The sequence below is a fragment of the Solibacillus sp. FSL W7-1464 genome (assembly GCF_038004425.1).
Taxonomy (GTDB): domain Bacteria; phylum Bacillota; class Bacilli; order Bacillales_A; family Planococcaceae; genus Solibacillus.
Window position 1 is genome coordinate 628,700 of the sequence record NZ_JBBORC010000001.1, and the last position, 57,671, is coordinate 686,370.

32 protein-coding genes and 2 pseudogenes are annotated in these 57,671 nt (G+C 37.1%); 27 read left to right on the forward strand and 7 right to left on the reverse strand.

Features of this window, described 5'->3' with window-relative positions; translation table 11 throughout:
• Positions 1 to 101: 101 nt before the first annotated feature.
• The 5 genes and pseudogenes from MKZ25_RS03110 to MKZ25_RS03125 all read left to right on the forward strand — a co-directional run bounded on the left by MKZ25_RS03110 (position 102) and on the right by MKZ25_RS03125 (position 2,864).
• Entirely contained in the window at positions 102 to 383 is a 282-nt protein-coding gene (locus tag MKZ25_RS03110; protein WP_340800093.1) for a hypothetical protein, read from the forward strand.
• A 67-nt stretch (positions 384 to 450) separates the two neighbouring features.
• A pseudogene (locus MKZ25_RS03115) lies at positions 451 to 681 on the forward strand (transposase); the annotation flags it as partial.
• Between the two features lie 144 nt (positions 682 to 825).
• The gene (locus tag MKZ25_RS19840) at positions 826 to 1,221 is read left to right on the forward strand and encodes a transposase (protein WP_445326849.1); all 396 of its coding nucleotides are present in this window, start codon (positions 826 to 828) and stop codon (positions 1,219 to 1,221) included.
• An 89-nt stretch (positions 1,222 to 1,310) separates the two neighbouring features.
• On the forward strand, positions 1,311 to 2,144 hold the full coding sequence (locus MKZ25_RS03120; RefSeq protein ID WP_340800094.1) for an ISL3 family transposase: 834 nt from the start codon (positions 1,311 to 1,313) through the stop codon (positions 2,142 to 2,144).
• Between the two features lie 42 nt (positions 2,145 to 2,186).
• Positions 2,187 to 2,864: a hypothetical protein gene (locus MKZ25_RS03125; protein WP_340800095.1), complete on the forward strand. Its 678-nt coding sequence runs from the start codon at positions 2,187 to 2,189 to the stop codon at positions 2,862 to 2,864.
• 516 nt (positions 2,865 to 3,380) lie between these two features.
• Here the strand turns inward: MKZ25_RS03125 and MKZ25_RS03130 are convergent.
• Positions 3,381 to 4,531, reverse strand: a protein-coding gene (locus MKZ25_RS03130; protein WP_340800096.1) for an IS3 family transposase whose coding sequence is annotated in 2 segments (ribosomal slippage) — positions 3,381 to 4,258 and positions 4,258 to 4,531 — 1,152 coding nt in all. Because the reading frame shifts where the segments join, the coding sequence is not laid out codon by codon here.
• Between the two features lie 1,293 nt (positions 4,532 to 5,824).
• Here MKZ25_RS03130 and MKZ25_RS03135 point away from each other — a divergent pair.
• From MKZ25_RS03135 to MKZ25_RS03150, 4 genes are all read left to right on the forward strand, one after another.
• Complete coding sequence (locus tag MKZ25_RS03135; RefSeq protein WP_340800097.1) at positions 5,825 to 6,475, forward strand: hypothetical protein; 651 nt, start codon at positions 5,825 to 5,827, stop codon at positions 6,473 to 6,475.
• Between the two features lie 40 nt (positions 6,476 to 6,515).
• Entirely contained in the window at positions 6,516 to 7,607 is a 1,092-nt protein-coding gene (locus tag MKZ25_RS03140) for an S-layer homology domain-containing protein (protein ID WP_340800098.1), read from the forward strand.
• Positions 7,608 to 8,074: 467 nt separating this feature from the next.
• Positions 8,075 to 10,123, forward strand: a complete 2,049-nt coding sequence (locus MKZ25_RS03145; protein ID WP_340800099.1) for a hypothetical protein — start codon at positions 8,075 to 8,077, stop codon at positions 10,121 to 10,123.
• 197 nt (positions 10,124 to 10,320) lie between these two features.
• The gene (locus MKZ25_RS03150; protein ID WP_340800100.1) at positions 10,321 to 11,628 is read left to right on the forward strand and encodes a S8 family peptidase; all 1,308 of its coding nucleotides are present in this window, start codon (positions 10,321 to 10,323) and stop codon (positions 11,626 to 11,628) included.
• Between the two features lie 325 nt (positions 11,629 to 11,953).
• On the opposite strand, the gene MKZ25_RS03155 is transcribed toward MKZ25_RS03150, so the two are convergent.
• Entirely contained in the window at positions 11,954 to 12,400 is a 447-nt protein-coding gene (locus MKZ25_RS03155) for a hypothetical protein (RefSeq protein WP_340800101.1), read from the reverse strand.
• Positions 12,401 to 12,467: 67 nt separating this feature from the next.
• Here MKZ25_RS03155 and MKZ25_RS03160 point away from each other — a divergent pair, with 67 nt between their 5' ends.
• The 5 genes from MKZ25_RS03160 to MKZ25_RS03180 all read left to right on the forward strand — a co-directional run bounded on the left by MKZ25_RS03160 (position 12,468) and on the right by MKZ25_RS03180 (position 26,323).
• Complete coding sequence (locus tag MKZ25_RS03160) at positions 12,468 to 13,025, forward strand: hypothetical protein (protein ID WP_340800102.1); 558 nt, start codon at positions 12,468 to 12,470, stop codon at positions 13,023 to 13,025.
• Positions 13,026 to 13,764: 739 nt separating this feature from the next.
• Complete coding sequence (locus tag MKZ25_RS03165; protein WP_340800103.1) at positions 13,765 to 15,351, forward strand: Ig-like domain-containing protein; 1,587 nt, start codon at positions 13,765 to 13,767, stop codon at positions 15,349 to 15,351.
• Positions 15,352 to 15,707: 356 nt separating this feature from the next.
• Positions 15,708 to 21,689, forward strand: a complete 5,982-nt coding sequence (locus tag MKZ25_RS03170; RefSeq protein WP_340800104.1) for an Ig-like domain-containing protein — start codon at positions 15,708 to 15,710, stop codon at positions 21,687 to 21,689.
• 186 nt (positions 21,690 to 21,875) lie between these two features.
• Entirely contained in the window at positions 21,876 to 23,915 is a 2,040-nt protein-coding gene (locus MKZ25_RS03175; protein WP_340800105.1) for a pectate lyase-like adhesive domain-containing protein, read from the forward strand.
• 17 nt (positions 23,916 to 23,932) lie between these two features.
• Positions 23,933 to 26,323 carry an RCC1 domain-containing protein gene (locus MKZ25_RS03180; RefSeq protein WP_340800106.1) on the forward strand — a complete coding sequence of 797 codons (2,391 nt, stop codon included), beginning with the start codon at positions 23,933 to 23,935 and terminating at the stop codon, positions 26,321 to 26,323.
• Positions 26,324 to 26,401: 78 nt separating this feature from the next.
• Here the strand turns inward: MKZ25_RS03180 and MKZ25_RS03185 are convergent, their stop codons facing one another.
• Both MKZ25_RS03185 and MKZ25_RS03190 read right to left on the reverse strand, forming a co-directional pair.
• Positions 26,402 to 30,373: a DUF5011 domain-containing protein gene (locus MKZ25_RS03185; RefSeq protein WP_340800107.1), complete on the reverse strand. Its 3,972-nt coding sequence runs from the start codon at positions 30,371 to 30,373 to the stop codon at positions 26,402 to 26,404.
• 21 nt (positions 30,374 to 30,394) lie between these two features.
• A complete protein-coding gene (locus MKZ25_RS03190) occupies positions 30,395 to 31,018 on the reverse strand; it encodes an Ig-like domain-containing protein (RefSeq protein WP_340800108.1) in 624 nt (207 codons plus the stop codon).
• 96 nt (positions 31,019 to 31,114) lie between these two features.
• Between MKZ25_RS03190 and MKZ25_RS03195 the strand changes: the two genes are divergently transcribed.
• The 8 genes and pseudogenes from MKZ25_RS03195 (at position 31,115) to MKZ25_RS03230 (ending at position 42,112) form a co-directional block, all read left to right on the forward strand.
• Entirely contained in the window at positions 31,115 to 34,003 is a 2,889-nt protein-coding gene (locus tag MKZ25_RS03195; protein ID WP_340800109.1) for an Ig-like domain-containing protein, read from the forward strand.
• 20 nt (positions 34,004 to 34,023) lie between these two features.
• Positions 34,024 to 34,818, forward strand: a complete 795-nt coding sequence (locus tag MKZ25_RS03200; RefSeq protein WP_340800110.1) for a cohesin domain-containing protein — start codon at positions 34,024 to 34,026, stop codon at positions 34,816 to 34,818.
• Between the two features lie 15 nt (positions 34,819 to 34,833).
• A complete protein-coding gene (locus MKZ25_RS03205; protein ID WP_340800111.1) occupies positions 34,834 to 36,249 on the forward strand; it encodes a putative Ig domain-containing protein in 1,416 nt (471 codons plus the stop codon).
• A 151-nt stretch (positions 36,250 to 36,400) separates the two neighbouring features.
• Entirely contained in the window at positions 36,401 to 36,592 is a 192-nt protein-coding gene (locus MKZ25_RS03210) for a hypothetical protein (protein ID WP_340718477.1), read from the forward strand.
• Positions 36,589 to 36,942 carry an IS66 family insertion sequence element accessory protein TnpB gene (gene tnpB, locus MKZ25_RS03215; RefSeq protein WP_340732394.1) on the forward strand — a complete coding sequence of 118 codons (354 nt, stop codon included), beginning with the start codon at positions 36,589 to 36,591 and terminating at the stop codon, positions 36,940 to 36,942. Before MKZ25_RS03210 ends, tnpB begins: the two co-directional genes overlap by 4 nt.
• 53 nt (positions 36,943 to 36,995) lie before the next feature.
• Complete coding sequence (tnpC, locus tag MKZ25_RS03220; RefSeq protein WP_340732393.1) at positions 36,996 to 38,558, forward strand: IS66 family transposase; 1,563 nt, start codon at positions 36,996 to 36,998, stop codon at positions 38,556 to 38,558.
• A 336-nt stretch (positions 38,559 to 38,894) separates the two neighbouring features.
• Positions 38,895 to 39,381: pseudogene (tnpA, locus tag MKZ25_RS03225) on the forward strand (IS200/IS605 family transposase).
• Between the two features lie 436 nt (positions 39,382 to 39,817).
• Positions 39,818 to 42,112: a hypothetical protein gene (locus MKZ25_RS03230; RefSeq protein WP_340800112.1), complete on the forward strand. Its 2,295-nt coding sequence runs from the start codon at positions 39,818 to 39,820 to the stop codon at positions 42,110 to 42,112.
• 100 nt (positions 42,113 to 42,212) lie between these two features.
• On the opposite strand, the gene MKZ25_RS03235 is transcribed toward MKZ25_RS03230, so the two are convergent.
• Positions 42,213 to 43,553: a S8 family peptidase gene (locus MKZ25_RS03235; protein WP_340800113.1), complete on the reverse strand. Its 1,341-nt coding sequence runs from the start codon at positions 43,551 to 43,553 to the stop codon at positions 42,213 to 42,215.
• Between the two features lie 663 nt (positions 43,554 to 44,216).
• On the opposite strand from MKZ25_RS03235, the gene MKZ25_RS03240 reads away from it, so the two are divergent.
• Positions 44,217 to 46,001 (forward strand): transglutaminase domain-containing protein, encoded by a 1,785-nt coding sequence (locus MKZ25_RS03240; RefSeq protein ID WP_340800114.1) that lies wholly within the window; start codon positions 44,217 to 44,219, stop codon positions 45,999 to 46,001.
• Positions 46,002 to 46,347: 346 nt separating this feature from the next.
• Here the strand turns inward: MKZ25_RS03240 and MKZ25_RS03245 are convergent, their stop codons facing one another.
• Positions 46,348 to 47,799, reverse strand: coding sequence for a TcaA 3rd/4th domain-containing protein (locus tag MKZ25_RS03245; RefSeq protein ID WP_340800115.1), 1,452 nt, complete (start codon positions 47,797 to 47,799; stop codon positions 46,348 to 46,350).
• Between the two features lie 107 nt (positions 47,800 to 47,906).
• On the opposite strand from MKZ25_RS03245, the gene MKZ25_RS03250 reads away from it, so the two are divergent.
• Positions 47,907 to 48,308 carry a double zinc ribbon domain-containing protein gene (locus tag MKZ25_RS03250; RefSeq protein ID WP_340800116.1) on the forward strand — a complete coding sequence of 134 codons (402 nt, stop codon included), beginning with the start codon at positions 47,907 to 47,909 and terminating at the stop codon, positions 48,306 to 48,308.
• Positions 48,309 to 49,928 carry a hypothetical protein gene (locus MKZ25_RS03255; protein WP_340800117.1) on the forward strand — a complete coding sequence of 540 codons (1,620 nt, stop codon included), beginning with the start codon at positions 48,309 to 48,311 and terminating at the stop codon, positions 49,926 to 49,928.
• A 340-nt stretch (positions 49,929 to 50,268) separates the two neighbouring features.
• On the opposite strand, the gene MKZ25_RS03260 is transcribed toward MKZ25_RS03255, so the two are convergent.
• Entirely contained in the window at positions 50,269 to 51,168 is a 900-nt protein-coding gene (locus tag MKZ25_RS03260) for a sulfurtransferase (protein ID WP_340802963.1), read from the reverse strand.
• Positions 51,169 to 51,432: 264 nt separating this feature from the next.
• Here MKZ25_RS03260 and MKZ25_RS03265 point away from each other — a divergent pair, with 264 nt between their 5' ends.
• Positions 51,433 to 53,310: an S-layer homology domain-containing protein gene (locus MKZ25_RS03265; protein WP_340800118.1), complete on the forward strand. Its 1,878-nt coding sequence runs from the start codon at positions 51,433 to 51,435 to the stop codon at positions 53,308 to 53,310.
• Between the two features lie 56 nt (positions 53,311 to 53,366).
• Complete coding sequence (locus MKZ25_RS03270) at positions 53,367 to 57,503, forward strand: chitobiase/beta-hexosaminidase C-terminal domain-containing protein (RefSeq protein WP_340800119.1); 4,137 nt, start codon at positions 53,367 to 53,369, stop codon at positions 57,501 to 57,503.
• Positions 57,504 to 57,671 lie beyond the last annotated feature (168 nt).

Sequence of the window (57,671 nt, forward strand, 5' to 3'; positions counted from 1 at the left end):
TGGGGTATTCAAACAAATTTACAATAAAAAAGCACAAAATCATACTTTTTTATATACTTGAATTGTCGGGAAACAAGCAATAGAAAGGTGATTTGTGCTGTATGAATTTTAACATGAATATCCCAGGATTAAAAGATGTAGAAGTTACAAAAATTGAAGAGTTAGAGACGGGTATGGCCATTTCGATTGAACATCCGCGTCAAGCACATCAATGTCCAGCGTGCCAACAATGGACTACGAAAGTACACGATTACCGGATTCAAAAAATTAAGCTTTGGCAAAATATCGATCGGTTCTCTTGTTTCGGGATTCGCAATAATCAATTGATATTTTCCTACCTCAGTATCGCCTTTGTATTTATCAATCGCAATCGCTTTCGGTAACTGAACCCCTTTTCCGCTGCTTCTTTGAATGTTTTCAATTTTATCGCTCGAATGCTTAACGCCTGCCCGCCGGAAAGAAACGATTAAAGACTACTTAAAGCGCTACGGAAGTGAAGTGGAAATTGTGGTGTTGGATATGAGCCCTGCCTTTAAATCAGCGGTCCGTCAGTCATTAGGAAGACCGATTATTGTGGCCGATCGCTTTCATTACTGCCGTTCTATTTATTGGGCGTTAGATTCGGTTCGTCGAGAAGTTCAAAAGGACTGGCATGAATACGACCGGAAAAAATGCAAGCGAATGCTGTAACCGTCAACCCAAACTCGTTTTTTATTTGATCTTTCATCTGGTACACAACATATCAAAATTTATTTAGAATCTCGTAAATGGTTTTGTAATGAATCTTTTTGTCCGAAAAGAATCTTTACCGAACATTTTTCTTGGGTGAAACCCTATGCTCGACAAACCGATCGGCTTCAGATATTACTTCGGAGAATCGCTTTTCAATGGGGTGCCGGCAAGCTGAGTAAGTTATTCGTCCGTTTCTTCCCTGCCATCAGCCATGACACATCCTTACGATTAATTCGAGCCACACCAATCGAACTCCCTACAACTACTGCAATAGGACTCGATGATTTTGCATTCCGAAAAGGACATCGATATGGCACATTGATTTGTGATTTAATCTCTCATCAACCACTAGCGCTTCTTCCGAAAAGAACGGGTGAAATTGTGGAGTATTGGATAAAACAACAACCTCATATTCAACTTATTAGTCGAGACAGATCAAAAACCTATCGAGAAGCTATAACGAAAGCAAATCCTAACATTCAGCTGTAACCGTCAAGCTAATTTGGTTCTTACGCAAATTTGGTGAGGCTATTTTTTCAATGTTTTTCGGGTATAGCATTAGAAAAGGACTGATTTATATGTTGATTCCTTGGCATGCACCTGAAAAACAGTTGTCTTTGCAATTTATGCAAACAAGTAAATCGGCGATTATATTACATCTGCAATTGACGAAATCCTATGCATTTTGTACATCCTGCGGCACTCAAAGTACACATTTGCATAGCCACTATTCTCGATTTTTGTTTGATCTTTCATCTGGTACACAACACATCAAAATTCATTTAAAATCTCGTAAATGGTTTTGTGATGAATCTTTTTGTCTGAAAAGAATCTTTACTGAACGGTTTTCTTGGTTGAAACCCTATGCTCGACAAACCGATCGACTTCAGGTACTCCTTCGGAGAATCGCCTTTTCAATGGGTTGCCGGCAAGCTGAAAAAGTTATTCGTCCATATCTTCCCTCCATTAGCCATGACACATTCTTACGATTAATTCGTGCCACACCGATTGAATTACCTACAACCACTGCAATAGGACTCGATGATTTTGCATTCCGAAAAGGACATCGATATGGCACACTGATTTGTGATTTAATCTCTCATCAACCAATAGCGATTCTTCCAGAAAGAACTGGTGAACTTGTAGAGGATTGGATCAAACAACATCCCAACATTCAACATATTAGTCGAGATGGATCAAAAACCTATCGAGAAGCCATTACGAAAGCAAATCCTAACATCCAGCAAATAAGCGACCGCTGGCATCTCCTTAAGAATGCAAAGGAAGCATTGGAGAGATGGTTAGAGCAGCATATTCCAGCTCAAATCGAATGGCATACGCCAAATGATCAAACGCAACCAATAACGTCTATAGAGAAGCCCATTGATGAAACCAAATGGCAGGTTATTTAACAAGTCCAAAAAGATTATAAGGCCGGTTTACGCATCACAACATTGGCTAAAAAGTACCAGCTTAGTAGAGGAACAATTTATAAGTACTTAAAAAAACAAACGCCACCTCTCAAAACAAAACGTAAAGCCAAGCCATCTCAATTAAAGCTTCAACCTTATTATGAAGCCATTATTGGGTATGAAGAGCAACGTTTAACAACTGATCAAATCGTTGGAAAGCTTCGTGCAGAAGGTTATGAGGGTAGTTATTCAGCCGTCCGAAAATTTTTAGAACCACTACGCGCACAAAAGAAAAAACAATCCATCCAAACACTGGAATGTCGCGTATCAAGAACGCAAGTACTGTCCTATAACTGGAACGGTTTCACATCGTTGAATGAGAAAAAACAGTTACTTTTAAAGCGATGCATCACTGTATTTCCTGATTTATTACACATCGAAAAGATCATACAGGATTATCGAAATCTCTTTCAAACAAAAGATGTTATTGGGTTAATCGTTTGGATGAAAAAACAATTATCAAACAAACTCTCACCATTTCACAGTCACGCTATTGGAATACGTATAGATTTAACCGCTGTAAAATATGCGATAACATCACCTTATTCAAACGGCTTATTAGAGGGACAAGTGAATCGTTTGAAATGGATCAAACGTATGATGTATGGGCGTGCTAAACCAGATTTACTTGAAAAACGAATGCAATATCGTTTTGAATGATATTGTGAAATAATGATATTTTTAGATAATACATATATCCGTACTTATTCACCAAATTTGCGTAAGAACCAATTTATTTTAGCGGTTACATCAGCAAATAAGCGACCGCTGGCATCACCTGAAGAATGCAAAAGAAGCATTGGAGAGATGGTTAGAGCAGCACCTTCCAGCTCATATCGAATGGCATGCTCCAAAGGATCAACCGCAACCAATATTGTCTATCGAGAAGCCCATTGATGAAACCAAATGGCAAGTTATTCAACAAGTCCAAAAAGATTATAAGGCCGGTTTACACATCACAACGCGGCCTAAAAAATACCAGCTTAGTAGAGGGACAATTTATAAGTACGTAAAATACAAACGCCACCCCTCAAAACAAAGCGTAAAGCCATGCCATCTCAATTAAAGCTTCAACCTTATTATGCATCCATTATTAAATTGAAGAGGACAGAGGACCGTTTAACAACTGAACAAATCGTTGGAAAACTGGAATGTCAACACAAAATAATACAAACTTTATAAGGGCTGTTGCTTAAACTCAGCTGGCGTCAGATATCCAAGTGTTTGATGGATTCGAATGTTATTAAACCAATTGACGTAATCCCAAAGTTCAAGATCGAGCTGTTCAAGGGAGAGGAAGGTCATTTGGTAGACAAATTCAATTTTGAAACTCTTATAGGTTGCTTCAGCCACGGCGTTATCATAGGGACAACCTTTAGCGCTAAGTGAACGCTTGATACCGAATGCTTCCGTTGCTTCAGCCATCAGCTGATTATCAAATTCTGAGCCACGGTCTGTATGGAATAGTTGTACATCCGATAAATTGCCTTTAATTGTACTTAAAGCTTTATAGACCAAGGCTGCGTCCTTATTTGGTCCAGCACTCGCACCGACGATTTCACGATTAAAGAGGTCGACAAATAAGCAGACGTAGTGCCACTTTTTTCCGACACGTACATATGTTAAATCACTGACTAATACAGCGTATTTTTGATTTTGTTCAAATACGCGATTTAATACATTCGCAATAACGGCTTCATTACTCTGTTTCTTTTGAGGCTTGTAATAGGCCACCGTGTAATTAGACGAGATTCCTAATATTTTCATCATACGGCCAATGCGACGTCTAGAAACAATCAGACCTTGTTTTGCCAGTTCTTTCTTAATTTTTCTTGTGCCATAGTTATTGCGGCTCCGCTGAAAAATTTTGAAAATACGTTCTTCTAAATCGGCTTTTGCTGCCTGTTTTTCATGGTCATCTTTTTTTCGAAGATGGTAGTAATACGTATTGCGAGAGAATTGTAGGACTTTACACATTGCCGATACCGAATAGCGGTCTGCGTTTTTTTGAATGACCTCTATTTTCGTCCCATGATCAGCGCTGCTTGCTTTAAAATATCGTTCTCCATGCGTAACTGCTTCACTTCTTTACGTAGTTGGAGTAACTCGTTTTCTTCGGTAGAGCGATTGTCTTTGGCTTTAAATGAACCTGTTTCTTTCTGGTTTTTAATCCAGCGATCCAAAGCAGATGGTGTAATGTCATATTCTCTGGCAATATCTGCACGAGACTTCCCATTTTCATAAAGTTTAACTAATTGTAGCTTGAATTCAGGGGTATAAGTACGACGTTCTCTTTTCATAAGGTACACGCTCCTAAGGGTTATCATATTTTTAGTATACCCCTTATGGAAGTTGTTTAGTTAAGTGTAGACTATTCAAACTTCACACAGAAGGCTATGAGGGTAGTTATTCAGCCGTGCGAAAGTTTTTAGAACCACTACGTGCACTAAAGAAAAAACAATCCATTCAAACATTGGAATGTCGCGTTTCAAGAACGCAAATACTGTCCTATATCTGGAAAGGTTTAACATCGTCTAATGAGGAAAAAGCTACTGTTTAAGTGATGTAACACTGTATTTCCTGAGTTATTACAAACCGAAAAGATTATACAGGATTATTGAAATTTCTATCAAACAAATGATGCTAACGGGTTAACCGCCTGGATGAAAAAAAATTATCAAACAAGCTCTCGCTACTTCACAGTCACTCTCTTGGAATAAGTATCGATTTAACAGCTGTAAAAAATGCGATCACATTAGAACGTTATGCTGAAACTAGTAATAGTTCAAAAAGAACAGGTACTACATTTAGATTAGCTAACTTATTTAGAGAAAATCCTGATATAAAATATTACTCAATAGCAAAAGAGTAAATAACTGGTACAGGTCCTGTTGGATTAAATATCGATAGCGCACTAAGTGATATTTTAAGTGTGAGAACAACGGAAATTAGACATACTTCAACTTCTGATGATGGAGAGAAATATTTAGTTTTATTTTTCGATGAAGACTTTAAAATTACTCATTATATGAAAGTGGAATAAGTATAAAATGTTTTAATGTTGAGGCTTGGACAAAACCTACCTTAAAGTTAATAGCAGTCCAAAATTTATGAACATTAAAATTTGGACTGCTTTATTTTTTATTTCAGCTTCGCACCCGTTGTTCTCCGTTAAGGCGGACGCTTTCTTAAGGGCACGGCTTGAGCCTGTAGTCAACTCAAGTATGATTCAATTCACCTTCAAATCATTAGCGATAGCAATATAAATGACCATGGAGCTTTTACTTTTAATCATATCTAACGCAATAACATGTTTCATATAATTTCTCCTATTTAGCTAAGCATAGAAGCCCTCACAATATCTTACCGATTCCACTTTCTTATACAAGATCACTTTGGACCCAACATACTAAACTGATTCCATAAGGGCGTAAAGTTAGCGGTTTTTAATATGAAGTGGAATTTGTTTCAGAGGTTGGTCAGCTTTTTTTACTTCTATTAACATTAGTATGTTTTTATCAAATAGCCCTAATTAGAAGTTTGAAAAAAGGACAACATAACTGTCCCCGCGCCACCTTGAGTATGGTAAAATAAAAAAAATGAATAAAGAAGGTGCAAGGTTGTTTAAGGATATTTTTAGATTTTGTTTAGTATTGGTTGCTACATTTTTTTTGTTTCCGACTATTGGAAATGCCGCAGTGACCCCATGGCCCGCACCTACAACTGCTTCACAGCCAGATAAGCAATGGGAGATATCGTTTAGTGAGCAAGTGGATCGCGATACAGTGAGTAATGAAACGATATATGTTTCTACAATTAGCGGGAAGAGAGTGGACACGAGCTTTTCATTCTCATCTGATAAACCAAACCTAGTCGTTGTTGAACCACCAATAGGGGGTTATGACCTTGGAGAAACCTACATCTTACATATTGGACAATCAGTTGGCTCTTTTCCACATAATGAAAGACTAAAGAATCATGTAGAAATGAAATTTTCTATTATTTCTAGTGAAAATCACCAGTTTGTTCAAGGGAAATGGGATACAACGTACCAAGCTACTTCGATTATAGCAATTTTTAATGCAGATTTTACGAGTAAAGTAACTATACCAGGTCTCATCAGCAGCACAGGTTATTACTCATTAGAAGGTTCTTACATGACACTCCGTATGTTGGGGAGAACGGTATCGGGAGAAATTACAAAAGTTTCAGACCGAGAATTTTATATTACGAGTGCGTCTGGTAGTGTAATGTATTTTACAAAGCAATAAGGACATACAAGATACGAGATACAATAGGGGGAAATTATTAATGAAAAAAGGAAAAACAAGCCAAAAATTATTTAAAACAGTACTAGCTGCTTCAGTAATGACAGGGGCAGTTACTGCGGTAGCTCCTATGTACACAGATGCTGCTAAGCCAGCCATTTCAGATATCTCTAACAACGAACACCGTGAAGCAATTATAAGTTTGCTTGACCGAGGTGTCGTTGGTGGATTCTCGGATGGTACGTATAAACCAAAACAGCAAGTGACACGTGGAGAAGCGGCAAAAATCATTGCAAAAGTGCTTGATTTAGATACGCAAAACGCAAAAGATCCTGAGTTTACGGATATATCAAAGAACCATCCATACTATGGTGAGATTGCTGCACTCGTTAATGCGGGCATCATTTCAGGTTATGAAGACAAAACCTACAAATCAGGTAATCCGTTAACACGAGGACAGATGGCTAAAATCCTTTCGGTAGCATTTGGATTCCAAGAGGAACAACTGAAGGGTCAACGTTTTACAGATGTTATAGCAACAAATTGGTATTCAGGTTTCGTACAAGCATTATTAACGAACAATATTACGAGCGGTACGTCTGCGACAACATTTTCACCGAATGACTTTGTCACACGTGGACAATTGGCTTCTTTTGTTGTGCGCAGTGAAAAGGCGGCAGCTGTAAAAAATCCGTCACCAATACAGCCACAACCAACACAACCAAAAGATGAAGACACAAAGCCAGTGACAGATCCAAATGAAGGGAAAACAGAAACACCTCAAAAGCCATCACAGGCTGAAATTGAACAAAAATATATGACTCAGCTTTCAAAAATTGAAGGGGAAGCGAATCAAAACATAAATAGATTACTAAGTGAAGCAACGAGCGACTATGAAACAAAGAAAGCAAACGGAGAAAAAATCCAGCTTTCTGATTTTATAAGTAAATATATGGGGGCGGCAAGTGGCCTTGAATCACAAACAGACGCTGCCTTTAATAGTGTAGTCTCACAATTAGAGGCGGAGCTTGCAGCGAATGGTTATTCTACAGAGTCTGTAAAGAGTATCTCGGATAGCTATAATGCCTCTAAAGAGTCGCTTAGAAATAGTATATTAGGTCAGTTTGGTATTTAATAGATATCGGAAATTACGGGGACTGTCCTTAAAATAATACGAAAAAACACTAATTAATGACCCACCTCTAATTGTAGGACAATCTAGCCTACCATTAGAGGTTTTTTGTATCCGATGGGGGAAGAGAGGACGAGTTCAAAAAAATTTTGGGAAATTATCATAATAAATACTAATAAATACAAAAATAAGATAATGTTAAGTAAAAGATGGTTTAAGTTATCGGGAGATTTGTTATAGTAGTGAATGGGGAAATAAATAGATAAATAGTATTATTGATAGCACGCTGTATGCGGTGAAAGTCGCACGTACAGTGTAGGCCCAAATCGAAAGTCATCTAGTTAATGGTGATATAAGCTGGGAATAGCGAGAATAGGAATAAGACAATTAAAACTGCTGGTATTTATGGTCCGGCTACTGGAACTGAAACGGTTCAAGGGAATGTTACGATCTCAAGCCCAGATGTGACTTTGCGTAATACAGTTATTGAAGGCGATTTAATTTTAGGAGAAGGTATTGGAGAAGGTGAAGTTTACTTACACGGTGTCACGGTAAAGGGCCAAACGATTGTTAATGGCGGTGGAACTGAAAGCATTTACTTCACAGACTCTGTTTTAGCGACTGTTATTGTAAATAAAAATACAGGAGCTGTCCGGATTGTTGCAAAAGGAAGTACACAAGTATATGAAGTACAATTAGAAACTCCTACAATTGTAAGAGAAGAAGGGTTAGATGCGAATGCTTCAGGCTTTGAAGATGTTATTATTTCTGAAGCAATGCAATCAGTAGGAGAAGGCTATCATGTTCAACTCGAAGGTGAGTTTGAAACAATCAATTCAAGAGCGACAAATATTCGAATTGATTTAGCGGCAGAAACAGATATTCGTACATTAGCATTAAATGCCGCAGCACAAGTTTTAGGTACAGGTATTATTAGAACAGCCGTAATAAATGCTGATGGTTCTACAATTTCACAAAGACCACAAAATGTTGTACTCAATATAAGTGGTGGCGTTACAGTTGACAATGAAACGATTACTGACAGTTATTCAGATGAATCTGTTGAATCGACAACTATTCAATCGATTACAGCTCAACAAGGTAGTATTTCACTTGAAATGGAAAATTTTGTAGCTGGATTAAATGTATCTGATTTTACTGTATCAGCCAATGTAGATGGTGAAGATTATGCTTTACATAATCTAAACTATCAACCAAACCAAAATCGTATTACTTTTGATCCTATAGAAATAGGGGACAATATTGGAAAAACAGCTAATATTACAGTGACGCCAAATTCTAGTAAAGTAACAGGTGGGGCAAAGACTGCTTCATTTGAATTGGGTACAGGGTTTGCAGGCAGACTTACTGACATTCAAGGTGTTGGTGCTCAAGGGGTAACAATTAAATTTAGAGAGGGTACCGGTGCAACTGGAGGTAACGTTGTAGGAGTAGTAACAACAGACAGTTATGGATACTACAGTGTTAATTTACCTGCTGGGACGTATACAGGTGAGGTTTCGGGTCCTGGCTATGTGACAACGTACATAAATGGGGTAGCAGCTTCCGATGTATTTTTAACGGATCAAAATGAAACAATTATTCGTGCAGCAGCATCAAATGAAGTGAAAATCATGCTTTCCTGGGGAGAACGTCCTTGGGATGTGGACTCACATTTAACAGGGCCAACAGTAGAGGGGTCGCTATTCCATATTGCTTACTATAATAAGGAAGAAGTGAAAAATGGCATTACTTATGTTGATTTAGATTGGGATGATACGGATTCATATGGTCCGGAAACGACAACAATTCGTAAATTGCTTGATGGAGAATACCGTTTCTATCTGCATAATTTTTCCGGTGATCATCCGTTACGCCAATCTCAATCAAAAGTTGAAATTTTTAAAGGAAATGCAAATGTTCCAGCTGCCACATTCGAAGTACCAACGGGTGAAGGCGATGAGAGATATTGGGTTGTCTTTGATTTAATCGTGAGCAATAATGGCGAATCATTTGAGATTAAGCCAGTAAATACAATGGTTGGTGAAGAAACTTTAATGGTTTCAATTAACGGTCAGCCTATAGAATATCAAGAATTTGTAACACCCGGTTCATTATTAGAACTAAGCGCAAGTGAAGGAACAGAAATTCGCTACGAGATCAATACGGATGATTATTGGATTGAAGCGGATATAAACAGTCCATTATATACGAGTCCAATAGAAATTACAGACAAAATGAATATTAATATTGCTCTTATTAAAGAAGGCATTATTGTTGGAAGAGAAGAACATTATTTTGATATAGCATCTTTAGAAATCGCAAAACAGTTAGTCGAAGAATTAGAGGCGATGGATCTAACAGATGAAAATGCTGTTTACAATTCATGGTCTGTTCATGACCGTGCAAAACGAATTGTTGAATCTTTGCCGTCATCAGCTGAAACGCAAGATTTATTGACTCGATTAGATATAGTGAGAGCAGCGATTGATGAGGCTTATTCACAGTTGAGCTATTGATTTTAGAGTTGGCGGCTGTAGCCGTTTACTAGCTCTTGTTGTATGAATTATAAAGAAAGTCCTGTGCGGGAGTGGTCTTGCATGGGCTTCTTTTATATGACCTAATATAGAGTCGGAAAATAATTATTCGCTTTTGATTGGAAATTTTTTAAACCGGATGCACATCAATTTACTATAAGAAGATAAGGAAGATAAAAATGAAAAAATTATTAGTAATGTTTGCATTTCTCTTCTCCCTATATGGTTTCACACTCCAAACCCAAGCAGAGGAATGGATTGTTCAAACAGCGAAGCCGGAAAAGCTAGCCCATCTTCAAATAAATGCATTGCACGGGACACCCTATTATTTAGTGGAAACGTCATTAGCTGAAGCAGAATTAGCAGCAATTGATGGTGTGATCCGTATAGAGAAAAATGAACAGATTGTGTTACCGGATGAGCAAAGTTCACATTTGTTTCAAACTTTTACTATTCGAAAATTCGAGATGCCTGTATTTCCATATGGTGGACGGCAAGTTAAAATCGCTGTGTTGGATACTGGTATTAACATAACCGATCCGCAATTGGCACCTTATTTAGAACCAGGGCTTTCTTTTGTAGCTAATGAAACCGTACAAGATAGAAATGGTCATGGGACAATGGTAACCCATATTATTACCGAAGCGGCACCAAAAAACTTGCGTGTTTTTCCTATTAAAGTTATGAATCATGCAGGAGAATCTTCTATATCAACTGTCATTAAAGGGCTTTATGCCGCCAAAGATGCAGGAGTGTCGATTGTTAATTTAAGTTTTGGGGCAGGGGTTAGCAGTGAAGCTTTACATAACTCGATCAAGGATTTATCTTCGCATGGAATAACCATTGTGGCTGCCGCTGGAAATTCAGGTGGAGAAGGTGCTTTTTATCCAGCGCGGTACGAGGAAGTGATTGGCGTTGGTTCGCATGATGAAGTTCAACAAATCGCAAGCTTCTCTCAAACAGGGGCAGGGGTAGATGTTTATGTCATTGGTACGAACATGAAAACGCGTGATTTAAATGGCGATGTAGTATATAAAAAGGGGACAAGTTTATCTGCCGCATATATGACAAAACAGTTTGCCTATTATGAAACCTTACAGTTACAGACGAAGCCAATTTGGAAGCAGTGGTTAGGGTATTTTTTAGACGACCGTAAAATTTATTCGGTTGAAGACATGAATATTGCTGTTTTAAATCAGTTAGATGAACATTATGAGCAATGGCCGGCTGTCATAAAACAAAATAAGCAACCAGTAGCGATTGAATTTTCTCAAGAAATCGACAGTACATCTATCCAATTAGGCGCCATTTTCGCAATTGTAGAGGAACAGCTATTTCCGCTAGAAGTAGCTATCGAGAAAAATAAACTACTGATTACTCCAGTAAACTCTTGGAAAACGGGTGTTCAAATTTATTTGACGACAAATGTAAATAGTATGCAACAACAGTATTTACAACAAGCTGTAAAATTTGAAATTGTAAATTAATGTACCGTTGAACAATTGACTTTGATTCATAAAAATACATGGAGTGAATTAGAATCTAAAAGGTCATAAGTGAGAGAAATCTTGCTTATGGCTTCTTTTTCTATGTTCACTTGATAATTTAATGAACCGAGTACATAAACTAGATAAGGGTTTTTTCTAATAAAACCCCACACCGTCAGCAAGTAATCTGATAGCCAATCGAGTGACTTCTGTAGTTTTAAATCAATAAACTGATTTTCCCGCCAATAAATAAAAGAAAAATGGCTCCTACAAATTTCAATTTTGCAAGGGCCATTTTGGACAGTGAAGTAATATACTGCTATTATTATTCGATATTGATTTTAACTTCTTGATCGGGATACTGCTTCTCTAAAAATAACATATAGTTAAATAGAAAAGTACCACGTTCTTGCTCAGAAACTTCTTTATTAAACGTAATGTTCGCAGTGACTTCTTCTTTTGACTCATCAATTTTTATATCATTCACGACTTTATCTTCCTGAGCGGTTTCGATGATATTTTGTACAACTTCTTCAGCTTTTTCTGGTGTAATAACTGTTTCTGTTGTTTTCTCTTCAGCTTGAGAATTCGTAGAAGGTTGTTCTTCGCCGGCAGTAGTGTTTTCCTTAGTTGTTTCTTCAATTGTATCTTCTTGCTCATTTACGTCAGGTGCTTGTGTAACAGATTCTGTTTCTTCAGAAGCTTTGTTTTCCGAGCAGCCAAATAATAACAGCGCACTGCAAACTGCAAGCATATATACTATTTTTTTCATTAAATCACTCCATGTACAAGTATTGAAAAATATTATAACATAAATGAAAAGAAAAGAGGTGGGTGCAATGGAATGGGAGAAGGAAACTATTGTAGAAATATATCGTACAACAATTGATTACCTATTACTTCCTGAAACATCTGTGAAACCTTGCGAATCAAAGTTTAAGTCTATTGAGATAACGAAATTAGTCGAAACTGCAGGAACAATTGCGCAAGATCAGCCCTTGCCAATTTTAGTCCACCTTTCATCTGAAAACTCAAATGAAACTAAGATCATTTGGAGCTCGGAAGGTGATGGAAAGCGGGAATATCATATCTGGCCCGCTAAATTTAATGTGCCCAAAAATAAAGCTTGGAAAATAACATTCGCTCTTCCTTATGACCCGCGAATGGATGGTCAAAATAATATTTATGTTCTGGACAGTATGGGTAATGAATTGGCTCAATCCTTTTACTATAGTGGGGATGAGCGTACAACAACGCTAACAATAAAACCGGATTTGGATTATATTCCGGGCGAATCCTATACACTTTATATTAAAAATATATTAGGTGGAAACGGTGAGGTACTCGGGCGATTTACAAAAATGGACTTTACAGTAAAGTTAGGAACAAAAAGTTGAATAAGTATTTAAAACAATTGTAAGACTACTGAAATCATTACTTTAGGATGATTTTTAGTCTAATAAATTTGCTACAGGTATTAAAAGGTAAATTGTATGAGCTTTATAAATTACGTTTAAGATGCAGTAAAATAAAAAGAGGGTTAGCCTGTTGTTGGCTAACCCTCTTTTCGATACATATTATTCTATGCTTAAAACTTTAAACTCTTTTTGGCTATTCTCCACTTATACTGGAAACCAGCTTTCGTTCGGAGCCTACACCGCACGTGCGACTTTCACCGCATACGGCGTGCCATCAGTAAAACTATTTATTTCCCCAAACATAAGTATAACATCAGTCGAAATCTTTGAGAATCAATTTAACTTAAAATTTTTCAGCAACTGAAATCTATTTTCTTATCTGTGCCAAAGGAACTAATATTGAATTGTTGAGTATTAAGATGATGCTAAGTGCTTTTAAGAAAGATTAAATAGGACAGAAATTTGAAACTAGCCTCATGACATAACAAAAAAAGCCGAATAACTCATTAATCTTCCGGTAAGTATTTGTATCCTTTGAAAATAATATATAATCTTTTGTACCTGTTAAATGAAATACATAAATTCAGAACTGTAATATTCCACCTATTAATAGGATATATGATTCATTTTGTTTGTTGACCCATTAATTGGAATTAAGTAAAATCAAAATGTAACTATATGGAATTTGAAAAGGGGAGAATTTATGAGGAATCACGTATTGAAAATCATTATTGCTTTTGGAATCATATTTTTTATTGTTCCTGAAGTTGAAACACATGCCTATTCCAATCCAATCACATTTTATTTTGAAGATGTAGATGAAGATCAGAATGAAATTGCAGGGGAAATCGTTTACTATCAAGATGCTGAATTTTACTTTTTAAATAAGGAAAATGAAAAAGTAGGGGAAATCCCAGTAGAAAAAAGCACTAATAACAGATCGTTTATCCCGACGAATACTAAATTGCCAGTTGGAGCGTTGAGAATTGGCGCATTTGGTGTACGAGAGTTCGATCGAGATATACTGTATGGTGTTGCTCCAATTTTTGATGGGGCTTGGCATTCTTTTGTAGGAGATGTCACTTTTTATGATACAGATCTCTCTAAAGGGGGATATGGTGGTTATATTGAATGGACAGGTCCTGAATATAAAGGAAATTTACATGGCTATGAAATTACGGTTCGGCAAGGCGATCAGAAAAGGGATGAAACTCTTGCAATAGTTCCTGTAAATGAGGGGACAACTTATCGCTATGAGCTTCCATCAAATACTAAAATTGACGATTTTAAAAGCGCAGTTATATATGGACGTAATGAAATTGGGGATCCTACCCCAGCAGGAATGGGCTTTACAATGCTTGACCGCTATGAAATAAATCTTTTATCTAAAGGGATAGCGGATTTAGGTGAACGTATAAATGTTACTGTTTACAATAGTCCCCAATCATCTAAGTATAACTCGGTTTTCCTAAGTACTTATTCAGATGAGGGTAGACAAAATACTCAATATAGCAGTTTGGTCGCAATTTTGGATGAAAATGAAAATGTAATCAGTTTTGTAGGCGAATTGAATGAAATGAACTTTTTTTATAAGTTTCCAAAGGATTTTCCATTCCCGGCAACTTCAAAATATATAGGAGTTTACTGGAAGTCACATGCCACGGGAGAAATTATAGGTAAATCAATTAAAAAATTACCAGATGATTTAGTATCACCACCTGGCAACGTTGAACCCATTTCTAAGCCCTTACAAAGCAGTCAAGTTACCATTCGACCTGCAGGCATACATCAATATTTTGTAGAGGTAACAAATTTACCACAAGATAGTGAACTAAAGGTATATGGCGATCAAAAAAATTTATTACACAGCGCTATAATTACTGCAGAATCTTACACGAAGTTATTGAAAGTAAACGATAGCCAAATAAATCAGTTACAATTTAGTATTGTAGAAAAAGGGAGTCTAGAAAGTAATCCACTATCTGTAGCGATTAATTCATCAAAGTGGATTTATTTAGAAGAAGAAATTAATATTCCTACAAATAAAGAATGGGTAATCAAATTTAATGAAAGTGTTAACCTGCAAGATTTAACAAATGAAAAAATTTATATATTGGATTCTAACGGAGAAAAAGTTCCGGTTCATATTTCAGGTAATATAGATTATACGAATCTTACATTACAGTTGAAAAAGCCATTTGAAAACGGTCACACCTACTATATTTATGTGGAAGACAGTGTAAGGAATCAATCGAATCAAGCATTAGGACATGGGTACATTAAGAAGTTTATCATCCAGCCGTAATATGGTCATTGCTTCTCACAATTACTTATAAAATCTCAGCCTCTAAGGTGACACTTAGAGGTTTTTGTTTGTCCTGGAAATCCGATCTATACTTATGTAAATAGTACCATGCATAAATTTCCCTCAAAAAATGCAGTGTAACCTTCTATGTACAGCAATATCTCCTTAAGAATTCTAATATTTGGTATAATCCAGACGATATAAAGGTCATAACTTGAAGTTCTGTTGTCTCTCACGCAAATATCAACTATTGAAAAGATTATACATATTATAGTAGGAATCTACAACGATGTGAAGATGATAGGAGCTTCGAAATACTTATTTAAAGTGATAAAAATGATATTGGAGGAAAAACAATGCAAAAATTTATGAAAATCGTTGTAGCCTTTTTGTTAGTGCTTTCATTAGGATTGCCTAGCGTTACGACGAGTTCATCGGCTGCGGAGCAATGGACAGCATACCCATCAAATACGACAGGAGATATACATAAATCCTGGAAAGTGACGTTTTCAGATGTTGTAAATAGTAGCACCGTTTCACCTCAAAATGTTTACGTGAAAAAAGAAAATGGTGAACCGGTGGACGTAACAGCCACAGTTAATGGTGCGACGATTACCGTTACACCAAAAGCACCTTATACGGTAGGAGAAACATATACACTTTATTTACATTCTTCTATCCAATCCGTAAATGAACGAGCACTGCCAAATACAACGTTCCAATTTACAGTATTAAGTGCGCTTGAAATCGCAAATTCGGTGGCACTGGAAGCTAAAAATACAGCCGAAGCGATTAAAACAGGACAACCTGTATTTGCCAATCCTTTTGCAGGAACAAAGGATGAACTAACAAGAGCGAATGCATTTGTTGTGGATTTAGAAAAAGCAATCAGAGCGGCACATGAAAAAGTCGAAGCGGCACAAGCATTGATTAACACAGCGAAAGCAACAGGAGTCACTGTGACAGAGCTTGCAGGAGCAAACACTAATATTAATGCTGCTAAAAAAGCGATCGCTGATGCAGAGAAGGCAGTTGCTACAGCAAAACAAGCGATTGATACAGCATCAATTACAGCGCAATTAGCAGTAGCGGCCGTTACTGTGCAAACGTCTTCAAAAGTGGACGTGACTTTAGCGACAGCACCTGCTTACGAATTAACAAAAGCAGATTCGGACAAATTTAGAGTAACTATGGACGGCACAATACTTGCTGTAACGGATGTTGTAAAATCACAAACGGACAACAAAAGCTATACACTTTCGATTGGAACACCATCACTATCATATCCGCTAACTGGAAAACAAGGCGTTTTATCGGTGAATAATACAAAAGCGGTAATTCCGAACTCTGAATTCGGCTATGACTTCAAAGCACCTACTCTTGTAAAAGTAGATGCACTCGACAGCCGCCATGTAAAAGTGACATTTTCTGAAAATATGGGGCAGCCTGAAGTAGCAAGCTATCAAATTTATAAAGCAACAACACCAAATAGCATAAATACAGTTACCATTGCTGTTTTAAGTGCTGATAAAAAGTCGGTCACACTGACACTTAATGGAGATAGTGCATTAGTAGAGGGTAACTATACATTAAAAGTGACAGGACCAGTGCTAGATACAGCGGGCAACAGCTTAAACGAAAATACAATGGTTAATTTCCCGGTAGCGACAAATCAGTTATCAGATAAAACAAGACCATCATTAACAGCAGCAGACTATGATGTGAGAACAGGTATATTGAATGTAACTTTTGATGAAGAAGTGAAGATTCTAAATATCGCATCATTCTCGCTTGGAGGCGAACGACTATCATCAAACTCAACATCCATTGCTAATAATGATGGAATAAAGCATCAGATTAAGGTAGACAATAAATCAGCAGTAGATAAAATACTAACAAACCCGTTAAAATTAACAATTGCATCAGAGGCAGTGGAAGATATTGCAGCAAATCGGAACTTACTAGCAAGCTATGACTTAACGGTAGCGATTCCGCCAAATGCAAAAGAAGCAAGTTACAGTGAATACACAAAACTACTACGTGTAACATTTGATCAAGTGATTGACATGACAAATGTAGATACAACCAAATTCACTGTTAACGTAAATGGGAAGAGTCATCAATTAACAGGCGGTACAGTGCAAGTAACGAAAAATTTCCCTATAGTAGACATCGAGCTAGCAAAAGAGGATAGCCAAGAAATCGAGAAGCTTGCAGGAGAATCTGAAACAGGCAAGCTGACAATAGCTGCAGGGGCTGTAGAGAATACTGAAAACCCGGCAGTTATGAACTTAGGACCAACTGATATTCCACTCACATATATTAAAGATACAGGAAAACCGAGAGTAGAAAAGGTCACAGTGACCACTGTTGAAAATCGTAATAACGATATGATTGAAATAGAATTTACCAATCCAATGGAAGAAAGCACAGCAAAAAATTTGGCGAACTATGTTTTTAAGCATGGTGACCCAAGTAAATCCATTCCATTAACATCTGAAAATGCAACGGTTCAGATAACTGCCGATTTGAAAAAAGTAACGATTAAATTAAAAGGAATCGATTTACCAACAAATACCGATTATTCATTGCAAGTCAGCAATATTATGGATTCAACAGGTAAAAGGCTCGACCCGGAATTAAGAACAGGTAAGATTGTAGGGGATCTGATCAATCCAACTATCGCATCTGTAACAGGTAGTGCAAGTGATACAGAAGATATCGTAGCTATATATTTCTCGGAAGCCGTGACAAAAGAGTCCGCTGAAAAGTTGGATAACTATAAGATTAATAGTCCAGCAGAAAAGCCAATACAACGTACAGGGCTACCCCCAACTTTAACGTATTCAGAAACAGAGACTGAATTTAAAGTAGAAATACGTTATGCGAAATCTGCACCAACACGAATACTGGAGTCTGGCGGTAAAGTAGAAGTTACGGCAATAAATATTGCTGATTTAGCAGGGAATCAAATGACTGAACATAATCAATCCGGGGACGTATTAGATAAAGTTGCTCCAACGATCACTAAAGTTCAAGGAAGAACAGTTCAAAGCGATTTAGATGAAATTATCGTGACGTTCTCTGAAAATGTTAATAAGGCAATGGCAGAAAACCCTGCGAACTATAAGCTTGAAGTAGCAGGAGCAAACGTACCTTTAGATAAACTTAAAGCCGTTGAAGATGTAAAATACAGCACAACTACATTCACAACTACTTTATATTTAGACACAAGTGATAAAGTGAACGGTCATGATGCTGATGATTATGCATTGAAAAACGGCCAAGCACTAGCAGTTACAGTGATGAATATAGAAGATGAAGAAGGAAATATAATTGTAGCTCCTAATAATATCGGGAAAGGTTCTGTGGAAGGATATATTGAAGGTAATACTCCAAAGGATAATGACAAAGTACCGGCAAAAATAGTTCAAGAAAGTATAAAAGTGAAAAATGCACATACAATTCAACTTAGCTGGGATGAAGAAGTAGATGAGGCAAAACTTCTTGCATCTGACTTTGTACTAAATAAGGATGGATCTCCTTATCAAATTACAGCAGTTAAGCTAGATGAAACAAAGAAACTAGTTGAACTAACAGTAGGGGAATCTATTACATTTAACGAAACTAAATTAAAATTGTCGACAAAAGGGAATCCAAATCTTACAGACCTTGCGGGTAATATTGTTGCAAGTTTCAATGATTTGGCAGTAAAAGAATTAGGAACTACTGAAATGTATTCTTTAAAAGGAGCGAGTGAAAAAGTTGCACCTTCAAAATTCATTTCAATCGGCGATAATCAACAAATTTCGGATTTATTTAAACTAACGGCGGGCGTTACGAGTAATGGTGAAGGCTTTATAGTGGATACGGTTTCTTTTGATGTCACAACGACAGCTCCTGTATTGAATAAGTTACAGTTAATGTGGAGTACCGATAACATAGTGGGAAATGACGCAGCGGTTTCCATGCCCAAAACTAATATCGCAGGAGGTAGCATAACTTTCGAAGGTATTAATAAAGAAATCGCTAGTGGGAAAAGTGGTTATTTCTATATTTTAGGGAATGTTTCTAGGTTAGGGACAGTCACAATAGAATTGTCTGATGCAACTGCCACATCAGCACAAACAAGCTTTAAGGTTGAAAGTCCATCCTTTAAGAAAGTTCCGGGTGCAGAAATTGTAATTGATATAAGTGAACCAAAATTAGAATTTTTAAAGTCTGAGAGTAATAAAAAGGTTGAAGTAAGAGTAGTTGATGACTCTCCATTAGCTTATTCACCTACTAAAGGCCAACTAAAATCCACTGCGAACTATAAGGATTCATTTGAAATTGTTGATGCAATGGGGACTAAGATTAATAGTACAGTCATTCAATCAGCATATTATGAAAGTGACCAGCAAACAATTACGATTACAACAAGCAATGGTTTACCAACAAATCAATTTATTCGCCTTAAAGCTGGGGAGTTTACTGATTTGGCAGGAAACGCTGTAGCAACGACATTAGTTGCACAAGGAAATGGTTTAAACGAAGTTTTCGTAAATCCATATGAACTGACGAATCCAGATGCATATGAGGGGAATTTTGTACAAAACGCAACAGGTACAGGCCCGATTACTTACGGTCCGTCGGCTGGTACGAAAGAGATGAATGGTACTGATAAAACAGTTACTGTAACAGGAAATGCATCAGGTATAATTACGCTAAACAATTTAGACATTAAAGGTAACTTAGTGATTGATACACCAAATGCGTCTGTTATTGTTGGTAGCAATGTAAAAGTTGCGGGAACAGTGACAGTTCGAAATGTTTCTTCAGCGGGAGTTGTTAACAATGGAGAAATAAACCATATTACTATTGAGAAATCAAACATACGATTTATCAATAATAAGATAACGGAAAATCTTACTGTACAAGCTTCCCAATTAAAAGTGGGAGGTACTGTACTAATTCCAGTAGTAAATATTGAAATTCCAGCAACAGTTGAATTAGAGAACAATGCAAAGGTTACTAACCTAAAAGTAAATAGCAATTCAACTATTAAAATTGGCGTAGGGGCAGTCGTAAATGAGTTGAAGGTAGCTGGAAATTCGACAGTCAACATTACAAATAGTGGTACAGTCGAAAAAATAACTGGCGATGGTATTGCTTTTGTTGAGGGAAAAGATCCGGTAGTTTATGAGGCTTCTATTCATCAAAAAACAGCACTTGAAGCTATCAAACTCGCTAATAATGCAGATACGCTTGAAGAAGTGTTAAATAAATATAAGTCTTCAACAGCATTAAATCTTAACTTAGAGGGATATAAGCAATTTGATATTAAGTATCAAAAAGAAATTCATAAATTATTATATAACTCAAGGAATGACTATAAGAATGTTATAGATGTCCAAACAGTATTTAACAATGCTGTAATAGATCAAAAACAACAGTTTGAGGTTGATGAAGTGGCGAGGAATATAGCAAATACATTAAATGTCACAACAAACGGAAAACCAACATTCCCGATTTTACCATCAGCCGATTATGAAATCAGTATAGCTGACCCGATCATTAGTCCAGTTTATGATCAAAATGGGGTAGGTCAAAAAGTAGGAACAGCAACAGTTACGTTTACGGTTATGCATAAAACTACGAAAAAGACGGCTAAAACAGGTAATGTTACCGTAACTGTATCTGCCTCCGATACAGGCATAGTAGCTAATTTTGAAGTGATTCAACAAGGGGCAAATGCAAAATTGGCGGTAGCACCATCGCCTGTACAATTGGCAGGGTTAACATTTACTGCACCTCCAGGAGAAGAACTGAACGGTTACAAGTTTGTATTAGGGGCAGTCAAAGATGGTACGACACCAACAGCAACGGTAGATACAAATACTAAAATAGTGACCATTTCAGGTGATTTTAGTAAAGATGACGGCGAAGCCAACTATTCAACAGCATCTGAGATTCAAAAAGTAATTCAAAGTGAAGCAGGATTGAGCGGTGTAAATGTTTCAGGAACAGCAGTAGCAGCTGATACGGGTATGGAGTCGGCTCCATTCTCTAACGGAACAGCACAACAAAATGCTGAGCATGAAATTTTCACAATTACTGTAAAAGCAAAAGATGGTATTGCATCAGAATCGGGTAAAGTTAAATTTACAGTAGGTGGAATTGGTTATGAGATAGTTGTTACTGAAAACATGACAGTAGAGGAAATTGCCAATACGCTAAACTCTTTATTGTTTAATGTACCTGACTACGATACTTCAGTATCAGCTAATGTAGTTACACTTACAGCAAGAAATGCAGGTGACATGCAAGATTTAAAAGGTTCGATTTTAAATCAGTAACATTATTTTGTTAAAAACAAAAATAAAGCTTAAAGCCCTGCACAAGACTTTCTTATGCAGGGCTTTTCTTTTCCAAATTTTATCCTCAATATTAAAAAAAATTATCCGATACTATGTAAAGAGGAATATCGTTAAATAGTAGCGAGGTTGTATAAATAGATATTGAAAGAACTGGAGGAAATACACATGCAACAATTAAAGAATATTTCCAGACTATCATTACTGCTTCTCATAATGGTAGCGGGAATTCTTACGTTTAGCAGTACTACACAGGCTGCAAATTTCAAACCTTATGAATACACTTTTGTTGAGGATGAAACAGCTTCAAAGAATTTTCATGGAATCCGTGGAGTAAAGCAGTTAAACATTACGTTTGATCAGCCGATTCCTGTCACGGATGTCTCACTTGGTGATATTTCGGTAGTAGCCACTACAGAAACTAAGGGGGCGACCCCGACTTCTGTTCCTATGCCGATTGTAGAGAAACCTGTTATTTCTGGAAATACAGTATCAGTCAGCTTTAAAAATCTGGATTACATAGATTATACAGATGCAACAAAAAGCTATAAATTAGTAATAAAATCAAGTGCAGGCCTTTATGTAGGACAAGCCGAAGATTTAGAGCTGCCATTTGCGATTCATGATATATTGCCTGGTTTTAAATCGGTCTTTTTAGATTTACCGGCTTCGGAAATCGAGTCGAAGGTGTTTATTAACAATGCCCCTCGTGATATTTTTGTTCATATTCCAAAATACTATTTAAATAAAATTGAAACAATCCACCGTTATAAAGGAGTTGTTCCAACACAAGAAGCGGCTGCTTTAACAAATATTGATATATTGACAGACCCTGCTATCACAAGATTGAAAGTAAATTGGAATGGGTCTCCACTTCGAGATTTAGAACCACACCCAAGCGTTAAAGGGTTTACATTAGGGTATGCAAATGACCCAACAATTGATCTTGAAAATATCGGAGAATTCTCCTTGAGAGCCTATGATCATTATGGACGGATTTTAGATTCATCCAACTTTAAAATCAACTTCCCGCATGATGAATATTTAGCGAATACAAATATAAAAGTTAGTGATTATATTACGAAAAAGGCAAGTGATTTTGGGAAAACTTATACATTATATGATTTAATGAGTAAACCAAAAATCTTTGAGAATATTTTAACAAGCTTATCCGTAGAAGATTTAAATAAATTAGGTGTTACGTATGCAAATCAATTACGGACTGTTGCGGTAAATAATATTGAGCAATTACAACTCGCGATACAAAATCCGCAAATTACAACAATCAATCTTACTGAGAATATTGATTTATCAGATCTTGCAGACGGATTAATGATTAATCGCGATGTTACAATTAACGGCAATAAAGACGAAAATGCAAATTACCAACTTATTGGTGATGTCACATTAGGCGATGGTTCAAAAAATTTAAGAATCAACTTAAATAATTTAGACATTACCGGAACATTAACAATTAGTACCGGGGAAGGAAATGTCATTGCTACAAACGTGAAGGTTGATGGTACAGACGGTGTAACAAGTGCTTCTGTAATTATTATAAGTGGCGGAATTAATTCGATTCATTTTATTAACTTTGAAGCAATCAACGGAATTTACTTTGCTAACTTAAAACCGGTTCGTCTTGTAGTATCGAATTCAGAAGAGCAAAGTAAATTAAATGCAACGCTGGCTAGTGACCAGCAAGTTACATTAGAAGGTACTTATGGAACGGTTACTGCACAACATGCAAATGCACAATTAAAAGTGAACGGCAATATTTCGATTGATAAATGGGTTGTTAATCCAGGTATGCAGTTAACAGTGGAATACCCAGTTACAGCAATCTTACCTCCAGAAATTTCAGGTATTATTTATAAACCTGTAGAAACTGAAGAAGATGAAGAAAAGGAAATTGTCATTAATTTAGGAAAAGCAACGGCAGTTGAAGGAATTTTAGGTGTATGGGGAAATGCAGGTAAGGAAGTAATTTTCCCTAGAGAAAATGAAGTGATATCTGAAATTACTGCATGGGAAGTTTCTAATAAAAATGCATTTGGAATGAATTCAGAAGTAAAGTTAACAGGCACAATATTAACTATTTTAAACTTAAACATTTTTGAGTTAACAGAGAAAGAAATTATCTTATTGGCTGATTATAATGGGAAAAAGTATCAAGTTACTGTTCCAGTGAAAGTAACGATTGAATAATAGAGGAGGTTAATAGCTTGGTTATCAAAAATAAAGGGATTTATCTCATGCTAATCTTAATGCTTGCCCTCTCTTCTCTTCTGCCGTTTAATCAAACGGCAGAAGCTTATGGTGTTATTAATCATGAGAATGTAGTTGATGTAGGAAAAAGTCATTTTATTGTATTAAAAGAGGATAGTACAGTATGGGGCTGGGGTGATCATACTTATGGTCAATTGGGTGCAAACGGCAATACCACGAATTCTCCAATCCCAATTCAAAAAGAAGATGGCAATCGTTTGTCAAATATAAAAGCAATTGCAGCCGGCAGCAACCATACTGTAGCACTTGATGAAGCTGGTAAGGTATGGACATGGGGAAGCAATGATTATGGTCAATTAGGACATTCAGTAGGAGTTTTAATGAATAGCAACCCGACTCCAGTTACTGAATTAACAACAAACATTATTGCAATTGCAGCTGGCGACCATCATACATTAGCGGTTGATGCAAATGGCCAGGTATGGGCATGGGGCCGGGATAATTTTGGACAAATTAGTAATGGAAATATTACTTCAACAACTCCCAATATAGTATCTGGCATTAATGATATTGTTACTGTTGCAGCAGGTGCCAATCACTCGATTGCGTTAAAGAGGGACGGAACTGTTTGGACATGGGGACGTAATACAGTAGGGCAGCTGGGAAATGGTGAAACAACAAACATCAATACAGTACCAAGCGTAGTACCAGGGCTTAGTAATATTGTAGATATTGACGCGGGGGAAAATCATACGATCGCCTTAAAGCAAGATAGTACCAGTGTTTACGCATGGGGATCAAATGCTTATGGCCAACTTGGAGATGGAGGACGCGAAGATAAATTATATCCGATTCAAGTAGAGGGTATGAATAAAGTTAAAATGATCGCTGCCGGAGATAATCACACGATTACATTAAAAGAAGATGGCACTGTCTGGACATGGGGTAAAAATACGTCAGGTACAGCTTCCAGTCGTACAACTCCTATCCAAGTCAAAGGTTTAAACAGCGCAGCAGCTATTGGTGGTGGCGGTAATAGTGACAGCTACATTTTAGCGGTGAAAGATGACGGAACAGTGTGGCAATGGGATCGTGCTTCTTCTGACCCAACAACGAAACTGCCAATCTTCAAGCAAGTAGCAGGTATTGATGAAGTGATGAAGCGTAGCGAATTTCCATTTGTTCAAGGGAGTCAGGTATTATTCCGTTACATAGGGGTTAACTCTACATCAAGTGTCGAAGTTTTCGGTAACTTCAACGACTGGGACTCGATTCCATTAGTGAATAAAGGAAGTAATGTATGGGAGCTCCAGGTGACATTGCAACCTGGGGAATATATATACGGCTTTAAAGTAGATGGTGTTTGGACGGTCGATCCCCTTAATCCGAATAAAACTATCGACATGAATGATGGTAGTCCATATAGTGTAGTAAAAGTAGCACCTTATGCAGTAGAAGGTCCCATTATTTCGAATAAAGAAGTGACATTTACGTATAGCAGCTATGATTTTAATCGACAGCTTGAACTAACGGCACAAACGAAGTATGTAGCGGTTATTGGGGACTTTACTCAATGGCGAGAAGTGCCTTTAACTAAACAGGCAAACAATGTGTGGACATTAAAGCAAACGCTTGAGCCAGGGGATCATGCGTATTCCTTTGTTGTGAGTGATGCAAGTACTGGTCCAAATCGCGTGGAACGAAATGATCCGTTAAATAATAATATCGGAACGAATGCGGTAACAGATATTCCACGTAATCGCTTTTATGTATCTGAAGATGTACTGAGTACGGTGCCTGTAACTGGAATTACGCTTAACAAAGGGCCAAAATTGAATTTAATCGTAGGGGAAACGACAACATTAAATGCGACAGTCTTACCTACGAATGCGACAAATAAAAATGTCTCTTGGAGCTCCAGTGACCGAAGTGTAGTAAGTGTCAATGAAGCTGGTAGATTGACAGCCCATACAGCCGGAACAGCCGTCATTGCAGTTAGCACGGTTGATGGGGGGAAACTTGCATTAGTTACGGTAACAGTGGAACAGAAAGATGATGCAATTTCTTATCCAAAAGTAGGCTATAAAAACATGGGTGACCGACGAGATGTGAACCCAACGAAAACTTGGTATATTCACTTTAACCAACCATTAGACTTAACTACGATTAATCAACAAACAGCTTATATTATGAATGAATCTGGCATTAAAATACCGCTCGGTTATCAATTATCGAATAATGAGCAAACTCTTGAAATCCGTCTACAAAATGGAGATACGTTTGAAAAAGGGGCCAATTACTATTTATTCATTGAAAGAGAAGCGAAAACAAAATACGGTTTGCCACTAGCAGAGCCGGTACAAATGAAATTTACGATTGAGTTATAAACGAAGAAAGGATTCGGAGATGTTTTCCGAATCCTTTTTTGCTACTAGAAAGGGGGAGCAAATTGCCTCCCCTTATTCTTATTTTACTGTAAACGTTAACTTTGTAGGTTGCGCTAAAAATTGATTTTTGATTGTATGGCCTTTAATTTGTTTCGAAACCCACAATGTATAGTATTTATTCCGATCATACGAGGCAGCCGGAACAACATCTATGGAATTGCCATCTGCACCAATCATTAATGTGGTTGATATGATAGCGCCCGTTGTATCATCTGTTACATAAGTCGAATCATTATATAATGCTTTTCTTTCCACTGTGGCATTGAATTTTACATTCCAGATTTTGTTTGCTTCTACCTGTTTAATTTTATTGGACCAAGAAAAATAGTTTACTTTTTGAACTGCGCTTACTGGACTAATGATTTGATCTTTAACCGCTACGGCATAAAGTTCATTACCAGGGATTGTTAATGTTTCGTAACTTGTATACAAATTCCACTGCTCTAAATTCATACCGGAATGACTTAGCAAATAGTTTTCTGATCCAAGGCTAGCGGATTTTTCATAGGAAATATATTGACTGTTTGTTGTGTAATAAATTGTTGTATCCGCAGATGTGGCATGGATTTGATAGCGTCCATTGCCCAAGTCTTGAATATAAGGCTTCGTAACATCATCAATTAATGCATAGAGGCCTGGTTCTGAAACAAGTCCAACAGTTTTCCCGGCTGCTGTGTAGCTTGGTTGAACGGTTGCAAATAGTTGATTATTTGCATTGCGCACGAGCTTTGAAAATACCTTGTTGGAGGCGTTATTTAATTCGACCTCGATAGGTTGATAGAAAGCAGACTCTTCACCCCATTCAACTCGAATCGGGTTCGTAATGGATGCTGCCCAGCTTGGATCATTTGTAGTGTAAAGCGTACTTACTGCTGGTTGCTGAATCGAAAGCGTAGGTACACTACTTTCTTTTACGTTTGGAGCAGGTACAAAGACAGATAAATCATTTGAAAGGAAGGCGATTCCTTTCTGTGAAGCAGTTGTCTTTTCTGCTGATGTTAATGTGTAGTGACTGTTTGTTCCCATAATAACATTCTTCTGCACAACATCCTTCCATAGATTAGAAGGAGATGCAGCCTTTACAACAGTAACGGTATACGTTTTTGGAGATAATCTGTTATCGTTAATATTGGTTACCGTATAAGTTACAGGTAATGTAAAGTTTTGTGCTACGCCAGATTCAGGGTTCAAGGTATTCACTGCATCATTGTTCGTTTTAATGACAGGTGCTAGTCTCGTCAAATCTGTTTCTGTTGGTACAGTCACAGTAATTTCACCAGTGGTGTGATCAATAGCGCCCGTAGCTTTAAGTGACGGGAACTCAAATGATGAGATAAAGGCAGTTGCAGGTGCCTCATCGTATAGACCGACATTCACTGATACTGATGGAGCACTTTCCAGACCATTTACTGTTTGTGTAACGTAATAGCCTGTACCAGCAGGGACGTTTTCAAAAAAGGCTGATTTACTATTTTTTATTTTTTGAGCGTCCATTTTTTGACCGTAAGTGTTATATAATGTGACCGTTGTTTCATCATGCTCAAAAAGTCCATTAACTACGTTAATTTCACCATCACCCGCTTTACCAGCACTTACACCTGTTACTTTAGGTGGTGCCAGCTCAATAATGCGCTGTTTTTCTTCTGCTACACTTCCACGCGGTGCAGATGCAGTGTATTTAATAGCGTAGATTCCTGGAACTGGTAGTACAGTTTTAGGGTATTGAATGAGCTTTCCTGTTTCTTCTTTTATGCCCATTTGTGCTTTATTTGGATCAACTAATGTCGCCTTTAATTTTAAATCTTCTGCTTGTAAATAATCGTCTGCATTTGCGCCAGGATCAATAAAGTTTGTCCCGTCATAATAAGGTAGAGTTGCCTCACCGAATACAAGTTGAACGGTTTCAAGCCCGTTTAATGTAATATATGGACGGTCAATATCGACAATTTCTACAATATTGGACTGACGGCTTTCTTGACCATTAACGGTTTGCGTTACATAGTATCGACCAGGACCGTATTTTCTCAGGACATATGTGAGTTCGTTATTAGTAAGGTCTCGTGTTGTTACACGTGTAATAATTTCGTTGCCATTGTTGTCTGTTTCGAATTTGTATAAATTTAATGTTGTTTTTCGATCAACTACACCCGGGAAAATATCTGTTACCCCGACTTCTCCAGTTGATGCGATGCCACCGATTGCTATAACCGGTCTAGGTTTAACAGTAATTTTTCGAGTAAGTGGCTTGGCAAGATTTCCAGCCGCATCAGTTACATTGTAAGTAATTGTATAAATGCCAGGCATAGTTGTATTAACGGAACCTGAAGAAATGATGTTCAGCTCTAATGATGGCGTAATATTGTCAGTTGCTGTAGCGCCTTCATCAAAATAGCTATCCCCTACCTCAAGTGTAATTTCAGGCTCACCTGTTAATGTAAGGACAGGTGGTGTCACATCTTTGATATGTGCTTCTTCAGAAGAGTCACTTGCAACACCGTTCACTTCTTGTACAACATAGTAATTATCGCCAACTGGAATGTTCTTGAAAGTATATTTTCCTTCATTTAAAGCTTCAGGAACAATAGGGACTTGTTTTACCGACCCATCAGCCAATCGTTGGAAAAGAGTTAACTTCGCTCCGGCGTATACTCCATGTACAGTAAGGTCACCTGTTTTATCATCAGGAATGTTAGGATCCGTATTGATTGGTGATAAATTTACTTTATTTGGGTATACCGTAATATTTCTTGTTACAGTTGATGTTAAATTTAAATCTGTTAAATCTGTTGCTGTATAAGTAATTGTGTAAATTCCAGGTGGTGTATATTTTTCAGTTTCACCAGCAATGGTTGGTTGACCTGAAATCTCGATTTTTAAAACCGGTGTGCATGCTGTATCTTCCGCATCCGCCGTTTCAGATTCTTCACAGAAAGTTCGAGAACTTGTACCTGTATACGTTTTTCCATTTTTATAGCTTACCGAGTAACCCGGTTCGTTATACAGAATTTTGGTTACAGTATTCGTTGCATCAATTGTATAGTGTCTCGCGTAGTTTTCGCCTTCATTCAATAAAATATTAGGGATTTGTTCATTCTTGATTGTAATTTCATTTGAATAAGGCTCTTTAGACCCCACGCCATTTTCTACTTGTCGCACACGATAATTACCAGCTGCTAAACCAGTAAACGTAAATTCAGTAGAAGAGGCAGTGCGAGTATCTATTAATGTACCATTTCTTATTAGCTCCAGAGAATTTCCGGATTTTGTATTCTTTACAAGGATCTGACCCGCATCATTGTTTGGACCGGAATCCTTACCATCTACTTTTTCGATGACAACACTATTAGGTTGAACCTCAATATATACTGATTTTAAACTTTCTGCCCCGTCCACAACTTGTGTGACTTGATATTTACTGCTTGCAGGGAAAGGAAGAGAATTATTGTTCGTATCAAATGTTACAGTGCCCGCTGTCGTAACGGGCAATTCTCTGATAACCGTATTGTTGTCATTATTATATAATCGGACTTTTTGACCTGTTACCCCTGTTATCTTTAATTCATAAGGATTGACTGCCGGAGAAATAATATTGGATGAACCACTAGGACCAACAGTTAAAGCTTGAGGTGTAATTTGAACTTTACCAGAGTTTTTTACGATTGCCGGCTGTCCATCAACGGCTTCTTTTGTAGCTTTCACAAAATATAATCCTGCAGGTACATTCGTAAACTTATTTACTTCGTTAACTGCATAACCGGTAATTGCAGTCCCAACTTGCACTTGGCTACTATCATTGTCCGGGTGTTTGTGCAATGTAAGTCGATATCCAATTTCGTTCATCGTTACATTGATGGTACCTTTTTCTGTCGAATTCTCTGAAACAGAACCAGGGAAGTCGATAATCTCCGCAGTCGCTATAGATGTAGGTAACGGCCCTACGGCAGAGATGAGGAGTAGGAAAATCATAAAAATCGACGTTATTTTTTTCATATGTAAATTCCTTTCTATCCTTTAGTGAACGTTATAGTAGTGAGTTTCCAGTAAATGCCTATCCTCGTTGTAAACCTGTATTTTTAGACGATCACCTTTCACTAGACCGAGGAGGCCTTTTGAGAAGTGCGTGCCGTTTGAAATCAATGTTTCCGTTTGACCATTGTTAATTGTAACTTTTACTTCTGCTATAGAATCGGCACCCTTTACGGTTATATTTGTAGCGAGTGCATTGAAATTGGCCGTAATTTCTTCAATATATTGACCTTCTATTATAAAAGGCATCTTCGTATCCTCAGGTAGTTTTTGCCCTCCTGCAGATTTAAATCCTTTTGGAATAACTAATGTATAAGTCTCAGCAAAATTATAGTGATTTTGAGGAATGACTATAACTTCTTTTGAATCTGCCGATAAATTAATAGAGATTTCTACTTTGTTATTGTCGTCGGATTGTACATAAATTTGATTGAGATTATCTCTGTCACCCGCCACTGCTTCATTGAAAGTGATGGTCCACGGCTTTACGGAATTACTTGTTGATGTTTGTTTAAAGCTTTGTGCTTCAGCATAGTTGCTCGAAAAAATAGGAATCAACAATGATATTAGTAAAGCGAGCGTGATGATGGTATAAAAACTTTTTTTCATAGCTGTAAACTCCTTTATAAGTTGTGGGGCATTGGCATGCTCATCTATCATCCGTTCGTCACGAATCTATTTTTATATCGGAAAGGAAGTTGGAAAATGAAGATATATATGAAAATCGTTGTTGCGTTTGTATTATTGTTTTCTTTGAATGTGACAACGGTTAGTACGCCTCAACAAGCTGCTAACGCGGCATATGATTATTCAAATTTAAGTTGTACAATTGAGCAAGGGCGCGATATTGTTTTTGTAATTCAAGATACACCGGATATTCAACAACATGATCCAGAATACAGTCGTGTGACAGAAGTATTATCCTTGATGGATCAAGCATCCGACAAAGATCGCTTTGGTCTCGTAGGATTTGGCGGTGGGGTAACAAAGGAGTTAGCCTTAACAAGCAATATCGTACAAGCTAAAAATAAGTTAAAAGAATTTCGAACAGATATTAACCCTGACATGGCAAATGATTTAAGTAAGGGCTTAGAAAAAGCGGTAGACGAACTATCGAAAAATAGTGCTAGTAATGACAAAATTATTGTTATTATGACGGTTGGAAACTCAATATATAATGAAGTTTCGAAAAAGCTGGCTGCAGATGCCTACGAAGAAGATATTACGATTCATACAATTAGTTTCGGAGATCCACTGTATGCAGACGTACCGTTTTTAACAGAAATTGCAACATTGACAGGTGGTAACTATACACATTCACCAAATGCGGCATTTTTAAAGGATGTTTTATTAAAACTAAGTTTACCGGCGCAGAATTTTTCGGGACGTGAAGTATTTAGCGATTGGACTTTAACGCAAGATGTTGTGGAACCAAGCGGATTATTAATTCATGACAATGTAAAAGTCGATTTAAACGGCTACGATTTAACAGTAAACGGCGATTTAGTCATGCAGTCTTGTTCAGAGCTGCGAGCAGTGAGTGGGGTTATTACTGCAAAAGATCTTAAACAGCAATCACGCTCGACAGTTAACTTAAACAACAGTCAGCTACGCGTAACAAATGAATTTGTACAAGATGGTAATGTCTTTGTTAACGGAAACTACGGCGGTGCTACTGCCCCGGAAATAAAAGTGAACAATTACAATCAAAAAATTCACGGTTTTTTACGTTTAGCAGGTCATTCTGTAGAAGTGGATAAGGACTTTTCACAAGAAGGTTTAGTGAATTTAGAAAAAGGCCAAATCACGGTGAAATGGGACGCGGTTCAAAAAGGATATTTGAATGTCCAAGAAGGAAAGCTGCAGGTTAATGGGAATTTAACAATTAACGGTGGTCCATTAGTAAATGGCGGCTTAACAGATAACAAGTCACTGAATGTAGGTGGCGGTGTTGTACAGGTTGGTTTCGATGATGGAATCGGCAGCACAGGGAATGTAAAGCAGCTAAGCGGCCAGCTTTATGTCAATCATGGAACGGTTGAAATTTTTGGCGACTATACGATTACTGATGGCTGGTTAACGATGGTCAATGGTTCGATGGATACGTTGCCTGCTGGATACGGCCCAGGTGACGGGGACTATGTACGTGTGCACGGCGACTTTACAATGGCCAGCATGCGCAATCATATGGCTCGCCAGCAAAGTTACCTTGGAAAAGCAGTGGGTGACACGGCACATTTAACCGATGGGGTGCTGGAAGTTGCCGGTAACTTTACGCAAACAGGCAATGCCGAATACCACAGTTCGCATAGTGACCGTTTCTATAATTATGAAAAAGACTATAGTAAGTATAATTTCCATGCAACTGGCAGACATAAAGTTTTATTAACAGGCAAGGGCAATATTACGATAGAAAGCCAAGGTTCGTTATTTAATATTTTAGAAGTAAAAGGAAAATATAGCGATTATACAGTGAGAGGTCCAGTGAGATGGAAGCAGGATCAGTTAATCGAGCGCTCGGTTTCAGCTAATGCGAATTTGATTTATTTAGCGATTAATGATATTCCGGTTGTTGGCTTCAATCCGAATGTGAAAAATTACTTCAATCATATTGTACCGGCAACAAGCTCTACAAGTGGTGTTTCTACATTAAAAGTAGATGCACGTGCGGATGATTATCTGAACGCGAAAGTAGATGTATTGAATACTGTAGTCAATACAGATGGCACAGCAAAAGTACAAGTGCTCGTAACGGCTCACGATGGCGAGACTCAAAATGTCTATACGGTAAATGTAACGGTTGGCTCTGGTTCAAATGGCCATGTGACATCTGTTGAGTTGGATCGTGAAGAGTTATTATTCACTGTGGATGGTCCGGGCTTTAAACCAAATCAGGCAACACTTACACATACGGTTTATCCGAAGAATGCCGCTAATCAAAAGGTCACATGGATTAGCTCGAATGAAGCAGTTGTAACGGTGAATCCAAGCGGTATTGTGACACCTGTTGGGGTGGGGCAAGCATCGATTACGGTGACTACAGAAGATGGCAATTTCTCGGATAGTGTCACGGTGAAAGTATTGAAACAGAATGATTTATTAGAGGGTATAAGAACACTTGCGGATTTAGTAAGTGATAATGACCGTTACGATCGTATTATGAACGGTTTATATGATATGAATAATATTGGTATAGTGGTTCCGGGTAGGTATATTCAATCTGTTGATTTTTCAATGACTGGAAATTTGGCAGTCGGGACAGTAAAAACAAATAGCGCTGCTAATCCACAAGTTGCGAAGGTTAATGTTAGTGTTAACGGTGTGCAGCTTCCGGCGAATATCGTAACAGCTTATGAGGAATTCAAATTCTTAAGAGCAACGATGACGATTAGAGATTATGTGGAAGTCATCGCATATGATGCGATCGGAAATGAACTGGAGCGTGTTTCGAGCAGCTATCCGGTTAATTTTACGGCAGGAACACCAGTAGCGCCTGGATTCTATTCAATCCAGCGTCTATTATCAGATCCAGCAACTTTTGCACTGATATTAGATCATTATTCTCCTGAACAACTACGATTTACAGCACAATAATATAGAAATGGAGGGGAAGGGTGCTTATATTTGCGCCAAAAAACATGAAATTAAAAATGACAAAAATCTTAGTCATACTTAGTCTGTTACTGGTATGGCTTCCAACTACAAAAATCGAAGCAAAAGAAAAACCGATTCTCGGAGTAACAACAGTTTATGAAAATCGTGCGACAATAGTAGACCTGGCCGTTTACTTGAAGAGTGATGAGAAAATAGCAGGCGGTTCGTTTGATGTTATATACGATTCTACACAACTAACGGTCAATGATTCGTCAGTAGTTGTCGGTGAGGCTTTATCAGGCTTCATATTGAATTCAACAAACGGGGGGACTGCCGGGAAAGTATCGGCAGCCTTTGCCAATGATACAGGCTTAACGATTAATGGCAATGTTTTAACATTTAAAGGGCGGATTTCAAAAAAAGATTCAACAATCGATCTTCAATTTGAAAATGTGCAGTTTTACGGAGAAGATGGGAAGAAAATTGCGGTAACAATTGTAGATGGTGCGATTAAACCGTTTGACGGGAAAGAATCAACGAATCAGGATAAAGCCGATAACGCGAAACCATGGACCATTACAATGAGTACTGCCTATAACAGAGCTTCTTTAAATGAACATACGGTAAGCGTAAAAGATCGTTATAATCGACCAGTGGAAATTGTCATCGTCAATGTCAGTAATACAGAGTTCAAAGTGAAACCAAAAGGCACGTATGCTAGAGGTACGTACACATTAGAAATTACAGATCAGCTGCTATCGGTGACTGGTGAAAAATTAGAAGAACCCGTTCGGTATATTTTCACGGTGGAGTAAGGGAGGACATAGAAATTGAGAAAACAGCTAATCATTCGTGCAATGACTTTTCTAGGGATGCTTTTTATATTATTTTCTAGTGTCCCTGCACACGCGGCCATTTCCTCCACTTTGGAAGTCGGAGAGGTGCGCACAATAGGCAAAGAAGTCGTATTGCCAGTAACACTTCATAAAACAAACTATTTAACATCTTTACAGGCAACAATCAGCATTCCAACAAATGATGGGGCGGCTACGATCAAAAGCTTCAAGCCAAATGGTATTTTTGATGGTTTTGCATTTAATACGATTGGCAAAATTGAAAACAATAAGTTGACGCTCGATATTTTATCGACAACGAATGTAGCTCAGACCATCAGCGGAAGCGATTATATAATTGGCTATATTACAATTTCACTTTCAAGCAAGTTTACAGAAGGCAGTGAAGCATTTGTTGTAATTGATTCATTAAGTGCCAAAGGAAATCAGAATCGTGCAATCATCGTGGATCGATTGGACGGGAAGATTGAACACCAAATTCCATACGGTGATGTGCTTGGTCAAAATGAACCGACAGCTGCCGGTGCTTTGAGAATTTTGCAGCATATTAAAGGAGATAGCATTACAGAACAATCGGCCTTATTAGCGGCTGATGTGGATGGTGATGGTACGCTAACTCAAATCGATGCACAGCAAATATTGGATTTTATCACAGGCAAGCGGACAAGTTTTTTAGCCGTTAAAGCAAAAGAACTGGATTCAGCCGTCTTGAACAGTGAGTACTCGGCTAAATTAGAAGGGGTTCATGGCAGAGAACCTTATAAATTTACACGCGTTTCGGGGTCAATGCCATCAGGTTTGAAATTGGATGCCGCTACGGGTGAAATAACAGGAAAACCGACAATTGCTAAATCGTATACATTTACTATTCGTGTAACAGACGCGTTAGATCAGACATCGAATCGCCAATTTACGTTGGATGTCATTGACTCCAATATCAAATCAGTAGAGCCGGTTCCACCTGTGAATGTCAAACCAAATGAAACTCCTGCATTACCAACCGAAGTTACGGTAACATACAATGATAAAACGACAGGTAAAGAAAAAGTTGTGTGGGAAAAGGTGGATACATCAAAGATCGGTACAATGATTGTAAAAGGCACTGTCGGAAATAGCGGATTTAAAACAAGCGTAGAAGTACATGTTGTGAGTCAAGATTATATAAATAATATTGATGTTCGTTATACTCAGTTTATGAATATCCATACAATTGTATTGAATGTCGCTCCAAGTGTGTATCGTATTACAATTGATAATTTGCCAGTAAATAATTACGACGGCAATAATCAGTTTAGTTATGTAACAACTAGTTTTGCCAAAGATTCTACAGTGGTTATTCGTCTATATGACCGATATGGTAACTTGCTGGAGACAAAATTGCAACCGCTTTAGTGATGAACAGAATACTAGGCAATTCTTACGATCAACTATAATTATTCATGAGACAGAGGAAGGTTCTTTGTAAGCCCGTAATCAAACAACGCATATAAAACAGCAGGCACCTCCGGTACGATAAATGTATCAATCAAAGGAGGTGCCATTTATGTCTAAAAACAAATTAACCATTGTTCCCGTCAAACTCGATCCTCTTCCAGTTGAAACTTCTTCGAATCATTCTCTTCAATACACTGCTGAGCCAAGTTGTGTAATTAAAACCGCTGTGGCTGAAATTTCCTTCTTCAATGGCGTAGATGAGCGCATTATCCAAACCATTATGAAGGAGCTGAAGGGATGAAACAGGATTTTACGAGCGTGCAAAACATCTACATCATCTGCGGCAAGACAGACATGCGTAAAGGAATTGATGGTCTCGCAACGCTCATTCAAGATTCTTTCGAATTGGATCCGTATAGTGATTCTATCTTTCTGTTTTCTGGATGGAGCAAGGATCGTTATAAATGTTTGTATTTCGATGGAGATGGCTTCGCCATGCTTTATAAACGATTAGATAATGGGAAATTACAATGGCCAAAAGATGAAAATGAGGTACGCAAACTTTCGCAACAAGAGCTTCGTTGGTTATTAGAAGGATTATCTCTGCAACAGCCAAAGGCGATTGCAAAATCTACAAAAGGTATCTTTTAATAGCCCTATTTTAAGTGGTATAATCATTCATAACTTAAATTGAACGAAATGTGGTGAATGATTTGGGAAACGCTTCAAATGAAAAAGTGATTCAATTATTGGAAGAACAATTAGCCTACACAAAAGAACAAAATAAAAATTTAACCAAACAAATTGAAGCATTGACTGAACAAATTCGCCAATTAACAAAAGCTTTATACGGTTCTAAATCAGAAAAATCAAAGTATCAAGCACCAGATGGACAAGGCTCATTATTTGAAGACGATCCGTCTTTTAACGAACCTGAGCAAACAGAAGAACAAAGCACCGAAACGGTTAGTTATACGGTTACTCGTAAAAAGACAAATAAAAAACGAAATGACTCGTTTCATGAGGATATAGAAATTGAAGAAATTCATCATCACCCAGCCAACTTAGCTTGTGACTGCTGTCTTGGGGAGATGGTAGAGTTCAGTTCAACGTTGATACGTGAAGAGGCAAAATTTATTCCAGCCTCCCTGAAGCGTGTGCAACATTTTGAACATGTGTATGAGTGCAAAACGTGTAAAAACGATGCCCTACTAAAAGCTCAAATTAAACGAGGTAAAGCACCGCAAGGTCCAATCCAAAGAAGCATTGCCGGTCCTACTGTTTTGGCAAAGCTTATCTACGATAAGTTTATCCAGTACTTACCTCTTTACCGTCAGGTAAATGAATGGGAGCGCCATGGACTACATACAAATGATAAAAATCTATCCAATTGGGTAATACGTGTGGCAGAGGATTGGCTTCAACCGCTTTATAATTTGATGAACCAATTATTAACGGCAAAATCTGTGTTGCATATAGATGAAACCTATGCACAAATAATTAAGCGTTCAGATGGAAAGCCAGCTCAATCAAACGCTTATAACTGGGTATGTCGCAGTGTACAAAGTGAAGGTCCCATTATCGTTCTATTTAAGAGCGCTCTTTCTCGAGGGCGCGCTGTATTAGAAGATTTAATTAAGGGATTCAAAGGCACTGTGATCTGTGATGGGTATTCAGCTTACGGTCAATTACCTCATGTTCAATTCGCCAACTGTTGGGCTCACGTACGCCGTTATTGGCTAAAAGCCGATAGTAAAAATGGACGAATAGGCGTGCAGTATTGCGATCGGCTGTTTCATATCGAACGAAAAATCAAACATCTTTCACCGGAAGAGCGCGTGCAAGTTCGCCAACAGGAAGCAAAACCGATCGTCGATGAATTTATGGATTGGATTGATCGTTCGCCTTTCTTCGGTAAAAATGCCATTGCGAAAGCAGCTGAATATACATTAAGCCGTTCATCGGAGTTAAAGGTTTTCCTTGAAAATGGGTATGTCGCCATTGATAACAATCCCGCTGAAAATGCCATTCGTCCAAATGTCATTGGTCGCAAAAACTGGCTCTTCTCCGTGAGTGAAGCAGGTGCTAATGCGAATGCCATTTGTTTGAGTTTGGCTGAAACGGCCAAAGCAAACGGAATTGATTTTTATCAGTACTTGGTAAAGCTGATGACGGAATTACCTAATATATCGTTTCATCAACAACCTGAGATTTTACATAATTACATGCCATGGTCAGAAAATATTCAAGCCACATGTGCAAAATAGCCAGCTAACTGAAAAAAATTTCAGTTAGCTGGCCGTTCGTCGTGCGTACCGTGAAGGTGCGCTATTTTTTATATTTCGGGCTTACGGTTCTTTAGCCACATCTCAAAAAATCTATTAACCTCTAGCTATAAGATGAAGATCTTATAGCTAGAGATTTTTTTTATGGAAACGAAAACCCCCTGCTATGCGGGGGGTTCAAAAAGCTTTTAGCTATGGACAAAAAAAATACTCCAGTCGTACAATTAAATCAGGTCTGGTCAACCATTACGTACGAAAGGAGCTCCAATATTGGATAATAAAAGTTTAGCACATACAACATGAAATTGTAAGTATTACATCGTGTTTGCGCCAAAATATAGAAGAAGAATGATCTACGGAAAAATAAAAGCGGATATCGGTAAAATATTACGTCAACTGTGTGAAAGAAAAGGGTAGAAATCATTGAAGCTACAGCTTGTCCTGATCATATACATATGTTAGTGAGTATTCCCCGAAGCTTAGTGTATCTGCGTTTGTGGGGTATCTCAAAGGGAAAAGCAGTTCGATGATATTCGATCGACGTGCAAATTTGAAATATAAATATGGAAACCGAAAATTTTGGTGTCGAGGATATTATGTGGATACAGTAGGGAGAAACCAAAAAGTCATTCAGGAATATATAAAAAATCAATTGCAGAAAGATCTCCTGGAGGATCAAATGACGATGAAAGAATTCATTGACCCATTCACAGGGGAAGAACTAAATCGAAGAAAAAATAAGTACACCGCTTTAGCGGTAGTCGGAAACGTAGTGCGGTTGGCAGACCTTTCAGAGCGTCTTTAGACGTGGGTCAGTAACCCAGCGTTTCACGCGCAGAGAAAACCACCAGTTCAACTGGTAGTTTTTATTAATAATATACTGTGGAAAGTAAACAATAGAAAAAGAATGGGAGTCAAAAGTAACGGATGTTTTCATTGCTTTTATACCAATTATTCAAAGATAATCCCCTGTAATTTACCTGGAAAAATCAGAAAAAGGCATGTGAGATTTATACATTAATGGTATAATTATTATGGGGAAATAAATATATACTGATGGAACGCCGTATGCGGTGAAAGTCGCATGTACGGTGTAGGCTCTAAACGAAATCTATTTTTTAAAAATAGTATAAGAAGAGAATAGCCAAGAAGATAAAGAAGTAAGTGAAGTTACAGGGACTATTACACTAGCAGATAATTATATTGAAATCGCCGGCAAAGCTTATAGTGCAACACCCGAATTGTCGGGTCTTTTTAATGCTGAAAATAAGCAGGTATTAACAAATGCTGAAGTCACAGTTGCGGTTCAAAATAACGAAATTAAAGAAATAAAGAAATTAACGCTTAATAAAGCGGGAATACTTAATGCAGATGGTGCAGTAATTACAGAATTGATTGTTAATGCAGATCAGGTCAGTCTGGAAAATCTAATCGTTACAGGAAATGTGACATTGACGAATAATGTAACAGATAAATTTAATGTTAATAAGGTGAAAATGGAAAACCTCATAACGCAGGAAACTGCAGAAACAATCACAGATTTACGTGAGGTTGCAGCGGTGAGTACGCGTTTAAAGATTACATTTACAGACTCAACCGTGGCCTATGTAGAAATTCGTCAAGATTATGTACACTTTGCCGTGGGAGGTTCAACACTAGTCGAAACGCTAAGTGTGAGAGCTGAAGGTGCAGTATTTGAGTCACCTACCACTGTTTTACCGAATCTGAAAATTGAAAAAGGTGTCACAAAAGTTGAACTAAATGCTTCAATTGCCAATGTTGTTATTGAAACTGACAATCCTGTTGCAATTAGCGGGAAAGGGAATTTTAAAAGTGTTCTAGTAAACACGATGCAAGAGGTGAAAATTACAACTGAGGGTACGATTGGCAAACTGCAATCAAATGCTCAAAATAGTAATATTGAGTTAGGCGGAACAGTAAAAGTCGGTGAAACGATTGCACATGGTGAAAAAGTAAGTCCTGGAACAATCATTAAAAATATTGATGAGGTGAAAGACAATGTCAATATTGATATGGAAGAAGAGGAGAAAGAATCATATTTTGTTGTGAAGCCGATGCCTGTCAAAGAAAAGTACGGATTATTTACCTTATCTTTAACGAATGCAAATGATGCAACTATTAGATACGAATATGTTGACCAAAATCAAAAGTTACTGACGGAAGGTCAAAGTGTTTCTGAAAATACCAAAATTTACACAGAAGGACAACAAATTAATTGGTGGTTCCTAAAAGATTTACATGTATATAAAGTGGATGCAAATAACAAAGTTGTAGAATCGTTCCGACTTTCTAAAAGTCAATTTCATATTCCTTTAACAGAAACGACAATGACTGGTGATTTAGTGACGATTAAAAGTGTCTATAGTGAAGAACTTATTCTTGAATATTTATATATTGCAGATGAAACATCATTTTGGATGACAGAAGAAAAAGCTCAACTGACAAAAGATGAAAATGGTATTCCCACAGTAAAGGTGAAAGTTGGAAAAGACTTTAAGTTCGACGAAGAGAAAACTTATGCAGTACATTTTAATGTCGAGAGTACAGATGTTAAATCTGGTTTATTAGCAAGTGATATGATTGGAGATTATAATGGTTCTGACGCTGTGAACCTGAATTTACTGAGAAGGTATAAAGAGGAACTGCAACCAGTCGATAAAAATGACGGCTTTTCAGCACAGTATTATTATCATAGACTGGGAGAATTAATTCGTGAAATTAAAAAAGAATATACTAATAGAGCAGAATCTTATTATAAATTTGTATTAGATGATATTTTAAATGAATTAAGAGTATTTAACTCAGTAGAAGAAATGAAAATAGTTATAATGAATGTTGAAACAAGATTAGCTTCAGATATTGAAAAATATAATGAAGCAACAACAGCCCTAAACAAACTTTATCGTGATGACCGTCACGATTATAATTATGAGGATCAATTGCGTCCTGATGTTACAATTGAAGAAATTAATGCCGTCAAGGAGAAAGTAGAGGCGTTACCGGAACAAACGGATAAAGAAACAGTTATGCAAAATTTAGACTCAGTAATGCATATGTTTAGACAAGGACAGTTAAAACCTTTATCAGCGGCAATTGATAAGGAAATGCAAGTCATTTTGGAGAATTTCACCAGTGGTTTAACGGAAACAACATATTCAGAAAGTGAAATCCACAGAGCTTTAGGGGACCTTTCACAATCAGAAGCAATTAAAGCTTTAAATAATGCACATGATATTACCATTTCAATTTGGTATCGTGATAATCAAGTTTCTTATAATTTCAGAAAGGGCGAAGATTGGAGCCGTAATGTTTATTTTCCGTTAGATAATATTATAGTTACTGCCTTTAACCTTGAAGATAACATAACATCCAGACAAGCGCTAAGTATAGAATTGCCACCAGTAACAACAGAGACTGGAGCCACTTATGGGCAAAAGTATAATGAAGCACAGGATTCTTTCCAATATTGGGTTAGTGAAGATGGAAATCCATTTAGTTCTACAATTGAATGGTAAACCATTACTATCAATTAATCTGTAATATTGAGTATTAATACTAAAAATGCACCTCATATATGAGGTGCATTTTTAGATAGCGAACAATCTAATTTAATTTTTAATTGATAATAAATTTTTTAATAGCGGGTTGCGCTAACTTCATACCGTTACTGGACTGAAACTCTGTATCAACAACTAACCAATACTCGCTTGGGTCTAAAGGGATAATAGGTGTAACAGTAAGGGTGGCTGAATCAATAATTTCAATGGATATCGGCTGTTGCTGAAATTGATTATCATATATTTTAATATATTTATTTAAAGGAATTTCAGAGTTTACAGGTAAAGAAAATGATATATTCCACGATTTCATAGGATTTGATGTAACAATAGTTTTCCAGTTCTCACCTCGCAGAGATTCTAATAAGTAATCAGACCTAAGAAACCCATTGCCATACTCTTTGTCATAACCTGGAATACCTAAATCTGTTGTCAAAGTTTTTAACTGCTCCGAAGAATAATTAAGCACATTCGTATGAAGTAAAGCTAATTGACCAGTAAAATAAGCACTGGAAAAAGAAGTCCCGTTTACGATTTTATTAGAACCAAGCATAGTATAATCACGTACTAATAGTTTCTCCCCCGGTGCAACAAAATCAAGAGTATCATTGGTTGTAGAAAAAGAAGAGCGTACGTGATCTTGGTTAATGGAACCTATTGCCAAAACATTTTCGTAGGCTGCAGGATAATAGTATTCTTCCATTCCACTATTTCCAACAGAACTAATAATATTTATGCCTGCTTCAATAGCCTTTTGTATTGCTTGTTGTTCTAAAACATGTGGTGATTTTGCACCAAAACTTAAATTAATTATGTCAACATCAAGTTCAATAGCGTAGTCAACGGCCTTTATTATTGATGAAACATCTAATAACCCTTTGGAATTGGCGGATTTAAGCGGAATTATTTCAATTGGATAAGGTCCAGATATATCGTAAATAATACTCGCCAGGGCTGTGCCGTGTCCATTGTCATCAATTGGCTGTTCGGTTTGATTTATAAAATTTTTGCCGGGGGTAATATTTGATTTTCTTAATAGTTCTTCGCTTATTCCTGTATCAATAATGGCTACTTTTGTTTTTCTTATCGGTTCATAAGACCATGTGAAATTGAAATCGTAATTATCAATATACCATTTTTGATTGTAAATCAAAGAATGTGGTGTATTGGAAATAGTTCGAGTACTATCTTCATGGTAGAGCTGTTTGTTTTCCTTAACGGTACGACTGGAATCATTGGTTGTAATAATAGAGATGTCTACATTTCCTAAATACTCTACAGAGGCACTTGGAATTTGCTCTACTTTGCCTTTACTTAAAAATACTTGGGCAACACTTTCTAGTGGGTAAATTAATAAGCTGCTAAGAAATAGAAATGATAGAACAAACAATCTATACATATAAAACACCTTTCTGATTTGACGGAAATAGGAGGGATACTAGGAATGATTGATCTTACGATATATTCCATCTCTTATATTTCCAAAGGTAACAAGAGGACTTTTATGGTCATATAGCCAATTTGATTAACTAATACAAATTTATTATAGCAATTCCCGTATCAGGAGGGAACTTGAAAATTTAGGTGGTGTAAAAAACCTGTCGGATTCATTAATTTGAACATTGCAGGTTTTTTTCAATTATTATTGCAATATAAAATTCATATAGGTACATTTTGATAGTTTTTATCCTGTAGCACTTTGCAATCCTCATTTGGTTTAATTCAACTGGAGAAGTATTAAAATCTCTCATACTAATTCCTGTGTAAATATCTAAAGTTTTTCCGATGAACTATAGTTAATATTCGTTACTTCGATATTTGCGTTAGCAGGTGACCGAAGCACTGTATCCTTCTGAAAGGGTAATTGACCTGTTATATATATTTCTTGATAGCCGTGCCCATCTTCTTAGTTTTTCAGTAAGCTAACGATGTAATTTCTTAATGAACTATACATCTGATTCACATAATTGTAATGTTTTAAATTTTATGAGCTAATTAATAGTTTGTGAAGAATTACCATTACTTGAAATTCTGTTATACTAATGGAAAAAGGAGTGTTGAAATGAATAAATTCAATAAATATGCAGCCGCCTTATTTTTAACAGTCTCGTCAATTGCATTCATCCATACTCCAGCATTTGCCGAGAGCTTAGAAAAAATAGAGCAAACGAATATTACAATAGAGAACCCATCTTTAGCTAGTGTAGTAGATTTTTCACAAAGCCAGAGACAATTATTTTCGTTGCAGCAAAATGTATATGAAAGTTCAAATTTAAGAGATTTGTCAGCTATTATTACTTCTCAAGCAAACCAATATAAAAATGAGTTTGCAGTGAAGTATTCAGGAGATTCGGCGAATTTAAAAGAAGAGTTATCTACTATTTTCAATGATTATTTAGCAAATAATGATTACGCAAATGGAACGGTAAAATCCTTTTCATTCAATTATGGTGGCACGAGTAATAATGTGACTATCAATATTAAACTCGAATATCATAATACAATCGCCCAAGAAGAATTTATTTCTCAGGAAGTGAAGCGAATTGCAAAAGAAATTATCGAACCTGAAATGTCAGAGGTTGAAAAAATTAAAGCGATTAATGATTATATTGTTTTAAATACCACTTATTCTTATGATACTTCAACAACACCGCATTCAGCCTATGCTCTATTTAATGAAGGGAAAGGGGTTTGCCAGGCGTATGCCTTAGCTGCCTACCGTTTATTAAAGGAAGCAAATTTTGAAGTGCGATATGTGACCGGTTATGCAAATGAACCCCATGCATGGAATTTAGTGAAGGTAGATGGAGAATGGTATCACTTAGACACGACTTGGAACGATCCGGTATTCGGTAACAATGAAGATATGTCTGATTACGTCCGGTATAAATATTTTTTGATTTCAGATAAAGAGATTAATAAAGATCACACTATTGATAACAATGGTTACCCTGCAGCGACAAGTGACCGATTTATTGAATTTAGAACAATAAGTAGCCCGGTTACGATTGGTAATACTCTATATTTTGAAAATCAAAAAGATGATATTAAGCTTTATAAACTAAATATGAATACTTACTCACCAAAAGCAGAGAAGGTATCGGATACTCGAGTACAATATTTAACTTATGCAAATGACGCTCTCTACTTTAGTAACTATTCGAGCGGGGCACACTTATACAAAATGAATTTAGACGGTACTGGAGTAACATTATTAGTCAATAAATTGGTGACAAAAATTGATAAAACTGCGGATGAATTAATCGCTTACTCAAATAATGAAGTAATTTACCGGGAACCTGTCACTAATACAGGACCAGTTACTCCTCCTGATGAAACACCGGATTTAATAAAAATTGCAGCTTTTTCCTCAAGTGTTGAGAAAATGATACTTTTGAGCTCAAGCTTCCGTTTAGATGCTGAAAAATTATTTGAGATGTATGAAGAACTAACAAATAATGAGAAAGCTTTGGTCTCGGTAGATACTCAAAATAAGTTTACCCTTATTGATCAATATTATAAAAAGCTAATTGCATTAAAATTCACGGAAACAGTTGAATGGGATTCGGTAAAAACGGTAAAAGAAATAAATAAACAATGGGCAATTACACTTAGTCACGATGTTGAAAACTTTAATGAGAACTTTTCGAAAATATATGTAGTAGATATGTTTGGAGAAAAGGTAGGAGTGGACTTTGAAGTTAACGGAAATACTATAAATGTAATTCCTGAATCAAACTATACTCAGAATATTGTATATACGCTTGTTGTCCCGGCAGATTTGAAAAATAAAAATGGCGATACGCTTGGGCAAGGTGTACATTTACAGTTTATCGTTAAACCATAGTACAGGCAGGATGACGCTCTTGTAATGGTATAAAACTTTAAACCCCTAGATACCCGACTGTCCATCGGATATTCAGGGGTTTTTCAATTTGTTTTATTTTGTGAATGTAACGTCACCACTACGTGTAAATAGTGTGATTGGTTGCTAACCTTTATTCGTTACAGTTATTTCTTCATTTGCACTAAAATTAATCCACGGTACTTTTGGGGAGCCTTCGAATTGCCCATTACCTGTGTAACCTAAGTTTTTGAATGAGTAACTGCCTGTCTCAGTTGGCTCCTTAATAATAGTCAAAAAAAACGATGAGCACTCCGTAGGTGTTCATCGTTTTTACTGCCAAATAATTTTAATTAGTAATTTTAGTCTTCTTCACTTTCGCATTATCATCTAAACCGGTGATTTTTAGCTGGCCATTGATGAGCTTAAGGGTATATTTTTTTTGACGTTCATAATGCCAGTTATCATCTGTGCTTGTAAAGAAGTCGAATACTTCATAACTGTATAGATTAAACGTGTTTTCATTGACAGTTTCAATAGAAGAAATGTCATTTGAAATGAAATCGTATTGATAACTAAAGCCAAAGTCGTTATGATCAATAACAAATTTACGGTAATCATCTTTTAACTTTGTACCGTCTGCAAAGTAATCCGATACGTAGGAAAAATCACCGTACATTAATGCAAAGCTGTAGTCACTTCTAAAATCATAAAACAGTTGTCGTGCATAATCCTCATACTCATAAGTGAATTCTTCCATCGCCTGTTTTTTCTCTTTTGCAACCTCTTCGGCTTTAATTTTTGCTTGTACATCTGAGAAGGCTAAATGGATTTGTGTGTCTTCCACAGCGACAGTTTCAGATTTCTTTTCTCCACCATCCGCATTTGTAATAGCCTGCAATTTCACCGTGCCATCCGTTGGTATGTTATAAAGCTTTAGTTGCTTGGCAGTTTTCTTTGTACTTTTACCGTTCATCCAAATAATTGCATCATCATAATCCGATGTGATGTTAATTGTTTGATCGCTAAAGTCGAAGAATAGCTCGTACGCATTGCTTCCATCACCGATAATTGTATTTCGTCGTTCATATGTTTGTTTAGATGAGTCATCTGTTACTAATACATTAAATGTATGTATGCCAGGTGTAAAACTTCCAATTATAGTGTCGGAATCTTCAGTAAGTGTAATTGTATCGTCATTCGGTAATGCTACTTCTATATTCGGAACTGAGCTAGAAGCTGTTACTTTAATCGGCTCTAATTGCACTTTAATTTTCTTGTAAAATAATAAATACTTTTCATCGACAACGCTTATTAAGTTATTGCCTTCTTGATCTTGAATAGGACTTAAATATTTTCCTTGTTCAACTGAACGAATCATTTCTTTAATCGTTGGACTAATTGAATTCGTCCAATCTTCTTCTTTCATAAAATCATAAAAGCTTTCGTGGTTTGCTAAAACATCTTTATGCATTGAGAAGTAAGAGAAAAATGCTTCACTATCTTTCATAATAAATGCGCGGTCAGCGTTCGAAAGCTGTTTATAAGGATCAATTGATTTTTGAATGAAGAAGTGAGCACCAATAAGTACGATTGCTAAAGTAATAATAATAGTAAAAGTCAATTTATTTTTTCTCTTCATTTTTGTACGAGTTTTAGGTGCTATTTGTGTTGGTACAGATGTTTTTACAGTTCGGGTTAGTACTTTTTCAGTAGTTTTAGATGGGTATGGGTTACCACATCCCTGACAAAAACGACTGTTATCTGTGTTTTCTTGACCACAAATCGAGCAAATTTCCATTCATCTGTCCCTCCTTTCTTACATATTATACAATATTTATAATTCTAATGTTGTAAATATGAAAATTAAAGGATAGAATTTACACAAATAGTTAAGGAGGAGAAAGTATGTCGATGAATGTGAAGGAGCAACGACAACTGCTTTTACAAAAAAAAGAAGCGCGTGTCTTAAAGATGGTACAGCTTGGTGAAAATGTACACAAAAAATTACTTTTAAATAGTATGGTAGGTTCTGAATTTAAGAGTAACTCAGCAGAGATTTTAAGTTTAGATAAGGAGATTTATAAGTTATCTAAAAGCATTATGGAACAGTCGCAAAATCAAGAGAAATGTGTACAATGTCAAAACCCGATTTCTACAGATATAAAGTTTTGTGGACATTGTGGACAATTAAATTCATATTACGCAGATGTAACTGCTCCGAAAAAGGAATGTGCGATATGCGAAGAGCAAATTGATGGACAGGTACAGTTTTGCCCGTGCTGTGGAACAGAGCAGGGAGGAGTCTAAATGAAGTGTATCCATTGTCAAAATCAGCATGCTCATTTTGAAACATATTGTTCAGCAACAGGAAAGCTTATTGATGACTCGCTAATCCGTAAGTATACATACGAAACGTTAGATTTCTGTATTTCTTGTGGGAATGCTAATAATGAAGATAGTTTACATTGTAGTGAATGCGGTACAGACATGGTTAAAGTTTCATCTAAAAAGAATAATGTCAACAAGCTCATTGATCAAGGTTTAACAGCAATACCAGAAATAAAAAACAGTGTAAACTTTAATAAAAGTAAAACATCTGTAAAGGAGGCCTCGGTAGAACATAAGAACTACATTAGAAAAACACCTCTAATACTTTTACCAGTTACCATTTCAATCGCCATTATTATGTTAATTTCAGCAATATTTATTAATAAATTTAAAGATAATATAGGTTTAATTTCAAAGTTTTTAGAATTAGACGGTATGAATAGTCTTGATGCAGATTTAATAAGCGCTTATTTATCAAATGAGCTTGGTATTCATGTGAATATTCCAGATTTCCCGCTATTTACGATGTTAATTTCATTAATACATAATATTAATTATTCATTTGTCCTTGAAGTGACAGAAATCGGCTCGAAGGAAGTATTTAAAATTGATGAATCTAATGTCTTATTCGGTTTAGTCCTCATCCCTATCATTGCATTAATAATAGGTGCACTTGTTTACGGTTGGATGGCAAGAAAGTATAATTGGCATTTTTGGAGAGGGATTGTTTACTCAACAATTCTTTACACAATATTTTTAACGATTGTTTCAATTTCTGCACGTTTTAAGGCAAATGCAAGCGGTATCGATTATTATGAAGACTTTGTAAAGGTAAAAGTTGAATTATTACCGTCCATTTTTGACAGTATTATTACGGGGGGCGTGCTAACAGCTGTTACTTTTGTATTTTTTGGTTACATTAGTTATGCAGGTAAACAAATTTTAGCGAAACTTGAAAGGGAATGGAAGTATTTCAAATATGCTATGTATGCTTTAGCAGCAACAATTGTTGGACTTGTACTGCACTTTATAAATGCAATTATTGCGTTGAAAAGCAGTGTTGATGAGTTTGCGAATGATTTCTATAGCGGGCTGTTTTTGGCAACTATTCCAGAATCAATGTACTACATTACAGCTGTATACGTAGCATTCGTGAACTGGTATTTATCGTTATTTGGTAATTTGAACGGAAATAGCCGGAGTGAATACGAAAACGAATCATTTGAATACGCGTGGTTTTTAAAAAATAGCTTATATGAAACAGACATCAATGAAATGGTTGAAGTTACGACTTTCATTAATCCGTTTATTTTTGTCATTATCATATTCACAATTTTAGGGGGAATCGGATTCCTTTTAACAAAATATCAACTACTTGATTTAAAAGAAATAGTCATTATTGCTGGTACTTTCACGGTTATTCAATTAATAATATTATACTTCGTCAACGTTAACATTGAGTATATAGAAAGCTCAGAAAAAATAGTCACTAGTATTGGCTTAGCATGGTTCCGACAGCTAATAACAACAGCAATCTTTGCATTTGCAGCAATTATTGCAGGTTCATATGTAAAAATAAAGTTTTTCTTCGGTAAGTAATCAAAGCACGGGAGTTCCCGTGCTTTTTTGGTTCTGGTATAAAATACTCTAAACTAATGCCATAAGAAAACTTTAAAAGGGATTATAATATTGTAATAATCTGTCTAAGAAATGGGATGAAGTTTAAAAAGTTTTATATGAATACAACTCTATTTGTCATTACGAGTCATATTAGGAATAAAAAATTCGGCTAACTAATCGGAAACATTTAAAGGAAATGAGTGCCTCGGGTTATATTGAGATAGGACACAAAATGAATTAACGAAATCGCTATAATTTATAGCGTTTGGACTAATAACATAAAGGTTTGACAAAGCTTTTTCGCAAAGCTTTATAAGAACTACTCCCTTACCTCAGTCACCAACGGACAGCTCTCATCCGCCGCCCATTCATTCAACGAACCATCATATACCGCTACATTTTCCTGTCCTAGCTTATTCAATAATAAAGCATTCCATGTTGCAGCAATTCCACCACCGCAATAAGTAATGACTTTTTTATTTGGATCGAGTGCACCTAATTTTTCGAAGGTAGCGCGTAATTTGGCATCATCATAAAGTAAACGCGTTTCGGGGTTTGAATGGGAACCGAAGAACGCATGCTTGCTTCCCGGGATATGACCAGGGCGCGGGTATGTTGTTGTTTCACCGCGGAAATCGGCTTCTGACAAACTGTTGATCAATACAATATTTTCATCCCCTAAAGCTGCTTTCACCTCTTCTTTTGAGACGATCAGATGCTCGCGGCGCTCTCCGGGAAATGGTGCAGATTCATAGTTGGAAATGCCTGATTCTGTTGGGCGGCCATCAAGTTTCCATTTACGGAATCCGCCGTCGAGTACAGCCACATTATCAAAGCCTTCATATTTCAACTGCCAGCGTAAACGTGCCGACCAGTCGGATGCTAATATATCCACGTTCACTAGTGGACCGCGGTCATAAATTACTATATAAGTTTCCTCGGTAATTCCTAGAGGTTCCACTGCTTTAAGAAACTGCTCTCTCGTTGCGATTGTAAATGGTGCTTTTCCTTGAGGATTAGTGAAATCTTCCAGTAAATCCGCATAAGCAGCTCCAGGGATATGCTCCTCCTTGTATGCTTCGAAACCGGACCATAGCTCTGGAAATCCTTCTCCTTCTGGAATTTTCAAGAAAGTCGAGGCATCGATTAAGCGTAAACTTGGATCTCCCAGTCGTGCTTCCAACCAGTCACCATCCACTACATAAGGAATATTTCTCATCATTATCAAGCTCCTTTGCGCCTATTAAAACTGAATTGTTTTTCATAAATATTACCTTATCACAAATTATTAGTTAATTCTAACTAATGGAATTTTTTTGCGTATAGACAGTTATACTCAAAAAAACATTTTTAACATTAATTTACATAGTTTTCAATATCAATCTGTTAGAATTATTTTGTTAAGAGAAATATAGTAAGGAAAATTCTACTATTGTTTCAATTAAAAGAATTCCAAAATCAGAGTGGAGGTATTTTTATAATTATGAGTAAAAGGCAATCTTCGAAGTATTTTAAAGCAATAACAGCAATGGCAGTTGCTGCATCCGCAGTTGTGGTAGTAGCACCTACAGTACCAGAAGCAAGCAGTTTTAGCGATGTAAAACCTACTCATCCATTTTACGATGCAATTCAAAGTTTAAGTGACCGAGGCATTATTAACGGTTTTAAAGATGGTACTTTTAAGCCGGAGCAAAGTCTTACTCGGGGACAAGCTGCAAAAATTATTGCGGGGGTCCTGCAGCTGGATACAAAAAATGTAATGAATCCTAATTTTAAAGATATTCCTACATCACACCCGTATTATGGAGCGATTGCAGCCTTAAAACAGGCGGGGATTATCGATGGGTATGAAGATGGGACATTCCGTCAAGGAGCAAATATTCAGCGTAATCATGTAGCAAAAATTATTGCCAACTCTTTAAATCTAAAAGCTGAAAATGTAGATGCGCTTCCTTTTACGGATGTGCATACAGTTTATAAGGAAGCAATTGCTGCTTTATTTGAAAATAAGGTTACAACAGGTAAGACTGCTACATTATTTGATGGAGCTTCCAATGTAACACGTGGACAAATGGCTGCGTTTATCACACGTGCAGAATCAGTAAAAAAACAAACTCCACAATCTGCTCAAAGTGTAACATTTAAAGTTGAAAATTATACTGCTTCCGAAATTGTTATTAACGGGTCTACTTACTCATTCCATTCCTCTGTATCATCTATCTTTACTGAAACAAATAAAACCGCTTTAAAGGGTGCTGAAATTACAGCAACTGTTGAAAATGGCGTCCTGACTAAAGTTGATAGTGTAACAATAAATAAATCCGGAACAGCCGAATCCCGTATTATATTTGATACAACGGCAACAATCGGTTCATTAACAATTAATGCTGATTACGTATCGGTAAAAAATGTATCCTCAACGGGCAATGCTACAATCACATCAGCTGTAGTGTCAGAGGTGGTATTTGAAGGTGCAAAAATTACAGGTGATCTAATTGTTGATAATCAGGTAGCCAGTTCAACCGCTTCAATCGACAATAACTTTGCTAATGATGGAAAAACGGGTCCTAAAGTAAAAATGAAAAATTCACGTGCTGGAAAAGTATATGTGAAACGTAACGGTGTATCAATTGAATCGGACGCTGTAATACCTGAGATTACCGTAGCGGCAACGGTGACATTAATCAGTTTGGATGGGGCTGTTACTAAAGTTACGGTCGAATCCTCAACAAAACTTGACGTTCAAGGGAATGCCAATATCGGTCAATTAATATTAACAACAGCAGTAGAAGTGGCTTTAAAAGTTAAAGGGATTGTTACAACGTTAACGGTCAATAATCCAACTGCCCAAATTACGGTAGGTGCAGCATTAAAAATCAATGAATTATCGATTCCAACCGGTTCAACTGCGGCAAAAATCATTAATAACTATAATGCAATTGCTTCACAAATCCTTTCGGTTATTGTCGGGAATGTGCCAAGTACACCCACACCAAATCCGGGAATGCCAAATACAGGTGGGGGAAGTGATACATCTAATCCGCCGGTAAATAATAAGCTAAATGTAAGAACTCTAACTGAATTGAATGAGGCGGTAAAAATAGCCAAACAGGGAGACACAATCAAATTGTTGGCTTCGATAACAGGTGACCTTAATCTGACGAGCCTTGTGAATCTTGATTTCAATGGTCATACATTAACCGGGAATGTAACAATTACTGAGCCTGCAGCTACGGGGACGTATTCATTGGCACCAACTGGTGGAACTGGGAAGATTACAGGCAACCTCATAATTAATGCGCCTAAAGTAAATATCAATATTGATGGATTAACAGTAGAAGGCGAGACAGTAGTTAACTGATGACTAAAAAGAGATTTAAAAAAGGACAAGTTAATAAATTATAAGGAGCTAAACAAATGAAAAATAGTGGATTCAATTTCGTTTCCAAAATTGCTTTATCGTTTTTACTTGTAATTTCCATGATTTTACCTTACGTTCCAGTTGTAAAAGCAGAGACGACAGGGGCTATCGGAGTGGAGGAAGCGGTCAACCAGTTCGACCCGGCTTCCGTTAAGTCTGATGTAACAGTAGAGGGTTATATAGTAGGGTTTGCAAAAAGTGAAACTTCTTATGTAGTAGAAGCAGAAACAGACACGAATATCGCCATCGCGGACACTCCGGGTGAAACCGATGTCACGAAAATGCTCTACATTCAATTGCCAAATACACCAGCTTCAATTAGAGCTGAATTTGGATTGAAAACGAACCCGGGCCATCTTGGGAAAAAAGTAGTTATTACAGGTTCACTGGAAAAATACTTTAGTAACCATGCAGGTTTGAAATCACCTACTATCATTCAGTTTGTCGAGAATGAGGAACCTGAAGAACCTTCATTAACCGAATCAACAATCGCCGAAGCTCGTGCAGCAGCTGGAACGGACCAGACAGTTCAAATCCAAGGAACGGTAACAACAAAACCTGGTAGCTGGGGAGGCAAAGCCTTCTATGTACAGGATGAATCAGCCGGTGTTTATATTTATGTAAGTTCTTCGGCGGCAGTTAACTTATCAGTCGGGGACATCGTAAAAGTCACAGGGAAAACTAGTGTTTACAGCGGGGAAGTTCAATTTAATTCACCGACAGTTGAGCACATTGCAACAGGAACAGTACCGTCACCTCAAACACTGGATTTACCAATTGTGGACGACAGTAAACAAGGTGAATTAGTTACACTTGAAAACGTAACAATTAAAGAACTGAAAGCAACTGACACTTATGGTACGTTCGAATTTAAAGCAGTTGACGCTGCAAACAATGAGCTATTGGTTCGTAACGATAACCGTACTGATTATAAATTAGCAAGTTTTGAAGCTGACGGTTTTAACAATAATGATATTGTTACATTGACAGGAATTGCATCAATTTTTAATGGGACATACCAATTAAAAACATTAGGTGCTGAAAGCTTCCAATTGGTGGAGAATTACGAGCCGACACAAACAGCAAATGTCAAAGCCTCACCTACATCCGGCGAAGTCTTTGAAGGAACAAAAGTAAAACTATCAACGGATACACCGAATGCAACGATTTATTATACAACAGATGGGTCTGAACCGACTGCAGAGAGTATCGTTTATGATGCATCATCATCAGGCATTTTGATCAATGAAGCAACGACGATTAAAGCATTCGCTAAAGCAACAGACCTGAACGATAGTGAAGTTGCAACATTTGCTTATACAATCAAAACAGCGCCAACAGCTATCTCGATTGAAGAGGCACGCAATAAAGCAGTCGGTGAGGAAGTAATTGTTTCGGGTATTATCACAGCAAAACTGGAAACAGCGACAGCGCATATTCAGGATAAAACAGGTGCAGCGATTGCAATCTACCCAGCTGACAGCCTTTCAGCAAATGTGGGGGACCTTGTTACTGTTCAAGGGAAAGTTGATGAATACAGCGGACTGAAACAATTAACCAATATTTCTCTTGTTGGTACGCCAACAGCGGCGACTTTACCAGAGCCGCAAGTAGTTATGAGTGAAGGTATTGCGGAAAACAATGAGTCACGTTTAGTAACACTGAAAAATGTAGAGATTACCGGATCCGGCCAAAATTTCACGGGAACAGATACTGCCGGCTCATTTGCAATTTATGATAAATTAAGAAATTCAGGTTTAGTAAGTGGAAAAATGTACGGAGAAATTACAGGTATCGTTGGTCAGTATACTAACCACCAGCTTCTTCCGATTCGTATTATTGAAGATACGACTAAAGTACAGGATATCCAAGCTTCACATACTGGTGGTGTAACAGCCGGCACCAATGTAACACTTTCAACAATTACGGAAGGTGCGACAATTTATTACACGGTAGATGGATCGACACCGACTTCAGCAAGTACAGAATATACGGGTGCCATTCCTGTCAATGACCCGATGACGATTAAAGCTATAGGAGTTAAAGAAGGTTTAACAAGCAGCGCGGTTGCAACATTCGTTTATGAAATCATTGATACGGACAATGCGACAATCCGTGATATTCAAGGGGCAAATCATACATCGCCTTATGCAGGATTGCAGGTAAACGATATAGATGGAATCATAACATTTGTAATTGACGGTTCCAACTTCATTATGCAGGAAAATACACCGTTTGATGGGGTGAAATCAACAGCCATTAAAGTGAACAAATCATCGCATGGCGTCATCGTTGGAGATGCAGTGAAAGTAACGGGTACTGTAAATGAAGCCGGCGGTAATACACGTTTAAAAGATACTCAGATTGCAGCTGAATCAGTTGAAAAAACAGGTAAGGATGCTGTTCCTGAAACACTTGTTATCGGTGAAGATTTATTCCCGCCGAACAGAATTATCGATAATGACAGTTTTGCAATTTTCGACCCGCAGGAAGACGGAATCGATTTCTGGGAGTCAATCGAATATATGCTTGTATCATTCCCTGATGCAAGAGTAGCAGGACCGATGTACAACAATGATTCACCAATCGTCGTTCCTAATACAACAAACAATACGTTTAATGACAACGGCGGTCTGAATATTGCTTCAGATGATTACAACCCTGAAAAAATTATGCTTGAAGGGGTATCAGGGAAAAACTATGAATCAGGCGATCGATTTAATGATGCCCTAATAGGATTTGTAGAAAACTTCTCTGACGGCTACCGCCTGAATACGAATAAAGTATTCCCTGAAATAACAAAGGCAAATATTCAGCAGGAAGTAACGCATCTTGACCCTGTTGCGGGCAAGCTGAATCTGGCAGCTTACAATATCGAAAATTTCTCGAATAACAAGGATAATACATCCGATGAAAAAGCAGCAAAAATCGCTTCAACATTTGTAAATAATATGAAGTCACCGGATATTATTACATTGGTGGAAGTACAGGATAATGACGGACAAACAGATTCAGGCAATGCTGATGCATCGGAAAGCTACTTGCGATTAATTAACGAAATAAAAGTAGCCGGTGGTCCTCAGTATGACTGGATTGATGTGATGCCGATAAATAATACAAGCGGTGGTGCACCGGGAGGAAATATCCGTGTAGGCTACTTGTACAACCCGGAACGAGTTTCACTTGTTGACGGTACAAAAGGAACAGGCAATCAGGCGAATGCATGGACAGCAGATGGCAGCCTTACATTGAATCCAGGTTTTGTAAGTCCTTCAAAATTCGAAGATACACGTAAACCGATTGCGGCGGAATTTGAATTCCAGGAAGAGCGCATTGTCGTTATTGGTGCCCATTTGAATTCTAAAGGCGGAGATGATTCATTATGGGGTCCAACACAGCCGCCAGTTTTAGGGTCAGAGCCAGAGCGTATAGAGCTTGCACAGGTAATCAATGATTTTATCGATGAAGGACGTGCAAAAGATCCGGACGTTAACATTGTCGTAGCAGGTGATATGAATGACTTTGAATTTACAACGGCTCTGGAGACGTTAAAAGGCGGCGTTTTAACAAATATGGTGGACAAGGCTCCTGTGGAAGACCGTTTCAGCTACTACTTCCAAGGTAACAACCAAGTGCTGGATCATATTTTAGTATCGAACAACCTTGCAGAAGTAACGGAGATCGATATGATTCATATAAATGCGAACTTTACTGAAGCGCAGGGCCGCGCATCTGATCATGATCCGGTCCTAGTTCAAATTGATTTGAAGTCTGGTAAAGAAGAAGGACCGGAGCCAATCGTCCCGGAAAATGTGTACAATTATAAAAATTATAAAACAGGAAAGTTAATTATGAACCGCCCAAGTATTTCACTTACATTAGGTGAAAATACAGATATTAAAAACGGCATTGCCGTATTTAGTGAATATGCCGAATTCCACGGGACAGGGTTTGCTGATAAAACAGTAACGATCAGTCCGAAAAAAGGGAATGCAATTATTGATTTTAAAGGAACAAAAATCGGGAAAATTATTATTGAAGGTAATCATGTGAAAGAAATACGCAATCTGCCATCCGATGCGACTATTACGTATACTAAAGGGGCATCACCAGAAACAATCGAGTTTAAATGATAGAACGAGCAGCATCGCCAAATCAGTAATACGATTTGGTGATGCTTTTTTACTAGTTGAATACTTAAATCCCTAACAATATTGACATAATTATGTTGCACAAGCCGGATTAGTATTAGCCGCGATTATGTTATAATACTAGCAATTATATTAAATCAAATATATCTG

Coding starts and splice junctions, on each gene's coding strand:
- MKZ25_RS03110 (WP_340800093.1), top strand. CDS start 102: ATGAATTTTAACATGAATATCCCAGGATTAAAAGATGTAGAAGTTACA.
- MKZ25_RS03120 (WP_340800094.1), top strand. CDS start 1,311: ATGTTGATTCCTTGGCATGCACCTGAAAAACAGTTGTCTTTGCAATTT.
- MKZ25_RS03140 (WP_340800098.1), top strand. CDS start 6,516: ATGAAAAAAGGAAAAACAAGCCAAAAATTATTTAAAACAGTACTAGCT.
- MKZ25_RS03150 (WP_340800100.1), top strand. CDS start 10,321: ATGAAAAAATTATTAGTAATGTTTGCATTTCTCTTCTCCCTATATGGT.
- MKZ25_RS03155 (WP_340800101.1), bottom strand. CDS start 12,400: ATGAAAAAAATAGTATATATGCTTGCAGTTTGCAGTGCGCTGTTATTA.
- MKZ25_RS03160 (WP_340800102.1), top strand. CDS start 12,468: ATGGAATGGGAGAAGGAAACTATTGTAGAAATATATCGTACAACAATT.
- MKZ25_RS03170 (WP_340800104.1), top strand. CDS start 15,708: ATGCAAAAATTTATGAAAATCGTTGTAGCCTTTTTGTTAGTGCTTTCA.
- MKZ25_RS03175 (WP_340800105.1), top strand. CDS start 21,876: ATGCAACAATTAAAGAATATTTCCAGACTATCATTACTGCTTCTCATA.
- MKZ25_RS03185 (WP_340800107.1), bottom strand. CDS start 30,373: ATGAAAAAAATAACGTCGATTTTTATGATTTTCCTACTCCTCATCTCT.
- MKZ25_RS03190 (WP_340800108.1), bottom strand. CDS start 31,018: ATGAAAAAAAGTTTTTATACCATCATCACGCTCGCTTTACTAATATCA.
- MKZ25_RS03195 (WP_340800109.1), top strand. CDS start 31,115: ATGAAGATATATATGAAAATCGTTGTTGCGTTTGTATTATTGTTTTCT.
- MKZ25_RS03210 (WP_340718477.1), top strand. CDS start 36,401: ATGTCTAAAAACAAATTAACCATTGTTCCCGTCAAACTCGATCCTCTT.
- tnpB (WP_340732394.1), top strand. CDS start 36,589: ATGAAACAGGATTTTACGAGCGTGCAAAACATCTACATCATCTGCGGC.
- MKZ25_RS03235 (WP_340800113.1), bottom strand. CDS start 43,553: ATGTATAGATTGTTTGTTCTATCATTTCTATTTCTTAGCAGCTTATTA.
- MKZ25_RS03240 (WP_340800114.1), top strand. CDS start 44,217: ATGAATAAATTCAATAAATATGCAGCCGCCTTATTTTTAACAGTCTCG.
- MKZ25_RS03245 (WP_340800115.1), bottom strand. CDS start 47,799: ATGGAAATTTGCTCGATTTGTGGTCAAGAAAACACAGATAACAGTCGT.
- MKZ25_RS03250 (WP_340800116.1), top strand. CDS start 47,907: ATGTCGATGAATGTGAAGGAGCAACGACAACTGCTTTTACAAAAAAAA.
- MKZ25_RS03255 (WP_340800117.1), top strand. CDS start 48,309: ATGAAGTGTATCCATTGTCAAAATCAGCATGCTCATTTTGAAACATAT.
- MKZ25_RS03260 (WP_340802963.1), bottom strand. CDS start 51,168: ATGAGAAATATTCCTTATGTAGTGGATGGTGACTGGTTGGAAGCACGA.
- MKZ25_RS03265 (WP_340800118.1), top strand. CDS start 51,433: ATGAGTAAAAGGCAATCTTCGAAGTATTTTAAAGCAATAACAGCAATG.
- MKZ25_RS03270 (WP_340800119.1), top strand. CDS start 53,367: ATGAAAAATAGTGGATTCAATTTCGTTTCCAAAATTGCTTTATCGTTT.